The organism is Massilia sp. CCM 8734 (genome assembly GCF_011682155.1).
Classification (GTDB): domain Bacteria; phylum Pseudomonadota; class Gammaproteobacteria; order Burkholderiales; family Burkholderiaceae_D; genus Telluria_A; species Telluria_A rubra.
The window spans coordinates 1-55,942 of the sequence record NZ_WHJI01000004.1 but is presented as its reverse complement, the minus strand read 5'-3'; the positions used below and the strand labels follow the sequence as shown (position 1 = coordinate 55,942).

53 protein-coding genes (1 of these 53 cut by a window edge) are annotated in these 55,942 nt (G+C 64.9%); 25 read left to right on the top strand and 28 right to left on the bottom strand.

Annotated features, from left to right (window positions below; genetic code table 11):
• Both F2P46_RS38535 and F2P46_RS05350 read right to left on the bottom strand, forming a co-directional pair.
• Positions 1-171, bottom strand: the 5' portion of a protein-coding gene (locus F2P46_RS38535) for a methyl-accepting chemotaxis protein (RefSeq protein ID WP_306667672.1). It extends 1,428 nt beyond the left edge of the window; the window shows 171 of its 1,599 coding nt (coding positions 1-171); its start codon is at positions 169-171; the stop codon falls past the left edge of the window.
• A 362-nt stretch (positions 172-533) separates the two neighbouring features.
• A complete protein-coding gene (locus F2P46_RS05350; RefSeq protein ID WP_229509090.1) occupies positions 534-1,454 on the bottom strand; it encodes a S9 family peptidase in 921 nt (306 codons plus the stop codon).
• A gap of 143 nt (positions 1,455-1,597) precedes the next feature.
• Between F2P46_RS05350 and F2P46_RS05345 the strand changes: the two genes are divergently transcribed.
• Positions 1,598-1,858 (top strand): hypothetical protein, encoded by a 261-nt coding sequence (locus F2P46_RS05345; RefSeq protein WP_166885948.1) that lies wholly within the window; start codon positions 1,598-1,600, stop codon positions 1,856-1,858.
• Between the two features lie 19 nt (positions 1,859-1,877).
• Here the strand turns inward: F2P46_RS05345 and F2P46_RS05340 are convergent, their stop codons facing one another.
• Positions 1,878-2,561 carry an SOS response-associated peptidase family protein gene (locus tag F2P46_RS05340; protein ID WP_166885946.1) on the bottom strand — a complete coding sequence of 228 codons (684 nt, stop codon included), beginning with the start codon at positions 2,559-2,561 and terminating at the stop codon, positions 1,878-1,880.
• A gap of 147 nt (positions 2,562-2,708) precedes the next feature.
• On the opposite strand from F2P46_RS05340, the gene F2P46_RS05335 reads away from it, so the two are divergent.
• Positions 2,709-2,882, top strand: a complete 174-nt coding sequence (locus F2P46_RS05335; protein WP_166885944.1) for a hypothetical protein — start codon at positions 2,709-2,711, stop codon at positions 2,880-2,882.
• Positions 2,883-3,046: 164 nt separating this feature from the next.
• Here the strand turns inward: F2P46_RS05335 and F2P46_RS05330 are convergent, their stop codons facing one another.
• Complete coding sequence (locus tag F2P46_RS05330) at positions 3,047-3,352, bottom strand: hypothetical protein (RefSeq protein ID WP_166885942.1); 306 nt, start codon at positions 3,350-3,352, stop codon at positions 3,047-3,049.
• A 238-nt stretch (positions 3,353-3,590) separates the two neighbouring features.
• Here F2P46_RS05330 and F2P46_RS05325 point away from each other — a divergent pair, with 238 nt between their 5' ends.
• Entirely contained in the window at positions 3,591-3,728 is a 138-nt protein-coding gene (locus F2P46_RS05325) for a hypothetical protein (RefSeq protein ID WP_166885940.1), read from the top strand.
• Positions 3,729-3,810: 82 nt separating this feature from the next.
• Positions 3,811-4,176, top strand: coding sequence for a hypothetical protein (locus F2P46_RS05320; RefSeq protein WP_166885938.1), 366 nt, complete (start codon positions 3,811-3,813; stop codon positions 4,174-4,176).
• A gap of 351 nt (positions 4,177-4,527) precedes the next feature.
• Here F2P46_RS05320 and F2P46_RS05315 read toward each other — a convergent pair whose 3' ends face one another.
• The 3 genes from F2P46_RS05315 to F2P46_RS05305 all read right to left on the bottom strand — a co-directional run bounded on the left by F2P46_RS05315 (position 4,528) and on the right by F2P46_RS05305 (position 8,686).
• On the bottom strand, positions 4,528-4,749 hold the full coding sequence (locus F2P46_RS05315) for a hypothetical protein (protein ID WP_166885936.1): 222 nt from the start codon (positions 4,747-4,749) through the stop codon (positions 4,528-4,530).
• A gap of 94 nt (positions 4,750-4,843) precedes the next feature.
• The gene (locus tag F2P46_RS05310) at positions 4,844-7,732 is read right to left on the bottom strand and encodes an EAL domain-containing protein (protein WP_166885934.1); all 2,889 of its coding nucleotides are present in this window, start codon (positions 7,730-7,732) and stop codon (positions 4,844-4,846) included.
• Positions 7,733-7,885: 153 nt separating this feature from the next.
• On the bottom strand, positions 7,886-8,686 hold the full coding sequence (locus F2P46_RS05305; RefSeq protein WP_166885932.1) for a methyltransferase: 801 nt from the start codon (positions 8,684-8,686) through the stop codon (positions 7,886-7,888).
• Between the two features lie 166 nt (positions 8,687-8,852).
• On the opposite strand from F2P46_RS05305, the gene F2P46_RS05300 reads away from it, so the two are divergent.
• The 6 genes from F2P46_RS05300 (at position 8,853) to F2P46_RS05275 (ending at position 17,497) form a co-directional block, all read left to right on the top strand.
• Complete coding sequence (locus F2P46_RS05300) at positions 8,853-9,128, top strand: hypothetical protein (protein WP_166885930.1); 276 nt, start codon at positions 8,853-8,855, stop codon at positions 9,126-9,128.
• A gap of 17 nt (positions 9,129-9,145) precedes the next feature.
• Positions 9,146-10,312 (top strand): GGDEF domain-containing protein, encoded by a 1,167-nt coding sequence (locus tag F2P46_RS05295; RefSeq protein ID WP_166885928.1) that lies wholly within the window; start codon positions 9,146-9,148, stop codon positions 10,310-10,312.
• A gap of 109 nt (positions 10,313-10,421) precedes the next feature.
• On the top strand, positions 10,422-11,879 hold the full coding sequence (locus tag F2P46_RS05290) for a Ppx/GppA phosphatase family protein (RefSeq protein ID WP_166886326.1): 1,458 nt from the start codon (positions 10,422-10,424) through the stop codon (positions 11,877-11,879).
• Between the two features lie 116 nt (positions 11,880-11,995).
• Positions 11,996-15,730: an AAA family ATPase gene (locus tag F2P46_RS05285; RefSeq protein WP_166885926.1), complete on the top strand. Its 3,735-nt coding sequence runs from the start codon at positions 11,996-11,998 to the stop codon at positions 15,728-15,730.
• Between the two features lie 186 nt (positions 15,731-15,916).
• Complete coding sequence (locus F2P46_RS05280) at positions 15,917-16,642, top strand: hypothetical protein (RefSeq protein ID WP_229509086.1); 726 nt, start codon at positions 15,917-15,919, stop codon at positions 16,640-16,642.
• Positions 16,643-16,741: 99 nt separating this feature from the next.
• Entirely contained in the window at positions 16,742-17,497 is a 756-nt protein-coding gene (locus F2P46_RS05275; RefSeq protein WP_166885924.1) for a GNAT family N-acetyltransferase, read from the top strand.
• Positions 17,498-17,621: 124 nt separating this feature from the next.
• On the opposite strand, the gene F2P46_RS05270 is transcribed toward F2P46_RS05275, so the two are convergent.
• The 6 genes from F2P46_RS05270 to F2P46_RS05245 all read right to left on the bottom strand — a co-directional run bounded on the left by F2P46_RS05270 (position 17,622) and on the right by F2P46_RS05245 (position 22,121).
• A complete protein-coding gene (locus tag F2P46_RS05270) occupies positions 17,622-17,909 on the bottom strand; it encodes a hypothetical protein (protein WP_054263205.1) in 288 nt (95 codons plus the stop codon).
• Positions 17,910-18,084: 175 nt separating this feature from the next.
• Complete coding sequence (locus F2P46_RS05265) at positions 18,085-18,741, bottom strand: ABC transporter ATP-binding protein (protein ID WP_166885922.1); 657 nt, start codon at positions 18,739-18,741, stop codon at positions 18,085-18,087.
• A gap of 26 nt (positions 18,742-18,767) precedes the next feature.
• A complete protein-coding gene (gene phnE / locus F2P46_RS05260) occupies positions 18,768-19,559 on the bottom strand; it encodes a phosphonate ABC transporter, permease protein PhnE (protein WP_166885920.1) in 792 nt (263 codons plus the stop codon).
• The gene (locus F2P46_RS05255) at positions 19,556-20,386 is read right to left on the bottom strand and encodes an ABC transporter permease (RefSeq protein WP_166885918.1); all 831 of its coding nucleotides are present in this window, start codon (positions 20,384-20,386) and stop codon (positions 19,556-19,558) included. The genes phnE and F2P46_RS05255 overlap by 4 nt, the downstream gene beginning before the upstream one ends.
• A 14-nt stretch (positions 20,387-20,400) precedes the next feature.
• Positions 20,401-21,216 (bottom strand): phosphonate ABC transporter ATP-binding protein, encoded by an 816-nt coding sequence (locus tag F2P46_RS05250; protein ID WP_166885916.1) that lies wholly within the window; start codon positions 21,214-21,216, stop codon positions 20,401-20,403.
• A gap of 17 nt (positions 21,217-21,233) precedes the next feature.
• Positions 21,234-22,121 (bottom strand): putative selenate ABC transporter substrate-binding protein, encoded by an 888-nt coding sequence (locus tag F2P46_RS05245; protein WP_166885914.1) that lies wholly within the window; start codon positions 22,119-22,121, stop codon positions 21,234-21,236.
• Between the two features lie 137 nt (positions 22,122-22,258).
• Here F2P46_RS05245 and egtD point away from each other — a divergent pair, with 137 nt between their 5' ends.
• The 3 genes from egtD to F2P46_RS05230 are packed head-to-tail and all read left to right on the top strand — an operon-like array spanning position 22,259 to position 25,364.
• Positions 22,259-23,224 (top strand): L-histidine N(alpha)-methyltransferase, encoded by a 966-nt coding sequence (egtD, locus tag F2P46_RS05240; RefSeq protein ID WP_166885912.1) that lies wholly within the window; start codon positions 22,259-22,261, stop codon positions 23,222-23,224.
• Positions 23,221-24,432, top strand: coding sequence for an ergothioneine biosynthesis protein EgtB (egtB, locus tag F2P46_RS05235; RefSeq protein ID WP_166885910.1), 1,212 nt, complete (start codon positions 23,221-23,223; stop codon positions 24,430-24,432). Before egtD ends, egtB begins: the two co-directional genes overlap by 4 nt.
• Positions 24,429-25,364, top strand: coding sequence for a YihY/virulence factor BrkB family protein (locus F2P46_RS05230; RefSeq protein ID WP_166885908.1), 936 nt, complete (start codon positions 24,429-24,431; stop codon positions 25,362-25,364). The genes egtB and F2P46_RS05230 overlap by 4 nt, the downstream gene beginning before the upstream one ends.
• Positions 25,365-25,808: 444 nt before the next feature.
• Here the strand turns inward: F2P46_RS05230 and F2P46_RS05225 are convergent, their stop codons facing one another.
• Positions 25,809-26,336, bottom strand: coding sequence for a hypothetical protein (locus F2P46_RS05225; RefSeq protein WP_166885906.1), 528 nt, complete (start codon positions 26,334-26,336; stop codon positions 25,809-25,811).
• Between the two features lie 372 nt (positions 26,337-26,708).
• Here F2P46_RS05225 and F2P46_RS05220 point away from each other — a divergent pair, with 372 nt between their 5' ends.
• The 6 genes from F2P46_RS05220 to F2P46_RS05195 all read left to right on the top strand — a co-directional run bounded on the left by F2P46_RS05220 (position 26,709) and on the right by F2P46_RS05195 (position 31,111).
• A complete protein-coding gene (locus F2P46_RS05220; protein WP_166885904.1) occupies positions 26,709-27,164 on the top strand; it encodes a hypothetical protein in 456 nt (151 codons plus the stop codon).
• Positions 27,157-27,618 (top strand): SUKH-3 domain-containing protein, encoded by a 462-nt coding sequence (locus tag F2P46_RS05215; protein ID WP_166885902.1) that lies wholly within the window; start codon positions 27,157-27,159, stop codon positions 27,616-27,618. The genes F2P46_RS05220 and F2P46_RS05215 overlap by 8 nt, the downstream gene beginning before the upstream one ends.
• A gap of 99 nt (positions 27,619-27,717) precedes the next feature.
• Positions 27,718-28,398, top strand: a complete 681-nt coding sequence (locus F2P46_RS05210) for a haloacid dehalogenase type II (protein WP_166885900.1) — start codon at positions 27,718-27,720, stop codon at positions 28,396-28,398.
• A gap of 126 nt (positions 28,399-28,524) precedes the next feature.
• A complete protein-coding gene (locus tag F2P46_RS05205) occupies positions 28,525-28,989 on the top strand; it encodes a hypothetical protein (RefSeq protein WP_166885898.1) in 465 nt (154 codons plus the stop codon).
• Positions 28,986-29,879, top strand: a complete 894-nt coding sequence (locus F2P46_RS05200; RefSeq protein WP_166885896.1) for a lipopolysaccharide assembly protein LapB — start codon at positions 28,986-28,988, stop codon at positions 29,877-29,879. Before F2P46_RS05205 ends, F2P46_RS05200 begins: the two co-directional genes overlap by 4 nt.
• A complete protein-coding gene (locus F2P46_RS05195) occupies positions 29,879-31,111 on the top strand; it encodes an ATP-binding protein (RefSeq protein ID WP_166885894.1) in 1,233 nt (410 codons plus the stop codon). The genes F2P46_RS05200 and F2P46_RS05195 overlap by 1 nt, the downstream gene beginning before the upstream one ends.
• A 43-nt stretch (positions 31,112-31,154) precedes the next feature.
• Here the strand turns inward: F2P46_RS05195 and leuA are convergent, their stop codons facing one another.
• Together leuA and F2P46_RS05185 are read right to left on the bottom strand one after the other, a co-directional pair.
• Positions 31,155-32,840 carry a 2-isopropylmalate synthase gene (gene leuA / locus F2P46_RS05190; protein ID WP_166885892.1) on the bottom strand — a complete coding sequence of 562 codons (1,686 nt, stop codon included), beginning with the start codon at positions 32,838-32,840 and terminating at the stop codon, positions 31,155-31,157.
• A 387-nt stretch (positions 32,841-33,227) separates the two neighbouring features.
• Positions 33,228-33,590, bottom strand: coding sequence for a DUF1428 domain-containing protein (locus tag F2P46_RS05185; RefSeq protein WP_208296512.1), 363 nt, complete (start codon positions 33,588-33,590; stop codon positions 33,228-33,230).
• A gap of 266 nt (positions 33,591-33,856) precedes the next feature.
• On the opposite strand from F2P46_RS05185, the gene F2P46_RS05180 reads away from it, so the two are divergent.
• Positions 33,857-34,579, top strand: coding sequence for a PEP-CTERM sorting domain-containing protein (locus F2P46_RS05180; protein WP_166885890.1), 723 nt, complete (start codon positions 33,857-33,859; stop codon positions 34,577-34,579).
• A 36-nt stretch (positions 34,580-34,615) separates the two neighbouring features.
• Here F2P46_RS05180 and selD read toward each other — a convergent pair whose 3' ends face one another.
• Entirely contained in the window at positions 34,616-35,674 is a 1,059-nt protein-coding gene (gene selD, locus F2P46_RS05175) for a selenide, water dikinase SelD (RefSeq protein ID WP_166885888.1), read from the bottom strand.
• A 29-nt stretch (positions 35,675-35,703) separates the two neighbouring features.
• Positions 35,704-36,663, bottom strand: a complete 960-nt coding sequence (gene senB, locus F2P46_RS05170) for a selenoneine biosynthesis selenosugar synthase SenB (protein WP_166885886.1) — start codon at positions 36,661-36,663, stop codon at positions 35,704-35,706.
• Between the two features lie 38 nt (positions 36,664-36,701).
• Here senB and senA point away from each other — a divergent pair, with 38 nt between their 5' ends.
• Positions 36,702-37,910: a selenoneine synthase SenA gene (gene senA / locus F2P46_RS05165; protein WP_229509084.1), complete on the top strand. Its 1,209-nt coding sequence runs from the start codon at positions 36,702-36,704 to the stop codon at positions 37,908-37,910.
• A gap of 161 nt (positions 37,911-38,071) precedes the next feature.
• Here the strand turns inward: senA and F2P46_RS05160 are convergent, their stop codons facing one another.
• Both F2P46_RS05160 and F2P46_RS05155 read right to left on the bottom strand, forming a co-directional pair.
• Complete coding sequence (locus tag F2P46_RS05160) at positions 38,072-39,475, bottom strand: DEAD/DEAH box helicase (protein WP_166885884.1); 1,404 nt, start codon at positions 39,473-39,475, stop codon at positions 38,072-38,074.
• Between the two features lie 431 nt (positions 39,476-39,906).
• Positions 39,907-41,274 (bottom strand): transglycosylase SLT domain-containing protein, encoded by a 1,368-nt coding sequence (locus tag F2P46_RS05155; RefSeq protein ID WP_166885883.1) that lies wholly within the window; start codon positions 41,272-41,274, stop codon positions 39,907-39,909.
• Positions 41,275-41,728: 454 nt separating this feature from the next.
• Here F2P46_RS05155 and F2P46_RS05150 point away from each other — a divergent pair, with 454 nt between their 5' ends.
• A complete protein-coding gene (locus F2P46_RS05150; RefSeq protein WP_166885881.1) occupies positions 41,729-42,298 on the top strand; it encodes a DUF1415 domain-containing protein in 570 nt (189 codons plus the stop codon).
• A 7-nt stretch (positions 42,299-42,305) separates the two neighbouring features.
• Positions 42,306-42,491 carry a DUF1289 domain-containing protein gene (locus F2P46_RS05145; RefSeq protein WP_229423505.1) on the top strand — a complete coding sequence of 62 codons (186 nt, stop codon included), beginning with the start codon at positions 42,306-42,308 and terminating at the stop codon, positions 42,489-42,491.
• Between the two features lie 68 nt (positions 42,492-42,559).
• On the opposite strand, the gene F2P46_RS05140 is transcribed toward F2P46_RS05145, so the two are convergent.
• Positions 42,560-43,066: a DUF1993 family protein gene (locus tag F2P46_RS05140; RefSeq protein ID WP_166885877.1), complete on the bottom strand. Its 507-nt coding sequence runs from the start codon at positions 43,064-43,066 to the stop codon at positions 42,560-42,562.
• A gap of 288 nt (positions 43,067-43,354) precedes the next feature.
• On the opposite strand from F2P46_RS05140, the gene F2P46_RS05135 reads away from it, so the two are divergent.
• Positions 43,355-46,489 carry an EAL domain-containing protein gene (locus F2P46_RS05135; protein WP_166885875.1) on the top strand — a complete coding sequence of 1,045 codons (3,135 nt, stop codon included), beginning with the start codon at positions 43,355-43,357 and terminating at the stop codon, positions 46,487-46,489.
• A gap of 65 nt (positions 46,490-46,554) precedes the next feature.
• A complete protein-coding gene (locus F2P46_RS05130; RefSeq protein ID WP_166885873.1) occupies positions 46,555-48,837 on the top strand; it encodes a xanthine dehydrogenase family protein molybdopterin-binding subunit in 2,283 nt (760 codons plus the stop codon).
• A 46-nt stretch (positions 48,838-48,883) separates the two neighbouring features.
• Here F2P46_RS05130 and F2P46_RS05125 read toward each other — a convergent pair whose 3' ends face one another.
• The 7 genes from F2P46_RS05125 to F2P46_RS05095 form a co-directional block, all read right to left on the bottom strand.
• Entirely contained in the window at positions 48,884-49,891 is a 1,008-nt protein-coding gene (locus tag F2P46_RS05125) for a hypothetical protein (RefSeq protein ID WP_166885871.1), read from the bottom strand.
• Positions 49,892-49,941: 50 nt separating this feature from the next.
• The gene (locus tag F2P46_RS05120; RefSeq protein ID WP_166885869.1) at positions 49,942-50,799 is read right to left on the bottom strand and encodes a DUF2059 domain-containing protein; all 858 of its coding nucleotides are present in this window, start codon (positions 50,797-50,799) and stop codon (positions 49,942-49,944) included.
• A gap of 31 nt (positions 50,800-50,830) precedes the next feature.
• Complete coding sequence (locus F2P46_RS05115; protein ID WP_166885867.1) at positions 50,831-51,883, bottom strand: hypothetical protein; 1,053 nt, start codon at positions 51,881-51,883, stop codon at positions 50,831-50,833.
• 93 nt (positions 51,884-51,976) lie between these two features.
• Complete coding sequence (locus F2P46_RS05110; RefSeq protein WP_166885865.1) at positions 51,977-53,134, bottom strand: tetratricopeptide repeat protein; 1,158 nt, start codon at positions 53,132-53,134, stop codon at positions 51,977-51,979.
• A 32-nt stretch (positions 53,135-53,166) separates the two neighbouring features.
• The gene (locus F2P46_RS05105) at positions 53,167-54,231 is read right to left on the bottom strand and encodes a tetratricopeptide repeat protein (RefSeq protein WP_166885863.1); all 1,065 of its coding nucleotides are present in this window, start codon (positions 54,229-54,231) and stop codon (positions 53,167-53,169) included.
• Positions 54,232-54,235: 4 nt separating this feature from the next.
• Positions 54,236-54,988, bottom strand: a complete 753-nt coding sequence (locus F2P46_RS05100; protein ID WP_166885861.1) for a hypothetical protein — start codon at positions 54,986-54,988, stop codon at positions 54,236-54,238.
• Between the two features lie 254 nt (positions 54,989-55,242).
• On the bottom strand, positions 55,243-55,500 hold the full coding sequence (locus F2P46_RS05095; RefSeq protein ID WP_166885859.1) for a hypothetical protein: 258 nt from the start codon (positions 55,498-55,500) through the stop codon (positions 55,243-55,245).
• Positions 55,501-55,942 lie beyond the last annotated feature (442 nt).

The following is a 55,942-nucleotide window of genomic DNA, read 5'->3' as shown; positions in this document are numbered from 1 at the left end:
GGCTTGCTTGGCGTAGGAAATGCCCAACAGGTTTCTGTTATAGGCCAGCTCGGCCTGGTCGTTCATGTTCGACATGTTCAGGATGCCGATGGCGGCGACGATGCTGCCGAGCACCGCCACGATTAAAAAGGCAGCAAGCAGGCGCGTGCCTACCTTCATTTTATCAAGCATGCAATTCTCCGTGAAAGGTGAGGGAATGGCGGGGCATTAGAGCGTAGGGGCGCGGCAACCCTGGCGCGCGATTGCGGGCAGGCTGCTGTTGCAGTAGGGCGAGCGCATTGGGCTACCGTCACAACACACTACGCCATTCGCGACGCGTTGGTAATCGATATTCGTCCGGCCGCGACGATTAATCGACAATTGGTTACAGGTGTTGTTTTATGAGAAGTAAAGCTGCTTAATGGAAATTCTTTTGAGGGCGCGACAATGGCTTCGGGTGCGCTGGCAGTAAGGCAACCGGCCGGCGTGGCGGCGCCACCGCGGCGCGGATGGTCGGGCTGGCGCTGGCGCGGCCCGCCCGTGTTGGTTCAGGCCTATTTGCGCATGCCGAGCGCGTTTTCGATCACGGGCAGGATCAGTTTCCACGACGGCGAGCTGGCCGCGATTTCATCGTAGTGGCTGGCGCCGGGCAGGATCAGCACTTCGGCATGGTCGCCCGCGGCCAGGGCGCGCGCGGCGTAGTCGTGCGCCACGCGCGGCGGCGAAATGGTGTCGAGTTCGCCCGTGACCAGCACCGTGTGGCTGCCGTTGGGCATCAGGTCGGCGGCGTTGGTGTCGGCGTAGATGTCGGGGCGGGCCGCGCTGGGCGTGCCGGCCAGTTGCACCATGTCGCGCTCGCAACTGCTCTTGATCAGCGCTTGCTCGCGGCGCAGGTCGGCCAGGCCGCCCAGGCTGATCACGGTGCGCACCGGCACGGGAGCCGGCTGGAACAAGGGGCTGCTGGCCGGAATCCGGCTGCGCCCGGCGATCCACTGCACCAGCTGGCCGCCGGCCGAATGGCCCATCGCGACGATGCGGGTGGTGTCGAGCTGGTGCGCAGGGGCCTCGGCGGCCAGCTTGTCGAGGGCGGCGTTCATGTCCAGGTAGGTGCCCGGATAGCCGCCGCCTTCCTCGTCGACCCGGCGGTACTCGACGTTCCACACCGCGATGCCGCGCGCGGCAAGGGCCCCGGCCACATTGTGCATCTGGCTGATGCCGCCGTACGCCACCGTCCAGCAGCCGCCGTGCACCAGCACCACCACCGGGAACGGGCCGGGGCCGGCCGGCCGGAACAGCTCGGCGAACTGCGACGGCGCGCTGCCGTAGGCGATCTTCGCGGTCGGCGGCGGTCCGGACAGGGCCAGGTAGTCGGCCAGGGTCATCGGCGCGGCGACGGCGGCGACGGCGGCGTTGGAGGCGAGCAGGGCGGGCACCAGCAGGGCGGGGACCAGGAACGCGGGCAGGGCAGTGTTCATCGTGGGCATCGGGAGCGAAGGGAATGGCCACTATACCGAGTTCGGCCCGCGCCGGGCAAGCGCGGCCGGCGCGCGCACGATTGGCGTGGCTGTGGCAGTGTTCGGCCCTTCCATGCTAGGCTGCGAACAACAGTGAGGATGATATGCAAATTACAACGGAACAATACAAAGGTTTCACCATCGCGGTCACGCCGATGAAGGATTGCGGCGACCTGTGGGACTTCGAATACCGCATCACCAAGACCGGGCAGGGCGGGCAAGATAACGATCCGGCGCCGGCGCTCACGCGCAGCCAGACCGCGGGCGGCCATGCCACGCCTGAGATCGCCTGCCTGGCCGGCGTGGCGGTCGCGCGCATCGAGGTCGACAACCTGCTGGCGCTGGCGCAGACGCCGCCCGGCTGATCGAAAGACTCTCAGCCTCTCAGGCCAGCAGGTCGAGCTGGGCGGCCAGGTGAGCGCCTTCGTTGCTGGCGCGGCCAACCTCCCTGGCGACCGGATGCCACTCGAAGGCGTCCGGCCCGAGCGCGACCGAGCGGGCCAGTTGTTCGGCCTGCTGTGCGGACAGGTCCGGGTCGAGCCACAGTGCGGCGTCTTGCGCGCTGAAGACGATAGGACGGCGGTCGTGCACATCGACCATGCCGCCCTCGGCATCGGCGGTGATGATCACGAAGCCCGACTCGGCCGGCTGCTCGCGTTCCTTGCCGCAGGCGCCGATGGCCGCGATGAACAGGGGCTCGCGCGTCTTGAGGTGGATATGCCAGGGTTGCTTCTTGCCCTTCTCGCCGGTCCATTCGTACCAGCCGTCGGCCGGGACGATGGCGCGCCCGCTCTTGAGCAGCCGCGCCCAGTAATTGTTGGTGATTTTTTCGAGGCGCGCGTTGATCGACACCGGCAGTTTGGCGGCGGCCCAGGAGGCGCGGTAGCCCCAGAAGGCATCTTCGACGACGAGCTGCTCGTCGACCACGCGCATCAGCGGGCGCCAGGTGCCCGGCGGCGCGTTGTAGCTGGGCGCGGCTTGGGTGGCGACGCGCGGCGCGGGGCCGCGCCAGTGCATTGCCGCGACATATTCAATGGCAGTATGGTTTTGATCGAGACGTCCGCACATGCGATGTCACCTTTTACGCGTTGTCATGAGGCCGGGCGAGGCGCCCGGAAGGATCAACGATACCGTAAAAAGACCGTATGCCGCGCGCGCGCCAGCCGTGCGCCGGATGGAACAGCATTTTTGATAACCCCTAAGGAAAGGCAATTCATGTCCCACAACAATCATTCGACGACATCGCCGCAGCGCGCCCATTCCACCCCCGATCCGGACGACTTGCCGCCGACCGATCCGAAGCCGAGCCCGGTGCCGGACGACGTGCCGCCGCCGGTCAATGCCCCGGTTGAAGAGCCGGCAATGCCGGTGCCGCCGATCAAGGCTTGATGGGGTGACGGTGTTGCTCGCTGGCTGACGCGGCGCTTCGTGCAGGCTGGCCTGGCGCGTGGGCGCGCGTGGCATCCGGCGTGGGCGCGGTGCGCGCGCCGGTGTCGCGCCGGTTCGCATGGCGCGCCGCAAGCGCATGGTTGCGCCGGCGCGGTGAGGCAGGTTTACTGGCCCTTGGGCGGCACTGGATCGAGCTGATCGAGCTGTTCGCTTGGCTCATCCCGTTCGAGCGAGGCGTCGTGTTCGCGCTTATCGCGGTTCTCGCCGCCGTCGAATTGTCCGGCTGCGGAAGCGTCAGTGTCGTTATCGTTGTCGGCGTCGTCCGGGTCCGATGGCGGCAGGGGAGGGATCTGGCGAATAATTTTCTCGGTTTCAAGCTGGGATGGCGGTTTTTCGCCGCTGCCGATATCGGCCTCGTCGACGAGGGATCTGGCCTGGGCCGGATCCGGGAAGGATGAGGTGGCGTGCATGGGGATTCTCCTTTGTATAGGGGAGTGCCGCACCGGCGCGGCGCTCTGGCAATGATGCTAACAGTGCAAGCGATTCGCTGGCGCGCAGTAGGGCCGGACGCCAGGGCGGTCCTCAGGCGAGTCAATGTGTTGCTACCAGTCTACATTTGTTATATTTTGTGCTCGTCGTCACACTGCGAATGACGGCGGCTTCCTATAATTAAACCATCAAGCGACTTTTTTGTTCCGGGAGAACATGATGGGCAATTCTTTACACAACAAGATCTACCTTGGCCGTGGCTCGGTACTGCGTTCGCGCGGCGTGCAAGTGGCGTTGCTACTTTGCGCGATGCTCAGCATTGGCGCGGTCTGGTTCCTGTTCCGCACAGTAAAGTGAGTGTTGTCAGCGAATGCAGGTTGCCCCGGGCAGCCTGCGCGGTTACCATGGGGGCCGAAAATTGGCCACATGGAAATCAGCAATGAAGAACGAGAAATTAACGACAGACGAATACGACGCGCTCGGGCATATCCTGGGCGGGGCGAAGCATGACCGCTTCAACGCCTGCGTGGGGCGCAACGCGAAGCGTCTGGCGGGCCTGAAAATGATCCAGTACAGCAAAGACGGCAAGCTTGCGTTGACGGACAAGGGGCAGCAAGTGCTGTTCCTGCGCCGCTGCATCGCCGGATTGCGCGCGCTGCTGGCCGATGAGGCGGCGGTGGTTGACGCCGACGTACTGGTCTTCCTCGTCAAAAAATCCCACATCGTCGCGCTCGAAGCGGGCGGCCACAGCGTCACCGACAAAGGCCGCGAATCGCTGGCCGACATCGACGCCCAAGACAAATAAGCCCCGGCTAGTTACCGTCCTCCCAAACCGGGGTCAGACCCCCGCCCCCGTTCCCCCACCACCGGGGTCTGACCTCTGATTCGAAACATTTGACATTCTTGCCTGTATTGTCCAGGGCACGGCTCGTGCTTAACGATTCCCCGCTACATTAATACGGTCTTTGCCACCTGCGCAGCAAATAGTCTTGATATTGTTGGCTGATCAAAGCACCAGGGATTTAACAATGTTTCGAAACAGAGGTCAGACCCCGGTTGGATGGTTGCGAGGAGTCAGGACCCGTTCGAAACAGAGGTCAGACCCCGGTTGGATGGTTGCGAGGAGTCAGGACCCGGGTGGGAGGCGGGGCCGGCGCTACAGTTCGTCGCGGCGCGTGCCTTTGTAGATCAGGGTGCGGATGGCAATTTCGGAGGGGACATTCATTGCGGCCAGGAATTCTGCCGCTTGCTGCACGCCCACGCTCGGGATCGCGGCAATCGCCTGGTTGACCACGTCCCGGGTGCGGAAATCGGTGCGCGGGCTGGGCGCCTCGCTGCCTTGCGGATCGGCCCGCTGGCGCTGAAAGTCTTCACTCATGTGTGTCGCTTGGCTCGAAAAATGGCTGTCAGTCGAAGATGATAGTCTATTTTTGAACAAAGATGTCGATCTGACTACTAATACCAGGCGCTCTTTATGCTTCCACCCGCTCCGCATGCCCGGCCGTCAGCGCCAGCGGCAAGCTTTTGTGCTGGCGTAGCAGTTCTTCGAACGCGGACGCCGCCAGCGGCCGGCTGAAGTAGTAGCCTTGCATTTCGTCGCAGCCGTGGCGGCGCAGGTAGTCGAGCTGCTCGGCCGTCTCGACCCCTTCGGCAATCACCGACAGCTTCAGGTTGTGCGCCAGCGCGATGATCGAGGCGACAATCGCGGCGTCGTTGGCGTCGCGCGTGATGTCGGAGACGAACGAGCGGTCGATCTTGAGCACGTCGATCGGAAAGCGCGACAGGTACGACAGGCTCGAATAACCGGTGCCGAAGTCGTCGATCGATAAATTCACGCCGAGCGACTTCATGCTGTGCAGCAGTTCGACCGCCAGGGTGACGTCGCTCATGAACAGGCTTTCGGTCAGTTCGATCTCGAGCAGCGAGGGCGCCAGCCCGGTGCGGGCCAGCACGTCGCTGATGTCGGCCAGCAGGTTCGCCGCCCCGAACTGGCGCGCCGACAGGTTTACCGCCACCCGCAGCATGCCCAGCCCCGCGTCTTGCCAGGCTTTGTTCTGGGCGCAGGCGGTGCGCATGACCCAGGCGCCGATCGGCACGATCAGGCCCGTCTCTTCGGCCACCGAGATGAAGCGGTCGGGCGCGACCACGCCCAGTTCGGGATGCTGCCAGCGGATCAGCGCTTCCATGCCGACCACCTGGCCAGTCGCCAGGTTGACCTGCGGCTGGTAGTGCAGCACGAATTCGTTGCGTTCGAGCGCGCTGCGCAGGGCGCTTTCGATGCGCACCCGTTCCTGCGCTTCGTCGTTCATGGTCGGCGTGTAGAACTGGAAGTTGTTGCGGCCCAGTTTCTTGGCGCGGTACATGGCGATGTCGGCATGCTCGATCAGGCTGTCGGCCGGGGTGTCGTCGGTCGGGTACACGGCCACGCCTATGCTGCAGGTGACGAAAAACTCCTTGGTCCCGAGCGGCACCGGCTGCGCCACCGCGTCCATCAGGCGCTGCACCACGTCCGCTTGCAGGCGTTCTTCGTGCTCGGTGAGGATGACGACGAATTCGTCGCCCGACAGGCGTGCCACGGTGTCGGTCTCGCGCAGGGCCGCGCGCAGGCGCGCCGCCACCGTCATCAACACCACGTCGCCGGCCTTGTGGCCCATGCTGTCGTTGACGAACTTGAAGCGATCAAGGTCGATCAACAGTACCCATGCCGGCCGCTCGTAGCGCTGCGAGTACGCCACGGCCTGGCTCAGGCGGTCCGGCAGCAGGCTGCGGTTGGGCAGGCCGGTGAGCACGTCGTGCTGGGCGATGTGGCGGATGCGCTGCTCGGTGTGTTTGCGGGAGGTGATGTCGGTGCCGGTGCCCCGGTAGCCGCGGAAGGCGCCGCTGGCGTCGAACACCGGTTCGCCGTTGATGCTGAACCAGCGCGCTTCGCCCTGTTCGTCCACGGTTTCGTATTCGAGGTCGGCGAACGGTGCGCGCGCCGCCAGTTGCGCCATGTGCGCCTTGCCCCAGTCGGTTTCCCGCATGCCGGCCACGGTTTCCCAGCGCGTGCGCCCGATCAGGCGTCCGGCCGCCACGCCGCCTTTTTCGCCCACGCCGCCGGTGATGTCGACAAAGCGCAGGTCGGCGTCCTGTTCCCAGTACCAGTCGGACGACATGCTCACCAGTTGGCGGAAGCGCTGTTCGCTTTCCTGCAGGGCCGCTTCGGTGCGGCGCCGCGCCTGCACGTCGTCGATCAGGCGCTGGTTGGAGAGTTTCAGGTCGGCCGTGCGTTCGTCGACCAGCAACTGCACCCGGCGCGAGCGCTGCACCAGGGTTTGCACGAAGGCGCCGATCAGGAGCGTGAACAACAAGCCGCCGACCAGGGTCGAGATCGAGCCGGGATGGTTGTGCAACAAGGGGCGCGGGGCGGCGCTGGCCACCACGTGCCAGCGCTGGCCGGCCACGTCGAGCGCGGCGCTGTGGCGCTCGCGGTGGCCGGAGGTGGTCCATTGGCGCAGCGCACCGAGGGCCGCGCGCTGCCCGGCGGCGGCGTCCAGCCCGGCGCTGGCGTAGACCAGGTGCGCCGGGTCGGCGCTGGCGCTGGCGTACACCGCCAGTTGTATGCCGTGGTCCAGATGCAGGTCGGCGCCGCGCAGGATCTTGGCGACCAGGTCGCGCGCGAGGATGATGGCGGCGGTGTCGCCGATCAGGGCGGCACGTCGTTCGGCGGCGCTGCCCAGCGCGGCGCCGGGGCGGTACACCGGCATGATGACTTCGAAGCCGCCTTGCGGGCGCTTGTCCTGCGCCAGGCTTAACAAGCCGGTGGCGGCCGCGCGACCGCTGACGGTGGCTTGTTCGAGCGCGTTCATGACCTGCGCGTTGATGCCGACGTTCAGGCCGAAGGCCGCTTCGTTGCCCTTCATCGGTTCGAGGTAGTCGACCATGCTGTACTGCGCGCGCGGCGGCGCCGGGCGGCGTCCCTGCGCTCCCATTTCGGTGATGCGCGTGCCCGGCACGACTTGCTGCAACTCGGCTTCGACCGCCGCGCGTTCGCCGGCGCCGACCAGCCGGTGGTAGTTGAAAGCCTGGATGAAGGGGTAGCGCCGCAGCAGCGGTTGGGTGAAGTCGTGGAACTGGCGGCGCGTGACCGGGTGCACGGTGGCGAACAGCTGGTTGGTGACGGTCAGTACTTCGACCGCTTCGTCGAGCCCCTGGCGGATCGCGGCCACGCGCACGGTGGCGCGTTGCTGGAAGGCGAGTGCGAGCTTGTCGTCTTCGAGCCGGGCCACGGCCACGGCTAGCAGGACGGTGGCGGCCAGGCCAGCCCCGACAGTGAGCGCCGCCGCGACGGTGAGCGAGAACGGCAAGCGACGACGCAACATGTCCTGATTCCTAGAGTAGAGCGCGAGAAATAAGAGGGCGAGAACAGCCGGCGCGCCTTTGCGCAGCGCCCGATGCGTCGTTAGTTTGTCACAAAATGATGAAAATCGGTAAGTTGATTGATATGCAGCAACTAAAAAGCCACGTAGGCGTTGTCATTTGGAACGTTTGAAGGGGTGTTGCAGCCATGCGACGACGGCGCGCGCCAGCAGGCGGTTCAGTGCGATGCTGCCCAGGCCGCGCCGGCGCGCCACCCAGCGTTGCATGCGCAAGGCGTGCGGCAACGGCCGGGCCGGGTCGAGCCGGGCCGGGGCCTTGACCGCGAACAGGATGTGGTTGTTGCCGGCCATGCGCTCGAACCAGCAGACGCGGTCGTTGAACATCAGGCGCAGGCGCGCCAGCATGCCGGCATAGCGCGGATCGTAGCTGAAGATATTGGCCACCAGCACGCCGCCGTCGCGCAGGGCGCCGCGGCAGTCGCCGTAGAAGCGCGCCGTGCCCAGCGCCGGCGGCAGGCCGGCCGTGTCGAAGCCGTCGACCACCAGCACGTCGGCGCAGGCGCGCGCGCCGGCCAGCCAGTCGACCGCGTCGGCGTGCACCACCGTGAAGCGTTCGTCGTCGGGCGGCACGCAGAATTGCTCACGCAGGGCGATCACGTCGGCGCGCAGTTCGATCACGGTGATGCGCGCCTGCGGAAAATGGCGGTAGCAGAATTTGGCCAGCGAGCCGCCGCCCAGGCCCACCATGACGATGGCGCGCGGGCGCGGCACGAACAGGGCGAAGCACATGATGGCGCGGCAGTAGGCAAGGACCAGCGCTTGCGGGCGCGAGAGGCGCATTTCGGACTGCACGTCGCCGGGCATGAATTCGAGCGTGCGGCGGTCGCCCCGGGTGTGCACCAGCGGAGGGGCGGGGGACGGCGTGGGCGGGCGCGATGGCTCGGTCGGTGGCGGCATGGTGCAAGGTGGCGTGAGGCTCGTGCGCCAGTATAGCGGCTCGCTGCGCGGGCGCGCCACGCGCCCCTGTTGCGCCCCAGCCGTTTCTGATAAGCTGATCCTTGCCCCGGCTGTGTGTGGCCGGCTTCAAGCGGTGCGCCAGCGGCGCGGCCAACCCGGAGAGATTATGTTTTTAGACCACCCCACCATCACCGCCACCAACAGTTTCACCGAGCCCGATCGGATCGAGCGCCTGACCCGGGTCTATGGTTATGTGGTGGCGCTGGCCGACCTTGCCGGTGTCGATGGCTTCATCGAAAAGTTCACCCAGATCCACGACCACAAGGGCACCCTGATCGTGTTCTGGAACGACGCGCCCACCGAGGTGGAAAAGCAGTTCTTCGCACAAGCCTGGGCCAGCAAGATCGGTGACGGCAGCAGCAACGTCGAACACGAAGTCTGAGCTCCCACGGCGCGGCCATGGACATCACGACGATGTTGTTTGCGCTCGCGCTGGGCAACCTGAGCCTGGCCGCGGCGCTGTTCTTTTACGAGTATGAGCGCGGCAAGTCGCTGAGCTGGTCGACCTGGGCCATCGCCAAGCAATGCCAGGCCGTGGCCTGGCTGCTGTTGTATTTTAACGGCAGCGGCGTGGTGCCCGACGCGGTCTCGATCCCGGTTGGCTATGGTGTGCTGTTCGTCGGCGTGGGCCTGGAGGCGGGCGCGCTGTGGGAGTCGGCCGGACGGCTGGCCTGGCGCCGCATCGCGTATCCGGTCATGGGCCTGTCGGTGGCGCTGTTTTTGGCCTGCTACGCGATCGACGAAGCCGGCATGCGGGTGGTGGCCGGCGCGCTCATTCTCGGCGTCCTGTACCTGGCCGGCGCGGCGGCCCTGGCGCGCGGCTGGCGCGGCGGCAGCATGCTGCACCGTTTCCTGGTCATCTCGATCACCTTGCTGGCCTTGCTGGTGGCCGCGCGCGGCATCCTGGTGCTGACCATGCCCGAGGGGTGGGGGTGGTTGAGCAAGGGCTTGCTGCAGGTGCTGACTTCGGCGGCGCTGTACCTGCTGATGCTGCTCAACGGCTTCGGCTACCTGCTGCTGGCGCGCGAACACCAGCGCGTGGAACTCGATCGCCTGGCGCTGGTCGATCCCTTGACCGACCTGCCCAACCGGCGCAGCTTTTTCGCGGCGCTGGCGCCGTGGATGGCGCTGGCGCGCCGCCCCGGCCAGCCCAGTTCCCTGGTGATGCTCGACTTCGACCAGTTCAAGCGCGTCAACGACAGTTACGGCCACCCGGCCGGCGACACGGTCTTGCGCAGCGTGGCCGAGGTGTGCAAGCGCCAGCTGCGCGACAGCGATCAATTGGGGCGCCTGGTGGGCGTGGAGTTCGCCTTGCTGCTGCCGCGCACCGGCATCGATGAAGCCATGCTGGTGGCCGAGCGCATCCGGGCGGCGGTCGAGGCCAGCCCGGTCAAGACCGAGCGCGCGATGATTTCGATGACGGCCAGTTTCGGCGTGACCGTGATCCGCCCGGACGACAGCACGGTGAGCCTGTTCAAGCGCGCCGACGAGGCCCTGCGCGCCGCCAAGGAGGGTGGGCGCAACAAGGTGGTGGCGGCGCCGGCGGGCGCCGCGCCGCCAGTGTAAAGCGCGGCACTGCCAGGGCGCCGGTCATGACGGCGTCATATATCTTTGCTACTGTGATTGGTTTTGCAGCAGGAGAGCCTTGATGACAACAATACAGAAAGAGGCTTCGATGTACGCTGCCGTCGATTTAGGTTCCAACAGTTTTCGCCTGCACATCGGCAAGCACGATGGCGATGCGATCCGGGTATTGAAAAGCGTGCGCGAGCCGATCCGGCTGGCCGCCGGCCTCGATGCGAAGGGTAACCTGACCGAGGCGGCCATGCAGTCGGCGCTGGCCTGCCTGCGCAATTTCCAGGCGGTGCTCTCGGGCTACCGCCTCGACGCCGTGCGCGTGGTGGCCACCTCCACCCTGCGCGTGGCGCGCAACGGCGCCGCGTTTTTGCCGGCCGCCGAACAAGCCATCGGTTATCCGATCGAGATCATCTCGGGCGAGGAAGAAGGGCGCCTGATCTATATGGGCGTGGCCAGCGCGCTGCTTGACCCGTCCGAGCGGCGTTTGGTGATCGATATCGGCGGCGGCTCGACCGAAATCATTCTCGGACGCGGCGCCGACATCGAGCGGGTCGAGTCGTTCAGCATCGGCACGGTCAAGCAAAGCCTGTCGTTTTTTGTCGGCGGACGGATCGACGCGGCCTCGTTCGAGGCGGCCATTTTGTCGGCGCGCAGCCACTTCGAAGACGCCGCGCCGCCCTACCATCCGCAGTTCTGGACGCAGGCCTACGGTTCCTCGGGCACGATCCGGGCGATCGCCGACATCATCGCCAAAAACAACCTGGGCGACGGCAAGCTCAGTGCCGCCGGGCTCGATGCGCTCAAGCTGCGCTTCATCGCCTTCGGCCAGGTGGCGCTGATCGACATGTCGGGCCTGCGGCCGGACCGCGCCGGCACCATCATCGGCGGGCTGGCGATCCTGATCGCGCTGGTGCGCGAACTCGATATCGGCGTCATGCAACCGGTCGAAGCGGGCTTGCGCCTGGGCGTGATGTGGGACCTGTACCTGCGCTCGATGCAGCGCGACCGGCGCGAGGAATCGGTGGCGGCGCTGGCGCTCAAATTCCATGTCGACCAGGAACGCGCGCGGCGCGTGGCGCAACTGGCCAGCGACATGTACCTGCAACTGAAACCGGCCGGCGACGCCTGCGCCAAGCTGCTGCGCTGGAGCGCGCTGCTGCACGAGATGGGCATGGTGGTGTCGCAGACCGGCTACCATAAGCATGCGGCCTACATGATCGAGAACGCCGACATGCCAGGCTTCACCACGCGCGAGCAGCGCATCATGAGCAAGTTGATCTTGGCGCAGAAGGGCAACCTGCGCAAGGTGTCCGAGGCGCTGGCCGATACCGACTTCGCCAAGGCGGTCCTGGCGCTGCGCGTGGCGATCCTGCTGATGCACGCGCGGATCGACGCCGACGCCGGGGAGCTCAAGCTGCGCATGAAGAACCGCATCGACCTCGAGATCCGGCGCGAGTGGGTGGGCAGCCATCCGACGGTGTCGTACTGGATCGAAAAAGAGCAGGAATGGTGGGACGAAGTCGGAGTCGATTTCAGCGTGCGCAGCGTGGCGTAGTTCCCACGAAGGGCATCGCTAGTTAGGATTTTTGTATCAAACGCCTATCGGTGGTGGCATAATTGCCAACGCCTGATCGGAGAACGGCGTTTGTACGACAAAAATAAGAGGTGACCTTGACCCAGGCCCCCTACGGATATACCGTGATCGACACCTTGCGCGCGGACCAGCAGTCGGTCCTGCTGCGCGCGGTGCGCGACGCCGACCGCCTGCCGGTGCTGCTGGTGGTGCGCGCGGCAGCGCACCCTGATGCACCCTGCATGGAGCACGAATTCGCCCTGCGCGACTTGCTCGACAGCGCCTGGGCCGCAACGCCGCTGGCGCTGTTCCACAACGGCGCTCACGCCGATGGCGCCAGCGTCACCCTGGTGCTGGCCGACAGCGGCGGCGCGCCGCTCGACCTGCCCGCAAGCCCGCTCGACCTGCCCGATTTTCTGACGCTGGCGGCCGCCATCACGCTGGCGGTGTCGCATGCGCACCACAGTCGCCTGGTGCACCGTGACCTGGCCGCATCCCACATCCTGTTCGACCCGGCCACCGCCGGCGTGCGCCTGACCGGCTTTGGGCGCGCCACGCCGCTCGACGCGCCGGCCGACCCGCAGGCGGACCTGGTGCGGCTCGGCCAGGTGCTGTATCACCTGCTCAGCGGCGAGCCCGCGCCCGCTGCGGCCACGGGCGATGCCGAGGAGCAGGAGCAGCCCCGGCGCCGTCCGGGGGTGGACCGCATCTGTTCCTCGATCGTGGCGCGCCTGCTCGCGCCCGACCCGGCGCAGCGTTACCAGAGCGCGGCCGGGCTGTACGCCGACCTGCAGCACTGCCGCTCGATGCTCGAAGCGCAGGGCCGGGTCGAACCGTTCGTGCTCGGTTGCCACGACGGCGCGCTGCGCGTGCGCATTCCGGCCCAGCTGGTCGGGCGCGCGCCGCAACTGGCGTTGCTGAGCGAGGCGCACCGGCGCGCGGCGGCCGGCGCGGCGCCGCAACTGGTGCTGGTGTCGGGTCGCGCCGGCACCGGCAAGTCGGCGCTGGTGACGGCGCTGCGCCATTCCGAGGCGGCGGCCGGGGCCACCGTCATCGCCGGCAAATTCGACCAGCGCCAGCGCGACATCCCGTACGCCTCCCTGGCCCAGGCCTTCCAGTCGCTGGTACGCGAGCGCCTGCGCGAGGGCGAGGCCGCGCTGGCGCCGTGGCGCAGCGCGCTGACAGGGGCCCTGGGGGCGGACGCGCGCCTGATGCTCGACCTGATTCCCGAGCTGGCGCTGGTGATCGGCGCCCATCCGACTCCGCCGCCGCTGGCGCCGCCGGAAGCGCAGAGCCGTTTCGACAGCGTGTTCCGGCGCTTCCTGCAAGCCTGCCGGCGCCCCGGCACGGCGCTGCTGCTGTGCCTCGATGACGTGCAGTGGATCGACCCGGCCAGCCTGAAGCTGCTCTCGCACCTGCTCACCCATCCCGGCATGGACCACGTGCTGGCGATCTGTGCGTGGCGCACGCGCGCGGAGGGCGGCGGGCACCCGATGGCGCTGGCGCACGACGCCATGCTGGCCGCCGGCGCCGGGGTGCGTGCCGACGTCAACGAAATCGTGCTCGATGCGCTGGACCGTACGCAGGCCTGCGAACTGGTGGCCGCGGCGCTCGATTGCGCCAGCGCCGAAGCGGCCCCGCTGGCGGCGCTGGTGTTCCCCAAGACGGCCGGCAATCCGTTCTTCACCTTGCAGTTCCTGACCCGCCTCGGCGAAAACCGCCTGCTGCGGTTTAACGACGATTGCGCGCGCTGGGAGTGGGATGCGCAGGCGATTGCCGCGCGCGCGTTTTCCGACAACGTGATCGACCTGATGGTGGCGCGCCTGGGGCAACTGCCCGGCTGCACCCTGGACCTGGTCAAGCTGCTCGCTTGCCTCGGCCCCGACGCGGGACTGGACACCATCGCGCTGGTGTCGGGCATGTCGCTGCTCGAGACCGACGAAACCCTGTGGCCGGCCGCGCGCCTCGGACTGATCGTGCGCAAGCCGGGCACCTACCGCTTCGCCCACGACCGCGTGCAGGAAGGCGCGTACTCGATGATCGCGCCGTCGTCGCTGCCTGAACGGCACCTGCACATCGGGCGCCTGCTGCGCGAGAGCGTGGCGCCGGAGGCGCTCGACCAGCACGTGTTCGACATCGTGCATCACCTGAACCGGGCGCGCGCGGCGATCACCGCGCCGCGCGAGCTGCGCGACCTGGCGCACCTGAACGCGCTGGCCGGGGCCAAGGCGCGCAACGCCATCGCCTATGATTCGGCGCGCAATTATTTCAGCCTGGCGGCCGGCCTGACTCCCGCGCGCGCATGGAAAGACGACCTGGACGCCACCTACGCCATGTACGCCGCGCTGGCCGAATGCGAATACCTGTGCGGCCGCCTGGAGCGCGCCGGGCGCCTGTTCGAGCTGCTGGTGGAGCAGGCGCGCTCGCGCATCGACCTGGCCCGGGTGGCCTTGCTGCGCCTGGCCGTGTACCAGCTGCGCGGGCGCTTCGACCAGGCGGTATCGGTGGCGCTCGACGCGCTGGCCCTGTTCGGCGTGAGCTTCCCGTCGGTGCGCGCCGAAATCGACTGGGCCCTGGGCGAAGAACGCGCCGAGATTGCGCAGCGCATGGCCGGGCGCGACATCGCCAGCCTGGGCGCGCTGCCGGCGAGCACCGATCCGGAAGTGGCGATCGTGTCGGAACTGCTGTCCGACGTCGGCTCGGCGGTGTTTTCGTCGCGCCCGGAGCTGTACTTCCTGCTGGCGGCCAAGGCGCTCAACCACACGCTCACGCACGGGCGCACCGAATCGTCCTGCATGACCTATTCGCGTTACGCGATCCTGCTGGTGTCGCTGGGTGCGATCGACGATGCCTTCGCGTTTTCGGCGCTGGCCATCGAGCAGGTGCAGTTCAACGCGCCGCCGTCCAAGCGCAGCGGGCGCCTGCGCTTCGTGCATGCGGCCTATATCCACTCGTGGCGCGACCCGATCGCCACCAGCGTCGAGCCGCTGCGCGACGCGTTTGCCAGCTGCGAACGCGCCGGCGACCTGCCGCACGCCGGCTACGCGGCCCATGTCGCGACCTGGAATGCGTTCGAGGCCGGCCTGCCGCTGGCCACGGTGCGCCAGATGGCGGCGCACTACCAGGGCTTCGCGCGGCGCCACGGCAATCAGGTGCTGCTGCGCCTGTTGCGCGGTTACGAACAACTGGCCGTGACCTTGATCGGCGTGGATGACGCCGACGATGCCGGTGGCGCGATCGCCGACTTCGGCCAGGGCAGTTTCGGTGCGGCGCGCGCGCGTTATCTGCTGATGCGGCAGGTGGCCGCCTTTACCTTCGGCCGCTACGACGAAGCGCTGGAGGCGGCCGAAGCGGCGGCGGCCAACCTGCATTTCTTCCTCGCCTCATTCAACGAAACCACCCATCACTTTTATCACGCGCTGGCGATGACGGCGTTGTACCGCGCGGCCCCGCCGGCGCGCCGGCGCCGCCTGCTCGAAGCGGTGTGCGACAAGTACGCGCTGCTGGCCGGGTGGGCGGCGTCGTGCCCTGTCAACTTCGCCAACCGCTATCTGCTGGTGGGCGCCGAACTGGCGCGCATTGACGGCAATCCAGCTGCGGCGATGGATGGCTACGAGGCGGCGATCGCATCGGCCACGGCGGGCGGTTTCGTGCAGAACGCGGCGCTGGCCTGCGAACTGGCGGCGGCTTGCTGCCGCGAACGCGGCGAGTTCGCCGGGGCCGTCGCGTACGGGCGGCGCGCATTGCAGGCCTGGGACGACTGGGGTGCGCTGGCCAAGGTGCGCGACTTGCTGCGCCGCTATCCGGAGTTGGCGAAATCACATACAGAGTGACGCAATCCTGCAAATATTTCTTTGTGGATTGTGATCCACGTCAATATTCGGGGCAGGGCGGGGCGCACTGTGCGGCATTCTGCGCCGAGTTGCCGTAATGTTGCATTAACTCAAAAAAAGTGCTGCGCGTCGGCAATTGAGTAAATCGTATATACTGTTTAAATCGATATTCAACGGAGTCACTCAATGACCAAGACAGCAAGCGCAAAAGCCAACGGACACGCCATTCCCGACCTGAAAGAGGTGGCCCCGGCCGCACGCGCCACCAGGACGGCGCCGAAGAAAGCCGGCGCAACGACGGCGACGACAAAGAAAACCGGCGCGACGAAGGCGGCACCGGCCAAGCCGGCCGCGACGACGCCTGAAGCGCCACGCGCCAAGGCGGCGGCCAAAGCGCCGGCCAAGGCTAGCGCCCGGGCGCCGCTCAAAGCGACTGTAAAGACCCCGGCGGCGCCGGGCAAGGGCGCCGTTAAAGCGGCGCCAGTCAAGCCGGCGGCGGCCAAGCCGATTGCAGCCAAGGCGGTAGCGGCCAAACCGGCAGCGGTGAAGCCTGCGGCAGCGAAGACGATTGCAGCCAAGCCGGCAAGCGCCAAGGCGGCCCCGAAACGCAGCGCGGCCACGCCAGCGAAGGCGGCGCCCAGGCAGGCCACGCCAGCGGCCGACGTCGACGCCGGCGCGCGCGAGAAGGCGCGCAAGCCCAAGCTGGTGCGCGACAGCTTCACCATGCCGGAGCAAGAGTACGCGGTGCTCGGCCAGGTCAAGAAAGCCTGCCTGAAAGCCGGCTTCGAGATCAAGAAGAGCGAACTGCTGCGCATCGGCGTGGCCCTGATCAGCGACCTCGATATCGCGACCTTGCAAAAAGTGCTGTCGAGCCTTCCGCAGCTCAAGACCGGCCGCCCGAAAAGCGAATAAGCCGGCAGCGCGCGTGTCATCAAGGTGACACGCGCTTGTCACTGGCATGACAAATTATGCAGTTAGTCTGTGCTTCGTTGCTACTCAAAAGGACGAAGCATGCACAACCTCCATTCCTCTCCAGAGACAAAGTCGGTCGCCCCGCGGCTGATCCTGAGCCTGGCATCGACGCCGGCCGAAGTGCGCGAAGTGCAGCGCCTGCGCTACAAGGTCTTCATCGAGACGATGGGCCTGGCCGCGCTGGTCAACGCCGAGCGGCTCGACCGCGACGAATTCGACGAGCATTGCGACCATCTGATCGTGCGCGACGCCTCCACCCTGAAAGTGGTGGGCACCTACCGCGTGCTCAGTCCCGCGAGGGCGCGCCTGGTCGGCCGCCTGTACGCCGAAAACGAATTCGACCTCGGTCGCCTGAACCATCTGCGCAACCGCATCATCGAAGCGGGACGCGCCTGCATCCATCCCAAATACCGGGGCGGCAGCGTGATCATGCTGCTGTGGGCCGGGCTGGCCGACTACATGCGGCGCGAGCGCTGCGATTTTCTGGCCGGTTGCGCCAGCATGAGCGTGGCCGACGGCGGCCACAATGCGGTGGCGGTGTACCAGTCGCTGATCTACAAGCACGCCGCGCCGGCTGAATACCGGGTCACCCCGCATTTGCCGTTCCCGATCCGCGCTTTGGCGCCGGCGGCCAGGGCGCAGGTGCCGGCGCTGGTCAAGGGCTATATGCGATCGGGCGCCTGGCTGTGCGGCGAGCCGGCCTGGGATCCTGATTTCGAGAGTGCGGATTTGTTCTTGCTGCTGCCGCTGGCGAACCTGGACAGCCGCTATGCGCGGCATTACGGGGTGGAGTAGCTGGCGTCCGCACGGGGGCTCGGTGTGGATGCAGTGGGAATGCGAAGAGATACAGCGTTACCATGTGCCGCTACAACGGGCGCCGGACAATGCGCTGCCGGCGCCAAGCAGCACGCTTTACCGCCTAGTGCATTGACGCGTTGGACAAGTCCTTCAAGTCGCGGATGCTCATATCCGACTTTTCGTGCATGCGCAGCAAAATCGTCGCACCCACGGCCAGTTTCCGATGACGGATCTTGCTGATGATTGGCGGCTGCACTTCCAGCACGCGGCACAACTCCGCATCGTTCTTGAGGTTCATCTTTTCGATCAAGGTGTCGAGCAGCTTGTTCGGCACAAAGCTCGATGGTTCGAGCGCTCGAGCGCGGTTCATCGCCTCGATCATTTCCAGTTTCTTTTGCCGTACGTTCATCGTACTCCTCCAAAGATTATTTTTTCATTGATGGGGGACTGATCGACTGTTGGTCAACTTCAACCCGTTTGTTACATTCTGATATATTTCATGCATCGCGGGTTTGGTTCGATGATACTACCGAAAGAATATACTCGCAGCAAAGTTGATAAATTAAACGACGGAAATGCGGCTTTTAACGCACATCTTGCACAATTTGCAATCCTGAGCGGGTCAAAATGAGGGTTTTGTCGGCTTGAGCGGCTGCGGCGTGAGAATGTGTGACCATGATGGCGGTCGCGCCGCTGGCTTTTACCTCGTTGCGCAGCAAGGCCAGAATGCTGTCGGCGGTCTCGGGATCGAGATTTCCGGTTGGTTCGTCGGCCAGCACCAGGGCCGGGCGGTGCACCAGCGCGCGCGCGATCGCCACGCGCTGCATTTCGCCGCCGGAGAGCTGGCGCGGGAAATCGCCGCCACGTCCTTTCAACCCGACCGCGGCCAGCATGGCGCCGGCGCGTTCCTGGCTTTGGCCGTTCAACAGCAGCGGCAGGGCCACATTCTGTTCCAGGGTCAGGTGCGGCAGCACGTGGAATGCCTGGAAGATGAAACCCATGCGCGTGCGGCGCAAGCTGGTGGCGGCATTGTCGTCGAGCGCCGACATGCTCTGGCCGTCGATCAGGATTTCGCCGCTGTCGGGCGCATCGAGCCCGGCGATGAGGTTCAGCAGGGTCGACTTGCCGACCCCGGATTCGCCCATGATGGCGACGAATTGACCAGCCTCGAATTGGTGCGACAGGCGGTTCAGGACAGGGCGGCCGTTGTAGTTTTTGGCGAGATCGCGCAGTTCGAGCATGGGTGTGGTCAGTCCTGTGAATACGATTAACGGGTCAGGGCGCGGCGCAGCGCAAAGCTGGCCGCATCGACCAGCGCCACCAGCAGCAGCATGGCGATGATGACGGTGGCCGCGCTTTGCATCTGGAACAGCGACAGGTGAAATTTGAGCATCTGGCCAAGGCCGCCGGCGCCGACCACGCCCAGCACGGCGGCGGCGCGGATATTGTTCTCCCAGCGGTACAGGGTGTACGAGAGCATCTGGGGCAGCGTTTGCGGCAGGGTGGCGTAGCAGAACGCGGCGCCGGGCGAGGCGCCGTTGGCAAGCAGCGAGCGTTCCGGGTGCGGGTCGGTGTTTTCCAGCGCATCGGCGAACAGGCGTCCGAGCACGCCGCTGGTGTGCGCCGCCAGCGCCAGGGTGCCGGCGAACGGCCCCAAACCGGCGGCCACCAGCAGCAGCGAGGCCCATACCAGTTCCGGAATCGAGCGCAGCACGTTGAGCAGGGCGCGCGCGACGGCGCGCTGGATGCGGCCGAAGCGCCCCGCGGCCGACATCGACAGCGCCAGGCCGCCGCCCACCGCCAGCAGGGTGCCGATGGCCGACATCGACAGCGTTTCCAGGGCGGCCAGCGCGGTCTTGCGCAAGAACGCCGGCGCGGTCTCGGGCGGGGCGAAGCCGGCCAAAAATTCCATCGTCACCGTGGCCGCGTCGGGCGAGAAAAAGGCCGACCATTGCAGCGGCAGCGAGGCGAAGCTGGCCACCACCAGCGCCAGCAGGGATGCGCCGAGCAGCCAGGTCGACCACTGGCGCGGCGGGGCGGAAGGCAGGCGGCGCGTCATCCGAGCCTGGCGCGCAACAGTTTGGAGACCCAGTCGGCCAGCGCCACCAGCAGCACGAACATGATCAGCATGGTGCACACTTCGCCGCCGGCCATCATGCGGGTCGATTCATCCATGCGCTGACCGAGTCCGCCGGCGCCCACGAAACCGATCACCGCCGAGCCGCGGATGGCGCACTCCCAGCGGTAGACGGTGTACGACACCAGTTCGGCGCCCGATTCGGGCAAGGCGCCGTACAGCAGGGCGGCCAGGCGCGAGGCGCCGTTCGCCAGCAGCGTTTCGGTGGCGTGGGCGTCGGACGATTCGAGGATTTCGGCGTACACCTTGCCCAGCATGCCGCAGTAAGTGAGCGCAATGGCCAGCACGCCGGCGGTCGGGCCAAGGCCCACCACGCGCACGAACAGGATTGCCCATACCAGTTCGGGCACGCTGCGCAGCAGCACCAGCACCCAGCGCACCAGCTGGCGCAGCGCGCTGGCGGCCCAGTGCATGCGCCCCGTGCCCAGGCGCGAGACCGACAGGCGCTCGGTGACGATCAGGGTGGCGGGAATGGCGCCGAGCAGCGCCAGGGTCAGGCCGGCGGTGGCGATGGCCACCGTTTGCCAGGTTTCGCGCAGCACCATCGACAAAAACTCGGGCGAATGGGCCGGCGTCAGGAAGCCGATCAAAAAACCGCCGGCGGCCTTCAGGCTTTGCAGGTCGAACAGGATCCACGGTTTGAATTCGCTCAACACCATGGCGGGCCATAGCAGCGCCGCGCCAATGACGACCATGGCCACGCGCGCATGCCATGCCGGGTCCGGATGTTGTTGGAGGGAAGGGGGCATGCGCTGCGGGCAGGCTAAAAGCAGGCGCCGATGGCCAGGCGATCAGGCGTCGCGTGCGTTTCGTGCGGATGCGGCGTGACCGATTCGTTCTGGTACAGGGCGGCGATCATGGCGTCGCTGACGTCGTCGCGCGCGCAATCGAACACGATGCGGCCGTCGCGCAGCCCGACGATGCGGGCAAAATTGGCGCGCGCCATCTCCACCTGGTGCAGGCTGCAGATCAGGGTGGCGTTACGCCTTGCCGCCTCTTGCTGCAGGGCCGAGAGGGTCAGTTGCGACAGCGCCGGGTCGAGCGCGGAGAGCGGCTCGTCGACCAGGAACACCTTGGCCGACGAGAGCAGCAGGCGCGCCAGGCCGCAGCGCTGGCGCTCGCCGCCCGACAAGCGGTCGACCCGCGCATACAGTTTGTCGCCAAGGCCGAAGCGGGCCAGCGCATCGTAGGCGGCATCCGGATCGAGTGGCTTGAACAAGGAGGACAGCGCCTGGAGCAGGCTCCAGTGCGGCAGGCGCGCCGCCAGCACCGCGCTGACCACGCGCTGGCGCGGCGGCAGGGGCGGCGTTTGCGGCGCCAGGAACAGGTTGGCGCGCAGGCGGTGGCGCGCCTTGCCGCTCAAGGCCCATGGGTGCCGGCCGAAGGCCTGGAACACGCCGTCGGCCGGCGCGTGGGCGCACGCCAGGGTGTGCAGCAAGGTGGTCTTGCCGGCGCCGGAAGGGCCGATCACGGCCAGTTGCTCGCCTTGTTCCACCACCAGGTCGATCGCGTGCAGCGCAGGCGCGCGCGTGCCGGCCTGGTGACGCACGGTGAGTTTTTCGAGCCGGTAGGTGGTCATGCGCGAGCGTCGCTTGCTTACTTGAGCAGCTTGGCGCTGCGCGCGGCCGCTTCGATGGACTTGTAATTGTCGGGCGTGGTCGGCACGAACTTGGAGGCTTTTTGCAGCTCCAGGATTTCCTTGCCTTCAGGCGTGGACTTGTCGAGGGCGAGGAAGGCGTCGGTCAGCTTCTTTTTCATCGCGGCCGGCATGTCGGAGCGTACGCTCCAGTTGTAGTCGAAGTAGCCGGGGGTGGTGTAGAACACGCGCACGGCGGCCGGATCGACCTTCTTCTCGGCGACCAGTTTTTCCCAGACCGAGATATTGAGCGCGCCCGCGTCGACCTTGCCGCCGGCGACAGCGGCCACGGTGGCGTCGTGCGCGCCGGAGTAGGCCACGCGTTTGAGGTCGGCGTCCGGATCGATCTTGGCGGCCAGCAGGTACGAGCGCGGCATCAGGTGGCCCGAGGTTGACGACTCGGAACCGAAGCTCAGGGTCTTGCCCTTGAGGTCATCGAGCTTGTTGATGTCGGCCTTGGTGGTGACGAACACCGAGCGGAAGGCGGTATCTTCCTGGCGCTGCACCAGCGGCGTGACCTGGCCCTTGCTGCGCACATTGGCCTGCACGAAGGTGAAGCCGCCGAACCAGACCAGGTCGAGGCGCTTGTTGACCAGGCCTTCGACGGCGGCCGGATAATCGGTGACCGGGGTGAATTCGACTTTCAGGCCGGTGGCCTTGGCCAGGTAGTCGCCCAGCGGCTTGAACTTGCGCTGCAATTCGGTCGGCGCTTCGTCGGGAATGGCCGACACGCGCAGCACGCCCGGAGTGACTTGGGCGAGGGCGCTGGCGCCGGCCAGCAGCAAGGTGGCGCCGATTGATGCAGCCAGCATGGTTTTAAGGGTGCGCCGGGTGGAGAAATTGGTCATGGTAGCCTGTCTTGGGAAGGTCGATGGGGGAGCCGGCCAGCGAGCACGCTTGAACGCCGGGTGGACCGTGAAATACGGGATATTCAGCTATGATAACAAAAACACCCACGCAGCGATTTCGATTGACCAATAAAACTATGCCGACCTCCAGCCTGGCCGATGCGCGCGACGCGCGCTCGGGCGACGCCATTGCCTCCGAACTGCGTGCCGGCCTGCTCGGCAGGGAGGCGGCGATTTCGCCCAAATTTCTCTACGACGCGCTCGGTTCGCGCCTGTTCGAGGCCATTTGCGAACTGCCCGAGTATTATCCGACCCGCACCGAGGCGTCCATCGCGGTGCGCCACGGGGCCGAGATCGCGCGCGCTGTCGGTCCCGGCGCCACCATGATCGACCTGGGCGCGGGCAACTGCGCCAAGGCGGCGCGCCTGTTCCCGCTGCTGCATCCGGCCCAGTATGTGGCCATCGATATCTCGGTCGATTTCCTGCGCGAGTCGATCGAGCGGCTGCAACAGCGCTTTCCGCATATCGAGATGACCGGGCTGGGGCTCGATTTTTCGGAGGGGCTTGCGTTGCCGGGCGTGGTGCGTGCGGAAAAGCGGCTGTTTTTCTATCCCGGTTCGTCGATCGGCAACTACACGCCGGAGCAGGCGCGCGCTTTCCTGCGCCGCTTGCGCGACGGCTGCGATGACGATGGCGCGCTGCTGATCGGGATCGACCTGGTCAAGGACGCCGCCACCCTCGACGCGGCCTACGACGACGCCATCGGCGTCACGGCGGCCTTTAACCTGAACATCCTGCGCCACGTGAACGAGCTCATCGGCGCAGATTTCAACGTGGCGCAGTGGCGTCACCGCGGCTTTTTCAATCCCATCGAGAGCCGGGTCGAGATGCACCTCGAAGCGCGCGAAGCTTTGAGCGTGCGCTGGCCGGGCGGCGAACGATTTTTTACGGCGGGCGAGCGTATTCATACCGAGAACAGTTACAAGTACCGCCAGAGCGCGGCGGTCGGCCTGTTGGAACAGGGCGGATTTCGCAGCGTGCATGTGTGGACCGATCCCGATCAGTGGTTCGCGGTCGTCTACGCGCGTGCGATACCGCGATGAGCATGCGCGATCTCTACGACGGCGTGCGCAAACGCTCGCTGATGCTGGCCGAACCGCTCTCGGACGAAGACTGCGGCGCCCAGTCGATGCCCGACGCCAGCCCGGTCAAATGGCACCTGGCGCATACCACCTGGTTTTTCGAGACGTTCATACTAGAGCGCTTCGAAGAAGGCTTCGCGCCGTTTCATCCGGCCTTCCGGGTCCTGTTCAACTCCTATTACAACGGCATCGGCGAGCGCCATCCGCGCGCCCAGCGCTCCTTGCTGACCCGTCCCGCCATGCGCGAGGTGCGCGCTTACCGCGCCAATGTGGATGCGCGCGTGGCGCGTTTGCTGGCGGCGCAGCCGGACGACGACCTGCTGCGCCTGCTGGAACTCGGTTTGCAGCACGAGCAGCAGCACCAGGAACTCATTCTCACCGATGTGAAGCACATGCTGGCGCAGAACGCCATGTGGCCCGCGTATATGGATAGCGCGCTGCCACGTTCGCCATCGGCCGCGCCGCTGGCGTGGATCGCTTTTGACGGCGGCCTGGCCGACATCGGCCACGCGGATGCCGGCTTTTGCTTCGATAACGAACTGCCGCGCCACCGCCAGTATGTGGCGCCGTTTGCGCTGGCCTCGCGCCTGGTCACCAATGGCGAATACCTGACCTTCATCGAGGCCGGCGGCTACCGCGAGCCGGCGCTGTGGTTGTCCGAGGGCTGGGACCGCGTGTGCGAGCTGACACTGGCGCACCCGCTGTACTGGCAGCGCGACGCGCACGGGCAGTGGCACGAATTTACCCTGCACGGCTTGCTGCCGCTCGATCCTGCGCGGCCGGTCACGCATCTGTCACTGTATGAAGCCGACGCCTTCGCGCACTGGATGGGCGCGCGCCTGCCGACCGAGGCCGAGTGGGAAGTCGCCTGCGCCGGCATCGGCACGCTCGCGGGCGGTTTGCATCCGGCTTGCGCGCCGCATGGCGAGGGCTTGCGGCAGATGTTCGGCGAGTGCTGGCAGTGGACCAGCAGCAGTTACGCGCCGTATCCCGGCTACGCCTGCGCGCCCGGCGCGCTGGGCGAATACAACGGCAAATTCATGCTCAACCAATACGTGCTGCGCGGCTCCTCGTGCGCCACGCCGCCGGGGCATGCGCGCGCCAGCTACCGCAACTTCTTCCCGGCCGGCGCGCGCTGGCAGTTCACCGGCATCAGGCTCGCGCGATGAAGGGCACCAGAGGTTTGCGCTTGCGTATATTGAACCGCCGGGCCAACGCGTATGTGCTCGGCCATCCGCTCGAATTCGCGTGGCGTACGCTCAAGGGCTTCAAGGCCAACCAGGGCTTGCTGCTGGCCGGCGCGGTGGCCTATTACGCTTTGCTGTCGATCGTGCCGTTCCTGATGCTGGTGGTGGTGGCGCTGTCGCACTTCATCGACCAGGCCGAGTTGCTCTCGACCCTGGGTCGCTACCTGGAGTGGCTGGTGCCGGGGCAGTCGAAAGCCATCGTGGGCGAACTGGCGCACTTCATGGACGATCGCGACCTGGTGACCTGGGTGCTGTTCGCCAGCATGCTGTTTTTTAGCTCGCTCGCCTTCACCGCGCTGGAAAACGCGATGAGCGTGATCTTCCATCACCGCGTGGCGATCCGGCGGCGGCGCTTTTTGATATCGGCGATCCTGCCTTACTGTTATATCCTTGCGCTCGGCGCGGGTATCATGATCGTGACGCTGGTGGCGGGCACCTTGCAGGTGATGGGCGAGGAGAGCGTGCACTTTCTCGGCTACGAATGGTCGCTCGGCGGGGTCTCGGGCGTGCTGCTGTACTGCCTGGGACTGAGCGGGGAAATCCTGGTGCTCAGTTCCATCTACCTGGTAATGCCGGTGGGGCGGCTGTCGCTGTCGCACGCGCTTATTGGCGGCGTGACGGCGGCGCTGCTGTGGGAAATCGCGCGCCATGTGCTGGTCTGGTACTTTTCGACCTTGTCGCAGGTGAATTTGGTGTACGGGTCGATGACGACCGCGATCGTGGTCATGTTCAGCCTGGAGATCGGGGCGACCTTGCTGCTGTTCGGCGCGCAGGTGATTTCGGAATACGAGCGGGCCGGGCGCAATGAGCAGAACAAGGAACCGATACCGATGACGACGCGGTCGGCCGATTGATTGCGCAAGAGAGCGACAACAAGATAGCGAGAATAGAGCGATAAAGTTTGCTGCATCGCACAAACGTGTGCTACACTACGTTCAGTGGTGAGGTTCAAATGAACCGAAACCCTATCCGGAGCCTGCACCGCCGCGCAATATGTGTAATGTCGCAAGGTAGATGGTCGCAACCGCCTGGATTTGTAATTCCGAATACGGTAGTCGATTTACACGTCAGGGCACCACGCAGATAGCATGGGCGCCTGGGACACGATTAAAGCATTGGTACTACATTGGATTAGAGCTCGCTTCGGCGGGCTTTTTTTTCGTCCGTTTTTTACTTCAGGATGCGCGCATGGTGAGCAGGGCGATGCGCCGGCGCCGGCAGAGCTTTGTCGATAGGGCTGTCAGGGACGCGCCGCCAGGACGCGCCCCGGCCAAGCGGCGCGGCCATCGTTCACGAACTCAGGCGGAAAACGTCGTTCGTCCCGGCGCCGCGCCGGCCGGCAAGCCGGGGTTCTGCAGCGGCAGGCCGAACTGCTCGAACGGAATGTCGCTCATGAAGGTCCACCAGGCGGAATGCACGGTGCGGGCATCGCTGACCGGGTCGTCCGCCGGCACGCGTTCGATGTCGAATGCGCAGTCGATGCTGCAATCGCAGTTGGCGGCGGCCGTCAGGCCGCGCCAGTCGGGCGGCGGCGTCATCTTGTTCATATGCGCAGATACGCCGACCATCCTGGCGCGCAGGCCGGTGCTGGCGGTCCAGTCGATGTCGCAGGTGTTGAGCCATGCATGATAGATCCGGGTGGTTCCCAGTTCCTTGCGCAGGCGGGCCATTTCGTGCTCGCTCAGAAAACCATCTTGCTTGAGTGCCCAGAAGGTGCCGGTTTCTTGCCAGTAGGCGACCGCCTTGAGGGTTGCGCTACCGCTGCGCGCGCCCAGGGCTCGGGTGACTGCAGCTTGCAGCTCGGATTTGTTGGAATAATCTGGCATGGGGTTCTCCGTTTCGACGTCATTCGTATGGGATCAACATGCAACGCTTACTCGGATTCTTCCCGGGCTTGGTGAGGGCGATGCCGGACTGTGGCTCGCCTGGAAGCGCATGCTTGTAATATGATCTATATCAAGTTCCGTGCCAGCGCCGGAGCGGGCTGGATTTTCGCTCCCTGCCCGGCGGCATGGCAAAGTGCCGCTGCGCGAGCGTGTCAACATCGGTCTTTTTACATGCAAGCGATTACACCTGATTGTAAAGACGATCCATCCTGGCGTGTGGCTTTACATGCTGGCGCTGGCTGCCAGCAGCCCACTTCCATTAACCAGCTTCAGGCCCCTGAAGCACTGCGACGAATGCGTAAGCCAAACCTCATGATTGCAGAAACCTACCCCAGGCCGGAATTGATTCTCGCCGTCACCTGTTCACATTGCTCACAGGAAGCCTCGGTCTCGGTTGGCTATGGCGACCACGCCGGCACCCTGCGCATTTGCGAGGAATTCCATTGCGTTCACTGCGGGCGGAGGTGGCATGCGGACGACACGGGATTCCTGCAGCCGGGGCCACGCGCGCGCATGCTCGAGGCATTCGGCGAGTGGACGGTCTCGATGGGGCGGGCGAGGTCGACATTCGACACCGTCAAGGTGCTGCGCGCTGCCCTCGGCCTCGAACTGGTCGCCGCATATGCCTTGCTCAAGCATGAATCGGGGATCGTGTTCGCCGGGACGGTGCAGGAGTGCGAGTGGCTGACGCGATTGCTAGAAAAGGCCGGGGAAAGCCCGATGATGAACGCGCTGACGCCGATGTCGGAGAGCTGCCGCAATGGGTAATATGCAGTTGATATTTGACGCGACGACGTACGAGTATCTGAGAAAAATGCGATGGACCCCGCATCGCGAGGTTCTTCCGGCACCATTTCTCGCCTGCTTGGTCGCCGACGGCTATACGGTATTCCCTAAGGCAAAACAGTTCTTTCAGCGCTTTGGCGGACTGGGGGGCGACATGCCCGCGTACCGGGTTGAGGGTGCGCTCGATCGTATCGATTTCGATCCGGCGCGTGCCATCGCTTGTACCTGCCGCGAGACGGTGCGCGAGTACGAAGCGCGCGTGCAAGAACAACTGGCCGTGATCGGCATGGCGTATAACGGCTACATGACCTTGCTGTTATCTGAGTCCGGCCGCATGTTCGGCGGCTACGACGACTTTCTGTGCCTGATCGGTACCGATGTGCAGGACGGCATGAACAAGCTGTTCAACCGGCGCCAGATGCCGGAATTGCCGTAGGCGTACGGTGCCCTGCACCGAATACAACAGCGTGTGCCCCGCAGGCAGGAAGCTCTCCTCGAAAATGGTACATTGGCTGTAACGACAGAGGAGAGGCCCATGCCAAAAATCCACGCGATTATCTTCGATCTGTACGGCACCTTGTACGACGTGCATTCGGTGTCCCAAGCCTGCGAGCAAGCCTACCCCGGCCATGGCGAGTCCATCGCCCGCCTGTGGCGCCAGACCCAGATGGACTACACCTGGCTGCGCAGCCTGATGGAGCGATACGCCGATTTCGACACCGTCACCGAAGACGCCCTGCGCTTTACCTGCGCCAAACTGGGCCTGCCGCTGCTGGCCGGCACCGTGCGCCAGCTCAGCGACCAGTACCTGCGGCTCGACCCCCATCCCGAAACCCCGGCCACCCTGCGCCGCCTGCGCGACGCCGGCGTGCCGATGCTGATCGCCTCGAACGGCTCGCGCCACACCATCAACCAGGTGGTGGCGAATTCGGGCTTGAAATGGGCCTTCGGCCAGTTCGTCAGTGTCGATGAGGTCGAGGTGTTCAAGCCGCACCGCAAGATTTACCTGCTGGCCGAGCAGCGCGCCGGCTATCCGCGCGAGAACATCCTTTATGTGTCCGCCAACGGCTGGGACGCGAGTGCGGCCAGTTTGTTCGGCTTTCCGGTATGCTGGGTCAATCGCGATGGCGGCCCGCTCGAAGAGCTCGGCGCCTCGCCCGCCGTCATCGTGCCCGACCTGGCCGCGATGGCCGACTGGTTGCTCGCCCTGCACTGACGCCCGCATCGAGCAGATCACTGGAAGGCAGCGCGAAATTTGCGTATGATGCGGATTCTGTTTCGCCCCACCATTTCGCGTCACCACTTCGCATCACCATTTATTACATATTTCATCCAACACCCCATGCGCGAAAGCCTGCTCACTCCGTCGCTCTCGCCCTCCGCAGCGCCAGCTGCCAAGCTGTATTCGCTGCAATCGTCCTTTGTGCTGGCGTTTTTCGGCGGGCCGTTTGCGATCATCCTGTATTCGGCGCTCAATTCCTGGAAGCTCAGGCGGCCGCTCGACGCACTGGTCTACCTGGCCGGCCTGGCGCTGGCTGTAACTTATCTCGTCGCCATGCTGACCCGGTATGCGCCGCTCGTGAGGTTGATCGATGTCATCGGCAACAGCGGGGGCGAGGCCTTGTGGCGCGCGCTGGCGCTGGCGTTGACAGGCATTGTGTATCTCCTGCACCGCAAGCAACACCGTTCCGCCGCCTTGTTCGGCGCCACGGCGCCGTCGCCATGGATTCCGGCGATTGCCTGCGCCATCCTGGCGTACGGCATGAAAAAAGCGGTGCAGTTCTACGTTGTGGCTGGCCTCGCATGAACGATCATGGTGTGTTATCGGCGCGCGATTACAGCCGGCGCGTGCAGGGCTTGATCGAGCGCAACCGCTATGCGCAAGCGCGCGATGAGCTGGGGGAGGCGCTGGCCCAGTATCCCGACGACAGCGACTTGCTGTACGGCGCTGCGCTGGTCGATTACCTGACCGGCAAACCGGACGACGCGCGCGAAGCCTTGCTGCGCGTGCTCAGCCGAGAGCCCGGCCATTTCGCGGCCCGCTCGCTGCTCGCCACCGTGTACCAGGACAGCGGCGAACTGCCTGCGGCCGAATTGGTGCTGATCGAGCTGCTCAGGGATTACCCGGAGTCCGGCCATCATTACGCGCGCTACGCCATGCTGATGTACCGCACCATGCACATCGACAAGGCCAAGGCGCTGGCGCACGAAGCGCTGCGCCTCGATCCGGACGATGAACTGGCCCTGATCGCCTGCATGATGGGCGACCTGATCGATGGCCGCAAAGGCGCCGAGCAGGAGCGCCTGGCCGCCTTGATGGGCCGCCATCCCGAAAGCGCGGGCACGGCCCACATGCTGATCACCCATCTGGTGCGCCGTGGCAAATACCGGGCCGCCAAGCGGATTGCCATCGAACTGTTGAAACTCAATCCCGGCTCGCGCGAGATCCTCGAACTGGTGGTCGAACTCGATGCCCTGAGCCACTGGAGCATGTTGCCGCTGTGGCCGTTCAACCGCTGGGGCTGGGCGGCGTCGGTCGTCTTGTGGGTGGTGACGGTGGCCGTGTTCAGTGGCGCCGGTAAAATTGCCCCGCATATCCTCGGTCCGCTCAATATCCTCCTTCTCGGTTATTGTGCGTACTCCTGGATTTTTCCCTCTTTGCTCAAGCGCTGGCTGAAACGCCGCGCAGGAATTTGATGACCATGACTATGTCGCGTGAACAATACGAAGCGTCGCTGGTAAGCGATCCGTTCAACACTGCCAACCGGCTCGCCTACGCCCGCCTGCTGCTCGACGAAAACGATGCCGCCGCCGCGCTGGTGCAGTTCGAGCTGGCCGAACGGCAGTCGCCCGATGCGGCCGCCTCGAGCGGCAAGGCGCAGGCGCTGCTGGCGCTTGGCAGCAACAGCGATGCGCTGGCCGCCTACGGCCGCGCACGCCAGCAGGATGGCTTCGTGCCGGTGCCGGCGCTGGAACAGTTGCAGCAGAGTGCGCGTCCGGCTTCGGGGCCGGCGCTGTCGCTGGTGGGGCAGAGCGCCAACGTGGTGCCGCTCAAGCCGCAAGCGCCGGACGCGGTGCGCTTTGCCGATGTGGGCGGGATGGAAGACTTGAAGAAGATGTTGCGCCTGCACATCATCGAGCCGTTTTTGCGGCCGTCGCTGTTTGCCAAGTTCAAGAAGCAGGGCGGCGGCGGGATTTTGCTGTACGGCCCGCCCGGCTGCGGCAAGACCATGATCGCGCGCGCGATTGCGAACGAGTGCAATGCCTCGTTCGTGTCGGTCGGCATCAGCGAAGTGTTGAACATGTGGATGGGCGAGAGCGAGCGCAACCTGGCGCAACTGTTCGAAAAGGCGCGCGCGCAAAAACCGTGCGTGCTGTTTTTCGACGAACTCGATGCGCTGGCGTTTTCGCGTTCCAAGGCGCAGAGCGAGCACAGCCGCACGATCGTGAATGAATTCTTGTCGCAGCTCGACGGTTTCGAGCGCGACAACCGCGACGTGCTGTTCCTGGCAGCGACTAATATGCCGTGGGATGTGGACCAGGCGATGAAGCGCACCGGCCGCTTTGCGCGCCAACTGTTCGTGCCACCGCCGGATGCCGAAGCGCGCAAGCACATCATCAACATCAAGCTGCGCGAGGTGCCGGTGGATGGCGTGGATATCGATGCGCTGGTGGCGGCGACGCCGCATTTTTCGGGCGCCGATATCGATGGCGTGATCGACCTGGCCAAGGAGAGCGCGATTCACGATATTTTGTCGGGCAATCCGGAGCGGCCGATTGGGCCGGGCGATATTGCGTATGCCTTGGATGCGATGCAGCCGTCCACGGTGGAGTGGCTGAAAACGGCGCGCAATCTGGTCCGCTACGCGGGCAGCGACGACAGTTATCGCGACGTGGAAAAGTATCTGAAGAAGACCAAGTTCATTTGATCTTGCGCCGTCCCCGCGCCGCTGGGCGGGGACGGCAACTGCTTTACTGCGCTACCGCCAGCTCTGTTTCGGCCCGCACCAACTGCCGGTTCACCGCACTGAGCACCGCCTTGAACGAGGCCGTCACAATATTGCTGTCGATCCCCGCGCCGAACATGGTCGGACCGTTCTCGAGGCGCAATTCCACATAACAGGCCGCCTTGGCATTCGCGCCCGAACCGATTGCGTGCTCGTGGTAATCCATCAGCTTGATATCGAGCCCCAGCGCATTGACGAACGCATCGATCGGCCCGTTGCCGCCACCCTGCAAACTCAGGCTGGCCTGACGGTGCGCCAGGGTGATATCGATCTGCACCGGCTCGTCGTTGCTGCTGTCTTCCACCATCTTGTGGGCGCTATACGCGTACGGGCTGGCCTGGTCAAGATACTCGCTGCAAAAGATTGCATGAATCTCCTTGGCCGCAATCTCGCGGCCGCTGGCGTCGGCCACCGCCTGTACCGCCCGGCTGAACTCGATCTGCAAGCGGCGCGGCAAGCTCAAGCCAAATTCCTGTTCCAGCAGATACGCCATTCCGCCCTTGCCGGACTGGCTGTTGACACGAATCACTGCATCGTAGCTGCGCCCCAGGTCGGCCGGGTCGATCGGCAAATACGGCACCTCCCACAGCGTATTTGGCTTCTGCTGGGCAAAGCCTTTTTTGATCGCATCCTGGTGCGAACCGGAGAACGCCGTAAACACCAGGTCGCCCGCATACGGATGACGCGGATGCACGGGCAATTGGTTGCATTCTTCCACCACCTGGCGCACGGCATCGATATCGGAGAAATCGAGCCCCGGATGCACGCCCTGGGTGTACAGATTCATCGCCAAAGTGACGAGGTCGACATTGCCGGTGCGCTCACCGTTGCCGAACAGGCAGCCTTCGACCCGGTCGGCGCCCGCCATGATGGCCAGCTCGGCCGATGCCACCGCCGTCCCCCGGTCGTTGTGCGGATGGACGCTGATGATCAGCGAATCGCGCCGCGCCAGCTTGCGCGACATCCATTCGATCTGGTCCGCGTACACATTCGGCGTGCTGCATTCCACGGTGGAGGGCAGGTTGACGATCATCTTGTTATGCGGCGTCGGCTGCCAGATATCGCTGACCGCGTCGCAGATGTGCTTGGAGAAATCCAGTTCCGTGGTCGAGAACGATTCCGGCGTGTACTCGAAACCCCAGTCCGTCTGCGGATGCTGCTTGACCAGTTCCTTGACCAGTTTGGTGCCGCTGACGGCGATCCCGGTAATCTGCTCGCGCGTCATGCCGAACACCACCTTGCGGAACACCGGCGCCACCGAGTTATACAAGTGCACGATGGCACGGCGTGCGCCGACGGCGGAATCGACCGTGCGGCGGATCAGTTCGTCGCGCGACTGGGTCAGCACGATGATGGTCACGTCCTCGGGAATACGGTCTTCATCGATCAGCTTGCGCACGAAATCGAAGTCGGTCTGGGAAGCCGATGGAAAACCGACTTCGATTTCCTTGAGGCCAATCTTGACCAGCATCTCGAAGAAACGCAGCTTTTTCTCCGGGCTCATCGGCTCGATCAGGGCCTGGTTACCGTCGCGCAGGTCGGTGCTCATCCAGATCGGCGGACGGGTGATGGCCTTATCCGGCCACTGGCGGGCGGACAAATTGACTGGAGGGAAGGCGCGGTATTTCGACGACGGATTCTGCAACATCATGGGGTACTCCTGTTTGGCGAAAGCGGATAAGGGCCGGGCGGCGGTGTGGCGACAGGCTGCCGGGCGGCCACGGATATACGCTAGGCCAGGCAACCGATCGGTAGCTTTAGCAGTAGAAACTGAGTGATGGAGACGGATGCGAACATGGGTCGTGCTTTCCTGGGGTTTTACAACATCGCCGGCGTGGGAGCCGGGCGGCGCACTGCGGGTAAATTACGCGCGTGCAGCTAGTAGCGTCGCTAGCGATAGCGCGCCAGCGAGCAGGGGGAAAGACGACAGATGCAGGGAGGAAGACATGAGTTCACTGTACGCCAGGCCGCGCCGGCTTGTCAAGCGTTGATGTGCAACGCCCGCAAACCGCCACAAGCTGCCAGGGCCGCGCCGACGCTACAGGTCGAGAAGCATCTCGAAGCCGCCGTAAATCATGCGCTTGCCATCGAAGGGCATGTCGGTGCCCTTCATGAAGTCGGCCATGCGCGGGTCTTTCATGACCTTGTCGTTGACTTCATCGCGATGGGCGCGCGATTCGTACACGATCCAGGAAAACACCACGGTTTCGCCCGGCTGCAGATTGACGCTTTGGGGGAAGGAGGTGAGCTTGCCGGGTTTGACGTCATCGGCGATGCATTCGCGGTATTGCAGGGCGCCGTGTTCGCGCCAGATTGCGCCGCAGGTCGCCGCCATGGCGCGGTAGCTTTCGAGATTGCTGGTGGGGAGGGGAAGTACGAAACCATCGACATAGGCCATCATGTTCTCCTGTAGCTGTACAAGGTGGGTACGACAATCGATCATACCCGTCCCGCAGTCGCAGGGCCGCACCATACTCCAAGAAAATCATCGGCCTTGCATCGCGTCTTTTCCAGGTGGGGCGATGGCAGGCGTGTTGCTGTTTTGCCGACAAGGACGCCATCGCTGGCTTATCTTTATACTAATTCATTCTGTAAACATTGTAGAATTGCATGTCATTTCAAGGCGGTGAAACAGGTGCCGCTTCTAACCAATTTCAAGGGAAATCCATGCGTTTTGTAACTGCAGCAATGGCATTATCGATGGCGTGTTCGCTCGCTTGCGCCACAACGGCGAATGCCGCCCCGGCCGCTTCCGGTCAAAACCTGATCGTCAACGGCAATGCCGAGGCCGGCGCCGGCTCGAGCGATGGCGGCACGGTCACGCTGCCGGGCTGGAATGTCAGCGGTGGCCTGACCTCGGTCAACTACGGCGCCAGCGGCGGTTTCCCTGGGCCGGCCGACGCCGGTCCGCAAAACCGCGGCAAGAACTTTTTCGCTGGCGGGGTCAACACGCCGGCATCGCGTGCGGTCCAGGTGATCGACCTGGGCGGCTACAGCGACGCCATCAACGGCGGACGGTCGCAATTCGACCTGTCCGGCTGGCTGGGCGGCTACGCTTCGCAAAGCGACAACGCCACCCTCACCGCCGTGTTCCGCGACAAGAGCGGCAATACCTTGTTCAGCCAGAGCCTGGCGCCGGTCAGCGTCGGCGACCGTAGCGGCCTCACCGCACTGGTGTTTCGCGACAGCCATGGCCTGATCCCGGTCGGCACCGCGCTGGTCGACATCGTGCTCGACATGCGCCGCGTCGAAGGCAGCTACAACGATGGCTATGCCGACAACCTGTCGTTCTCGGTCGCCGCCGTGCCCGAGCCAAGCAGCTGGGCCATGCTCGGCGCCGGCCTGGCCATGCTGGGCTTTGTCGCGCGCAAGCGCCGCCAGTCCGCCTGACGCGCCCCGGGCTGCCCAGGCCGCGCCTGGGCAGCCTTACGCCGCGACCTGCACGCGTGGCGCGCCCGATGTCATTTCGCCGATCACGGCGGCGCTCTCGAAGCCTTCGCGCGCGAACAGCGCCAGCACCTCGTCCACGCTGCCCGGATCGCACGACACCAGCAGTCCGCCCGAGGTTTGCGGGTCGGTCAGCAGATTGTGCTGCGCCGCGCTGATGCTCGGCGAGAGCGTCACTTCCTTGCCGTAGGCATCCCAGTTGCGCCCCGACGCGCCGGTAAAGTAGCCATCGTGCGCCAGTTGCTCCACGCCCGGCAGCAGCGGAATCTGCGACATGCTCAGTTGCGCCGTCAGTTGCGCGCCGCGCGCCAGTTCCAGCAGGTGGCCCAACAGGCCAAAGCCGGTGACGTCGGTCAGCGCATGCACGCCTTCCATCTCCGAGAGGGCCTTGCCCGGTTTATTGAGCTTGGTGGTATTGGCGATCATGGCGGCGTAGCCTTCCGGTCCCAGCACATCTTTCTTGAGCGCCGCCGAGAGCACGCCCACGCCCAGCGGTTTGCCGAGAATGAGCACGTCGCCGGCGCGCGCGTCGGCGTTGCGCTTGACCTTCGACGGATGCACCAGGCCCAGCACAACCAGGCCGTAGATCGGTTCGACCGAATCGATGGTGTGGCCGCCGGCGATCGGAATGCCCGCTTCGGCGCACATGACCTGGCCGCCGCGAATGATCTCGCCAATGGTCTCGAGCGGCAGTTTATTGATTGGCATGCCGACCAGCGCCAGCGCCATGATCGGCGTGCCGCCCATCGCGTACACGTCGGAGATGGCGTTGGTGGCGGCGATGCGGCCGAAATCGAACGGGTCGTCGACGATCGGCATGAAGAAGTCGGTGGTGGCGATCAGCGCCTGTTCGTCATTGAGCTTGTAGACGGCGGCGTCGTCGGCGGTCTCGATCCCGACCATCAGTTCCTTCGGCAGCGGGAAACCGCCCGAGTTTTTCAGGATCTCGGACAGCACGCCCGGCGCGATTTTGCAGCCGCAGCCGCCGCCATGCGAAAACGAGGTGAGTTTGATGGGGGTCTCTGGGGCATTGCTCATGATCGGTGTCCATTTCGGTAAAGGGCGGGTCAGACCAGATTATCCACCAAGTCGAGCACACTGGCGCGCTCATGGCCTGGGGCGAACAAAGCGGCGCGCGCGTCGCACTGGCGCCGCAGCAGCGCATGGAAGGCTTGGTCGTCGATACAGCGGTCAATCAGGCGCGCCAGCGCGGGGACGTCGCCCGGCGCAAAATAGCCCGCATAGTCCTCGCCCAGCATGCCCCGGTTGCCGCTGATATCGCTGGCCAGCACCGGCACCGCGCTGGTGACGGCTTCGATGATGACGTTGGCGCCGCCCTCCATGTGCGAGGCGATCACCATCGCGTGGCAGCGCTTGAGGCGCTGGCGCGCCGCGCCGTGCGCCAGGTTGCCCAGCCACTGGTAGCGCGGGTTGGCCGCCGCCGTGGCGCGCGCGGCCTCGCCCAGCGCGGCATCGAGCGCGCCGCCGATGTGCAGCAGGCGGGCCGTGGGACTGGTGACCAGGGCGCTGGCGCGCATGAAGGTGAGCGGATCTTTTTCAGCGCGCAGGTGGCCGATCATGCAGATGTCGGCATGGCGCCGTCCGGGCGCGTGGCGGTGCGGCGCCAGCGCCGGCGCGGACTGGTAAATCACGCGCGTCTTCGCATGCAGGGCAGGGGGCAGCAGGGCCAGGCCGGCGCTTTGCAGCAGCACCAGCGCGCTGGCGTGCCGCAGCGAATCCTGGGCCTCGGCGCAGGTGGCGATGTCGCGATACAGGTCGGTCCCGGTCAGCACCAGCACCGAGGGCCGCTGCGGGCAGGCTTGGGTAAACGCGGCCAGGGCGCCGGCCGAACGGCGCGCGTGCAGGGCGATGAGCAGGTCGGGCGTGGAATCGGATGGCTGCCATCCGGGGGCGATGGCGACCCGGTAGCGCGCGCGCAGAAAGTGCGCCCAGCGGCTGGCGGTCTGCCAGTTGCCGTTGTTTTCCTTCGCCGAGGCGGGACTGACGATCAACAGCTGTTTCTTCACGCAGCGCCGCCTTTGAAAAAGTCGTTACAATCGACGCCATGAACTCATTGACCGCATCGATCACCGCATCCTTCCGGCACGCCAGGCCGCAGCCATTGGCCGAGGCGCTCCAGAGTGCCCGAAATTATACCCTTGGCCTGTTCGACTGCTTCGCCGCCATGGGTTACGACAGCCTGGCGCGCGTGCCGCACATCGCCACCATCAATCCGCCGCTGTGGGAGCTCGGTCACACGGCATGGTTTGCCGAGTGGTTCATCCTGCGCGAAGCGACATCGAGCCACCCGGCCGACGCCGCCCGCCATTCGCTGCTCACGCGCGGCGACGACTGGTTCGATTCGAACACCGTGCCGCACCGTTCGCGCTGGACGCTCGACCTGCCCGGCGCCGGCGCGCTCAAGACCTACTGCCACGAAGTGCTCGACCGCACGCTCGACAAGCTCTCGCGCGAGGCCGGCGTCGACGAGGCATTGTATCCTTACCGGCTGGCGCTGGCGCACGAAGACATGCACGGCGAAGCATCGCTGTACACCCTGCAGACGCTGGGCGTGCCGGTGGCGGACCGGCTGCTGCCGGCGCAATTACTGTCCGGGCCGTCGTCCGAGATCGCCTATCCGGGCGGCACGCTGGTGCTAGGCAGCGCGCAGGAGGGCGGCTTCGTGTTCGACAACGAGCGCCAGGCGCACCCGGTGTACGTGGCGCCGTTTCGTATCGATGCGGGTCTGGTGACGAATGCGCAGTTTGCCGACTTCGTGGCCGATGGCGGCTACCAGAACCGCCAGTACTGGAGCGCGGCCGGCAGTGCGTGGCTGATGCGCCAGGAGCGCTCGTCGCCGCGCTACTGGCAACGCGACGGCGACCAGTGGCGCACGATGCGCTTCGGGCGCCTGTCGACGCTGGCGCCGTCCGAACCGGTGCGCCATGTGTGCCTGTTCGAGGCGCAGGCGTATTGCGCGTGGGCCGGACGGCGTTTGCCGGGCGAAGCGGAGTGGGAGTACGCGGCGCTGTCGGGACAGGCGGGGTTTGGCTGGGGCCAGTTGTGGGAGTGGACCAGCAGCGCGTTCGAGCCGTATCCGGGCTTTGTGGCGGACCGTTACCGCGAGTATTCGGCGCCGTGGTTCATGACGCACCAGGTGCTGCGCGGGGCCTCGTTCGCCACGCCGTCGCGCTTTGCGTCGGCGCGCTTCCGCAATTTTTTCATGCCCGGGCGCGACGATATATTCTGCGGATTCCGCACCTGTGCGCTATAGGCATCCGTTAACGTCGTTCCCGCCAAGGGGGCCGCCCAGGCCGGGAACGACGGTGGCTGGAGTAGCCGACGATCGTTGAATAAGCGCTGGCATGCCTGGGCCGGACGAAAAAAAACGGCTGCCGAAGCAGCCGTTCTTGAGTCAGTCGTTACAGCGAACGATTAACGGTCGCCGTACGAGCTGCGGGTGCGCTCCGAAGCCGGACGCGGGTTCGAGCCCTTGTAGCCGCCGCCGGCCGCGCCTTCCTTGCGCGGAGCGCCCGGTTTGCTGAACGTACGCTGGCCTGGCTTGGCGCCGCCGCGGTTGTCGCCTGGTTTCCAGGTGCCTGGACGGGCAGCCGAACGTGGCGCCGACGCGGTTTTCTTCGGCTCGAAGCCTTCGATCACGTTGACCGGAATGAGCTGCTTGGTGAAGCGCTCGATACGCTTGACGTTCATGCCTTCGGCATGGTTCACCAGCGAGATCGCCAGGCCATTGCGGCCGGCACGGCCAGTACGGCCGATACGGTGCACATAGTCTTCAGGGAACTTCGGCAGATCGTAGTTGAACACGTGGGTGATGTTCGGGACATCGATACCACGGGCGGCAACGTCGGTCGCCACCAGCACGCGAACCTGGCCGCGGCGCAGGCCGTCGAGGGTACGGTTACGCGCGCCCTGGTGCATGTCGCCATGCAGTGCGGCGGCCGAGAAACCGGCGATGTTCAGGCGGTCGGCGATGGTGTCGGCGTCACGCTTGGTGGCGGTGAAGACCACTGCCTGGTCTAGCGTTTCGTCGCGCAGCAGATGGTCGAGCAGGCGGTTCTTGTGCGACAGGTCGTCGACGAAGTGAACGCGCTGCACGATGTTTTCGTGCTTCGAGGCCGAACCAGCGATCTGGATGACCATCGGGTCGGTCGTGATGCGGCGCGCCATGTTGCCAACCATGCCGTCGAGCGTGGCCGAGAACAGCATCGTCTGGCGGTTTGCAGGCGTGGCGGCGATGATCTTTTCGATATCGTCGATGAAACCCATGTCGAGCATGCGGTCAGCTTCGTCCAGCACCAGGATTTCGAGTTCCGAGAAATCGATCTTGCCCGATTCCATGTGGTCGATCAGACGGCCAGGGGTAGCGACCAGGATTTCCGGGTTGCGTGCCAGCAGTTGCATCTGTTTAGGATAAGGCATGCCGCCCAGGATCGATACCGCCTTGATACGGCGGATCTGGGTGCCGTATTTTTCGGTTGCGCTGGTCACTTGCAGGGCCAGTTCGCGGGTCGGGGTCAGCACCAGCATTTTAGGCTGTGCAGCTTTGAAACGTGGACGCTCGCCGCGGGCACGCGCATTTTGCGCTTCCTGGGCTGCATTCTTGGACGCCTGCGATTGCTCGGCAACGGCGAATTTGTGAAGTGCTGGCAGCATGAATGCCGCCGTCTTGCCGGAACCGGTCTGCGACGACACCAGCAGGTCGCGGCCGCTGATGGCGGCAGGAACAGCTTGCTCCTGGACTGGGGTCGGAACGGTGTAACCGGCATCGGTTACTGCTTTTACGATAGACGCGTGGAGGCCTAATGCTTCAAAACTCATTATGTTTTTTTCTTTCGGTATAGATCAGCGCCCGAGCACATGCTCCGAGCGCAAAATAGCAACGCCAACCAACACAACGAAATGACTCAGGATGAAAGAAATTTCGGCACAAAAGCTTTGCGCCGGGACGGTGTCAGGTGCGACACACAAGGCGGGAGGGCTTTATTGAGGGTATCCGTGGGATACGCCTAGGCTTGCGAAGCTGCTAGTTTTACTTCTTTGTTACTGCTAAGGGCCATCGCTTCAGACTGATTGCGAGAAACGTATTGCAGCGCACAAACAACACTATACAGTAGTTTCACTGTACTTGTATAGGTAAATCCGAATAGTGTGTATGAGAGAACTGGATTTACTGAAGAAGTCTTGGTAGATAAACCGTCGCCCGCAAAGCGGGACGGGGCGGGTGCGATGGACGCACCCGCCGGTGGAAATCAGCCGCCGCGCCGCTTGTAGCGCGAGGACTCGTTGCTTGCCGACTTGACATTACGTGCCGAGACGCGCGTTTTCAGGGCGGCGACCTTGCCCTTGATGCGTTCCGCATTGGTCTGCTTTTCAGCGCGACCGCCACGGCGACCGGCGCGTTCGGCTTCGAAGGCCATCACCGCGTTGTCGACGACATGCTCGGCGATATCGGTCTGCACCGAGGTTGAGATTTTCGGCACCAGGATCGTGGAACCGGCCTTCAGGCGGGTTGACGCCGGAATATTGTTAGCCTGGCGAATCACTTCCGGCGTGGTGCCGAAGCGCGAGGCCAGCGAAGCGATGCTGTCCTTGGCGCCGGTAATCTTGTGCGTGGTCCAGGTCGACAGGGAACGGCCCCATTGCGCCAGGTTCAGGTGGAACTTTTCCGCATTTTGCTGCGGCAGCAAAATCTTGGTCTGTTCGCCGCCGGTGATGACCGGGCGGTTGAACTGCGGATTGAGCGCCTTGAACTCTTCGACCGACAGTTCGGCCAGCTGGGCCGCGATGGTCAGGTCGATGTCGCTGGTCTTGTCGATCGCGGTGAAATACGGCGAATTGTCGATCACCGGCAGCGACACGTGGTACTGGGCCGGGTTGGCGATGATGTTCTTGACCGCCTGCAGCTTCGGCACGTATTCGCGCGTTTCGGCCGGCATGTGCTCGTACAGGCTTTCGTAGTCGGTCGGCTTGCCGAGCGCCTGGTTCTTCTTGATGGCGCGCTGGACATTGCCTTCGCCCCAGTTATACGCGGCCAGGGCCAGCGGCCAGTCGCCGAACATGCCGTACAGGCGCTGCAGGTAGCTCAGCGCGGCGTCGGTCGAGGCCAGTACGCCGCGACGCTCGTCCTTGAACATGTCTTGCTTGAGATTGAAATCCTTGCCGGTGCCGGGCACGAACTGCCACATGCCGGCGGCGTTGGCCTTGGAATAGGCTTGCGGATTGAAGGCCGATTCGATAATCGGCAGCAATGCCAGCTCGGTCGGCATGTTGCGCTTCTCGAGTTCCTGGACCACGTGGAACAGGTAACGCGAGGCGCGCGCCGAAGTGCGGGCGATATAGTCGGGACGGGTGCTGTACCACTTGACGTGCTTGGTAACAAGCTCGTTTTCGATATCGGGAATGGCGTAACCGGTGCGGATACGGCCCCAGACATCGGCTTCCTTGTATTCATCGGCCTTGGTGGCCGATAAGGGCTGAAGCGGGGCTGGTGCTGGCTTGGCAGTCGGGGCGAGCGGCGCGACGTTGGTCGAAACGGCGTCGACCGCGTGGCTGAGCGCAGGCGCGAGCATCAGAACGAGGACTGCAAGTGAAGTGGTACTGCGTGTCGTTTTTTGCATAGCGTTCCATTGTTGGGTCCGAAAACTGCTGGACAGACGAATAGATAAGGTCGGAGTGTACGTACCACTTCTTGTTTGAGTCAAGTCAAATAACTGTGTGCGGGGCAAAAATTTTGATAACACTTCCAACCAATATTGTTGCATAGGAAAAGACCAATTGCCGGGAGTATGCCATAAAAATGCCAGGATGCTATCAGTGTATGGACGGGATCGCTTCAGATACTCCCAGGGGGTATGCATGATTTTCTCCTATGGCGGACAGGCGCCGGAGAGCGCAACGCGGGGTCGTCGGGACGGGGCGCGGTACGCCGGGGGATAATACCAAAACTGGGGCGCCGCCGGCGCGGGCGGCCGATCGGTCGTCGGGCTCTAAACTACTCCCGCACGCGCTGGCACCTATGAGGTGGCGCAAAGAGTGCGTACAATTTGGCTTTTGCACCATGAAAGCATGACCATGAACACCCCCAATCTGAACGCCGACGATGAGCAAATCATTGCTGCTACCCAACAATGGCTGGAAAAGGCCGTCATCGGGCTCAATCTCTGTCCGTTCGCCAAGGCCGTTCATGTGAAAAAGCAGGTGCGCTACGTCGTCTCGAGCGCCACCACGCCGGAAGTCTTGCTCGAAACCTTGATGAATGAGCTGCAATTGCTGTCCGATACCGATCCGCAAATCATCGACACCACCTTGCTGATCCATCCATTCGTGCTGGGCGACTTCCTCGACTACAACGAGTTCCTCGATGTGGCCGATGCCGCGCTGGAAGACATGCAACTGGACGGCGAACTGCAGGTGGCCAGCTTCCATCCGCAATACCAGTTCGCGGACACCGATATCAACGATATCAGCAACTTTACCAACCGCGCCCCGTACCCGATCCTGCACCTGCTGCGCGAAGACAGTATTGAACGCGCGGTCGAGGCTTTCCCGGAAGCGTCCGAGATTTTCGACAAGAATATTGAAACCATGGAAAAACTCGGCCATGACGGTTGGGATGCGCTCGATGTCGGCCCCGCCAAGTGAGGGTGGCATGAAGCCACCGGAACGGCCGGACACGCCCTGTGTCGCGGTCTGTTCGACCACGTTCGACGAGATCTGCCGCGGTTGCGGACGCAGCGTGGTGGAAGTGGCGCACTGGGTGTCGATGAGCGACGCCGACAAGGAAGTGGTGTGGGTCCGCATCCTGGCGCAAGGTTACCCGCGCCGCAATACCTGATCGGGCGGCCGCCGGATAACAAAAAGGGGAGCCGCGCGGCTCCCCTCACTATATTATATGTACGCGGCTTAAAACGCGCCGATAAAATCCTTCTTGCCCACTTCCACGCCGTTATGGCGCAGGATCGCGTACGCGGTCGTGGCGTGGAAATAGAAGTGCGGCAGCGCGTAATGCGCCAGGTAGACCTGGCCCTTGAAATGCTTGGCGTTGGCGCCGCTGCTGGTGCTGATGTCGCGCTGGGCGCTCGCTTCGATGCCATCCTGCGGCAAGCCGTTGATGAAAGCGAGCGTCTTGGCGATGCGGTCCTTCAGGTCGGCGAAGGTCTGCTCGGTATCGTCATAGCGCGGCACGTCCACCCCGGCCAGGCGGGCGCAGCAGCCCTTGGCGAAGTCGGCCGCAACCTGGACCTGGCGCAGGAAAGGGAACATGTCCGGATACAGGCGCGCCTGCAGCAGGGCCGCCGGTTCGATCTTCTTGTCGGTGGCGTGGGCTTCGGCCTTGTCGATGACGGCCGACAGGCTGGTCAGGATTTGCTTGAAAACGGGCACCGAGGCGTCGTACATGGAAAAAGTCATGGGGAATCCCTGTTAGAAAAGTGCTGCGATGATAGCAAGTCGGGGCGATTCGCGCTGAAGCGACTGCCGTTTGCCATGCGTCGTGTAGTCCAGGACGCGCTGACCTGGTCCGAATGCACCTTCGCGCAAGCATTAACGTCAACTGTTTTCCCCTCCGTCAGTAAAACGCCTCATCCTTCCGTGCTGTTGATGACTTGGCGGGTGCTTCCGTGCATAATTCCGTATAGAAAACTTTTATTGTTTGAATTATCATTCCGACATCTTCGCGTATGCTTTCTGACTTGCTGCATGCTTAGCACGGCCTACCACCGTTTCCGTACCAAGCTGGGCAAGCTGTACGGTCTGTCGATCTATGGCGCGCTGATGCTGGTCGTCGTCGGCGGACTGGTCATTCCCGCCATGATCGGTAGCTATGTGCTGATCGCCGTGCAGGAGCGGGCGGCGGCCAAGGCGGTGCTGAACGAGTCGCTGCGCCGCAACGCCGACATCCTCGCCCTCGGCATGCAGGAGTCGCTCTGGAACATGAACGCCGAATCGGCCCAGTCGCTGGTCGAATCGGTGATGCGCGATCCGTCGGTGCTGCATATCCAGGTGATCGGCCAGGCCGACGCCCAGTTCATCAACATCCACTCGGCCCAGCGCCCGGCCGGCCAGATTTACCGCGCCGAACGCGACATCCTGGTGCGCGGCGAGCGCATCGGCGTGGTCGTGGTCGAGATGGACGACGCCCGCAGCCAGCAGGAATTGCGCGGCAAGCAGTCCAACTACGCTTTCGTGCTGGCGTTCCAGCTGACCGTTTCGCTGGTGCTGATCGTGCTGTTCCTGAACAAGCGCTTGCTGGTGCCGCTGCGCCAGCTGATGAAGTTTTCCGACCGCCTCTCGCACGGCGACTTCGAAACGCGCCTCGAGCTCGAAGGCAGCGATGAACTGGGCCGCCTGGCCAAGCAGATGGAGCAGATGCGGGTCGCCATCAAGCACCTGTTCGAAGATATCGGCCGGCGCGAGGAGCGCTTTCGCACCATCGTCACCCAGGTGCCGGGCGCGGTGTTCCGCGTGCGTCCGGGCGGCTCCATCGATTTCGTCAGCGACGCCATCGAAGACATCTCCGGCTACGCCGCCGCGCTGTTCATGCGCAGCACCACCGACGCCTGGTCGGACCTGATCTGCCCCGAAGACCGGCGCCTGCAAACCCGCACCGTGCGCGAAGCGATGAGCAGCGGCCGCCCGTACCAGATCGAGTACCGCATCATCGATGCGACCGGCATCGAGCGCTGGGTGTCCGAGAACGGCCAGCCGCAGGCCGCCGCCAGGATGGAGGATTCGTGGGTCGATGGGATCATCTCCGACATCAGCGAACGCAAACACAACGAGATGCGCATCGCGGCACTGCTGACCGAGCAAAGCGCGATCCTCGACAACGTCATGTTCGGCGTGATGTTCGTGCGCGAGCGGCGCATCGTGTCGGTCAACCGGCGCTGCGAAGACCTGTTCGGCTACGCCAGCGGCGAGATGACGGGCAAGCTGGCCGACATGATGTATCCGAGCCACGACGAGTTCCTGCGCGCGGGCGAACGCCAGTACGCGGCCCTGGCCGACGGCAAGGACTACAACGAAGAACGCCAGTACATGAAGGAAGACGGCACCGTGTTCTGGTGCCGCGTGAGCGGCTGCGCGCTTGACCCGGCGCGCCCCAACGGCGGCAGCATCTGGGTGTATGCCGACGTCACCGAGCGGCGCGAGGCCGAAGAGATGCTGCGCCTGTCGGCCACCGTGCTCGAACATATCGCCGACGCCGTGATGGTGATCGACGTCGAGCTGGAAATCGTCGCCGTCAACCCGGCCTTTACCCAGATCACGGGCTTCACCGACATCGAAGCGGTGGGCAAGAACGTGCGCCTGACCCGCTCGGGCACCGAAGCGCAGGCCGTGTACGAGCAGATGTGGGCCGAACTGGGCGAGCACGGCTTCTGGCGCGGCGAGCGCTGGGACACGCGCAAACATGGCGAAACCTACCTGCAGTCGCTCACCGTGTCGGCGGTGCGCGACAATCACGGCGTCACCACCCACTACGTGGCGGTATTTAGCGACATCACCAAGGTCAAGGAATCGCAGGAGCAACTCGATCACATGGCGCACCACGATTCGCTCACCGCGCTGCCCAACCGCCTGCTGTTCCACGACCGCCTGCACCATGCCTTGCAGCGCGCCGCGCGCGACGGCCAGCAACTGGCGGTGCTGTTCATCGATCTCGATCGCTTCAAGAACGTCAACGACACGCTCGGCCACCACGTCGGCGACGAGCTGCTCAAGCAGGTCGCGGCGGCCCTGCAGGGCAAGCTGCGCGAAGGCGACACGCTGGCGCGCCTGGGCGGCGACGAATTCATCGTCCTGCTCGAAAACGTGGCCGGCCAGGTCGGCGCCGGCCTGGTGGCCGAAAAACTGATGGCCATGTTCGAGCAGCCTTTCATCATTTCCGATTACGAGTTGTTCGTCACCGGCAGCGTCGGCATCAGCGTGTTCCCGGACGATGCGGCCGACCTGACCATGTTGATCCGCAATGCCGACGTGGCCATGTACCAGGCCAAGGCGCGCGGGCGCAACGGCTACCAGTTCTATGCGCCGTCGATGACCGGTGAAGGGGTCGAGCGCTTGCGCCTGGAAGCGATGCTGCGCCGCTCGATCGACAAGAACGAGATCTTCCTGAACTACCAGCCGCAGGTCGAAATCGACAGCGGCCGCCTGATCGGGGTCGAGGCGCTGGTGCGCTGGCACAATCCGGAGCTGGGCAACGTGACGCCGGTGCGCTTCATCCCGCTGGCCGAGGACACGGGCTTCATCAACCAACTGGGCAAGTGGGTGCTGGAAGAAGCCTGCCGCCAGATGATCCGTTGGGAACGCGCCGGCCTGCACGTGCCGAAAATCGCGGTCAACCTGTCGGTCAAGCAGTTCGAGCGCGGCAGCATCGTCAACATGGTGGCCGACATCCTCCAGGAAACCGGTCTGGCGCCGCAGCGCCTGCAGCTGGAAGTGACCGAGTCGGTGATCATGAATACCGGCGACGCGCTGGTGTTCATCAACGACCTGCATTCGATCGGCGTGGGCCTGGCGATCGACGATTTCGGCACCGGTTACTCGTCGCTGGCCTACCTCAAGCAGTTGCCGGTGCAGACCCTGAAAATCGACCGCAGCTTCATCAAGGATATTTCGACCGATGTAAACGACGAGGCGATCGCGATCGCCATCATCCAGCTTGGCAAGAGCATGAATTTGTCGGTCATCGCGGAAGGCGTCGAGACCGAGGAGCAGGCCGCGTTTTTGCTGCGCCACGGTTGCAACCAGGCGCAGGGCTACCTGTACAGCCGCCCGGAACTGCCCGAGTCGATCCTGGCGCGCTGGCATGCGCCCGCGCGCCTGCCCTCGTAAGCAGCACCGTCGCGGCGCCGCGCGCATGCTACAGTGCGACTCCCCACGCACGCCATGAGAATGCAATGAGCCAGAGCACACCGAAGAGCAAGACCCGTCGCCGTTTTCTGCTGGGCGGCCTGGCCGCCGGCGGCGCGCTGGTGGTGGGCTGGGGCGTGCAGCCGCCGCGCCAGCGCCTGCACGGCGCGCAGCCATTGGCGCTGGCCGGCGGCGCCGTGGCCCTGAACGGGTGGGTGGCGATCGCGCCCGACGGAACTGTTTCGGTGGTGGTGCCGCGCTGCGAGATGGGGCAGGGCGTCAACACCGCGCTGCCAATGCTGCTGGCCGAGGAACTCGACGTGCCGCTGGCGCAGGTGCGCATCACCCAGGCGCCGATCGATAAAATCTTCAGCAACCTGGAAGTGCTGCGCGAGACGCTGCCGTTCCATCCCGACGACCGTGGCAGCGTCAAGGAAGGCGCGCAGTGGATGCTCGCCAAAGTGGCGCGCGAGATGGGCATCATGATGACGGGTGGCTCGAGCAGTATCAAGGACGCCTGGCTGCCGATGCGCGAAGCCGGCGCCGTGGCGCGCGCCATGCTCATTGCCGCCGCCGCGCAGGAGTGGGGCGTGCCGGCCGCGCAGTGCAAGGGCACGGCCGGTTTCGTGGTGCATTCGGGCGGCAAGCGCGCTTCGTACGGCAGCCTGGCCGCCAAAGCGGCGGCGGCGGGCCTGGCGATCGGCGCGGACGACGTGCGCCTCAAGGAGCCGGGCGAATTCACCCTGATCGGCACTCCGCAGGCGCGCCGCGATTCGCCGGCCAAGGTCAATGGCAGCGCCATGTTCGGCATCGATGCGCGTCCACCGGGCATGCTGTATGCGGCGCTGACGATGTCGCCGGTGGTCGGCGGCAAGGTCGCCTCGTTCGACGCCGCTGCGGCCAAGGCGATGCCGGGCGTGGTGGCGGTGGTCGGCCTGGCGCCTCCGGCGAGCCACAAGACCGGCGCCGGCGCCGGCGTGGCGGTGATTGCCGACTCGTATTGGCGCGCGCGCCAGGCGCTCGGCGCGCTGGCCGTCAAGTGGGACGAGGGCGTCAACGCCAGCCTGTCGAGCGCCGATATTTTCAGGCAGTTCGCCGGCGCGCTTGATACCGAATCGGGCTTCACCTACTTTGAGAGTGGCGACGTGGCCGCGGCCAAGGGGGCGGTCAAGACCATCCGCGCCGAATACCGGGCGCCGTTCCTGGCGCATGCGACCATGGAGCCGATCAACTGCACCGCGCAGGTCGCGGGCGGCAAGGTCAGGCTGTGGGCCTCGACCCAGGTGCCGAGCATGTGCGTCGACATGGCGGCCAAGGTGGCCGGCGTGGAGCGCGCCGACGTGTCGGTCGATGTGTTGCTGCTGGGCGGCGGCTTCGGGCGCCGGCTGGAAGTGGACATGGTGGGGCAGGCGGTGGCGCTGGCCATGGTGGCCGGCGGCAAGCCGGTGCAGCTGATCTGGTCGCGCGAGGACGACATGACGCACGATGTCTATCGTCCGGCCGCGCTGGCGCGCTTTACCGGCAGCGTGGATGCGCAGGGCCGCATCGTCAGCTACGACAACAAGTCGGCCAGCGGCTCGATCGGCCATCAGTATTTTCCGCGCAACCTTGGCCTGCCAGGCGTCGGTCCGGACAAGACCACGGCCGAAGGCGAATACGACATGCAGTACGAGATCGAGCATCAGCGCGTGGTGCACGTGATCGTCGACAGCGCCGTGCCGCTCGGGTACTGGCGCTCGGTCGGACACTCGCACAACGCTTTTTTCAAGGAGAGCTTCATCGACGAACTGGCGCATGCGGCCGGGCAGGATGGGGCGCCGTTCCGGCGCGCGCTGCTGGCGCGCCATCCGCGTCACCTGGCGGTGCTCGACGCGGCGCTGGCCAAGGCCGGCGTGGCGCCCGCAGGTCGCGCGCACGGCGTGGCGCTGCACCAGTCGTTTGGCAGCATCGTGGCGCAGGTGGCCGAGGTGTCGGTGACGGATAAGCAGATCCGCGTGCACCGCGTGGTGTGCGCCATCGATTGCGGGCTGGCGGTCAATCCGAACATCATCGCGCAGCAGATGGAGTCGGCGGTGGTGTTCGGCCTGTCGGCCGCGCTGGGAGGCGAGATCACCCTGAAGAACGGGCGCATCGAGCAGGGCAATTTTGGCGATTATCCGGTGCTGCGGATCGACAGCGCGCCCGAGGTCGAGACGGTGATCATCAAGAGCGCCGAGCCGCCCGAGGGCGTCGGCGAACCCGGCACGCCGCCGATCGCGCCGGCCGTGGCCAACGCGCTGTTCAAACTGACCGGGCAGCGCTTGCGCAGCTTGCCCTTGCGCCTGGCCTGAGGGTGGCCGCCGGCGCGCCGGCCAACAATGGCGCGGCTCGCGCGCTTCAGCGGCCCGTGCGCGCCGGCGAACGGATCTTCTTCGCCGGCCTGGCCTTGCTGGCCGGCGCAGCGCTCGCGGGCGCCGTGTCGTACTCGGCGAAGTACGCCTTCTCGAGCCGTTTTTTCATTTCCACGATCTGCGGCGAGGCCAGCATGTCCTCCACAAGGCGCGCCTCGGCTTGTTCAAGCCTGGCCCGCTGCGCGGCGCGCGCGGGATCGTTCTGGTCCTCGATCAGGCCGGCGATCTCTGCTTCGCTCAGTTCGGCCGCCATCATGCGTGCTTCGATGGCGCTCACTTCCTCGAATGTGATTTCGGTGCGCAGCGCCGTGGCATAGCGCCGTATCTCGACTGCGATGTCGGCCAGGTCCTTGTTTTCCGTGGTCGAGAACAGGTCGTGCGCGCGTGCTTCGACCCCGGCCATGTTGCTGGTGAATTCTTCGCGCGCGCCCGGCCAGTTCAGCATGAGTTTTTGCGCCAGCGCTTCTTTCGGGGTGGCCGGGGCCGGGGGCGGGGCAGGCGCCGGCGGCAGATTGTCGAGCACGCGCAGGCGGATTTCTTCCACGCGCCGGGCCAGGTGGGCAGCGACCGCCGCGGGCTGTTTCAGCAGCGCGGGCCCGACCTTGTCGATGTAGACCTGGCCGCGCGGGCTTTGCGCCTCGGCGATCAGCGCCTGCACCTCCGATTCTTGCAGGACCGCCTGGTAACTGCCGATGGTAATCGGTTCGATCACATTCCAGCCGAGGTACTCGCGGGTGATGGCGGCCATGCGCTCGAAGCGCGCCTTCAGTGTCGCTTTATAGGCCGCATCCTGCTCATTTTGCCACTGGCGCGCATCAAGCGCCAGCATCGCCTCGACTTCCGCCGCGTTTTTGTGTTCGAACCTGGCAATCGCGAAGTAGCGTTGCAGGCTCTCTTTGGTGGCCGGTTCGGCGTGCGCCGCCTGCGCCATGGCCAGGGTGAAGACCAGAGCGCTGGCGGCGTAGCGCACGGCGCTGTTGATCGATGCGTGCATGATGGCTTTCGATAGGGCGGTAAAAGATCGGGGCGTGGTTGGCGCTGCGCTTACATGCTGTTCATCAGGCGCTGCTGGAATTTGCGCTCGGCCTTGCGCAGCTTGCGCAGTTGCTCGCCGCGCTGCGGATGCCGGTTGTCGTCGATCAGCAGGGCGATTTCATCGGCGCTCAAGACGCCGCCCAGCAGGCGCGCCTTGAGCAGGGTGACGTTGTCGAACGAGAGCTGCGCTTTCATGTCGGCCAGGGTGCGCGCCAGAAGCGCCTCGCCGGCCTCGTCGTCACCGGCGTCGATCGACAGGCCCATAAGATCTTCCAGCGCCGCCATGTCGTCCTCGAACGCTTCTTTTTCGCCCGGTACGCCGCGCAGATAGGTCAGCAACAGGGCTTGCTCCGGCGCTGCCGGCGGCGGCGCAGCTGCGGGCGCCGCCGGCGCCGGATTGCCGGCGATGCGGGCAAACGTGGTCAGCAAGTACTTCTGGACGGCTGGCAATTGCCTGATCATGGCCGGGTTCAGTTTGCGGTAACGCACTTGTCCGGCCGGGGTGCGGGCATGCGCGATCAAGGCCTTGACTTCGTCCTCGCTCAGGTGCGCCTGGTAGCTGGCAATGGCGAGCGGCTCGACCTTGCTCCAGACCATGCGCGTGCGCATGCGGGCGTTGAAGTCGTCCAGCACGCCTTTTTGAGCGGCCTTTCTCAAGGGATCGCTTTCGGCCTGCCATTCGTCTTCCTGGGCTTGCGCGAGCGCTTGCATGGACGTGCTCATCTGGTGCGCCATGCCGGCGGCCTCGAAATAGGCGCGCAGGCTGGCCTTGCTGGCCGGGGCCGCCTGCGCGACCTGGGTCAGCATCACAGTGGCCAGGCAGGCTTGCGCCAGCAGGCGCCAGATGCCAGCGACACGGGTGCGCATTGCCTGGTTCCGCTTAGCGCTCGGGCAACGATTATCTTCCATGTGCCAGCCTTACCTGGCGTATCCATTGGTTGGAGACGGGGAGGAACAGCAGGATGGTCCCGGCCAGCGAGACCAGCTGGCTGAACGTGGTCAACGCGCCGTACGCCGACGAGATGGCGAACGCCATTCTCAGGGCGGTGTAGGCATTGAGAAAGCCGAACACGGCGATCACCGTCCAGATCCAGCGCGCCACATTCGAACCGCGCGCGATGAAGTAGAGTACGACCAGCATCAGGACGATGCCGAACACAAGGCCACCGTAGGCCAGCTTCTTCATCAGCCCCTCGCCCAGCAGGGCGTTCTGCATGGCGAACATGTCGGGCAGGTAGATGACCGTCAGGACCATGCCGAGCACGGCGTTGAGCAGGAACAGCGCAACGGCCAGCGAGATGGTGCGCGGGCGCGGCGGGATCGCCACCGGCGCCGCCGGTGCGCCGCTCATGCCGCCCGGCGGCGCGTAGGGATGGTAGGGCTGGCCGTCGGCCGGGACGGCTGTTGCTGCGGCGGCGCCGGAGGCCGGATGGAGGCGCGGATTGTTGCGAATTTCCTTGATCCGGCGGAACCACGCATTGCACGATGGCGCAAACAGCATGCAGGAGAGCACGAACAGGATCAAGTACACGGCGCATTTGAGCAGCGCAGCGTCCATTGAGTAGGTAAACATCAGCATGAGCGTGCCGAGCGCGACCAGAAAACCCACCAGCATGCACACGATCAGCCAGACCCAGCGCGCCCAGTTGTGCCCGAAGGCGATCAGGGCCAGCACGCCGATCATGAAGGCGGAGATGAACAGCGAACTGTTGAGTTGGCTGCTGCGCAAGGCATCGACCGGGAGCTTGCCCGCCTCCGCCGAACTGGTCAGGGAGGCAATCCGCTCGGACAGGGTCGCCAGGTCGATCGCGGTCAGCGCCACGATGCAGATGGCGATGAGCAGCAGCAGCGTCAGCAGCAGGCCCGGACGCGGCGTGGCGACGCCGTACGCGGCGGCGTTCTGGACGAAGTCGCCGGAAGTGCGGGCGTCTGGGGAGGACTGTGGCGTCATGGAGTTCTTTTCAAGGGTGGATGTTTGACCGGCGTCGCTATCTGTGGTCGGCACGCCGGGTCGGGTAAAGCCTTGCGTCAGTGATTGTCTCGATTATTTCAGGAACGTCGCCAGCGGCAGCTTGGTGTCGCAAGCGAGCTTGGCCGCCTTGGCCTTGGCCAGCCAGGCCGCCGATTCGTCGGCGTTGGCGGCGACGCCCTCGCCATGGCGCAAGGCGCGGGCGTAGCGGCACTGGCCTGGGGCATGCGCCGCCTCGGCCGCCTGCTTGTAGAGCGCCACCGCTTTCTCGCGCTCGGCCGGGGCGCCGCGTGTCATGAACAGCATGTCGCCCAGGTTCACGGTGGCGTCGAAGTTGCCGCCTTCATGGGCGCGCTCGAAATACTCGCGCGCCTTCTTGACGTCCTTCGGCAGGTTCTTGCCGTTCTTGTAGAAGGTGGCCAGGTTGTTGAGCGCGGCCGGATTGCCCTGGCGCGCGGCGCGTTCGTACCAGGCGACGGCGCGGCGCAGGTCGGCCGGGCCGCCGCGACCGAATTGGTACATCACGCCCAAGTGGTGCTGGGCCTGGCTGTCTTCGCCGGCCGCGGCCAGGGTCAGCCACTGGCGCGCCTTGGCGTAGTCGCGCGCCACGCCATCTTCGCCGGTCAGGTAAATCATGCCGAGGATCGACTGGGCGCGTATGCTCGGCGTATCGGCCTGGGCCGCCTGGAGCAGCAGTTTCAGGCCGCCGGGACCGTCGCGCGGGACGTCCAGCCCGAAGAACAGGGCCTGGCCGGCATAGAAGGCGCTGTTGGCGTCGCCCAGTCCGGCGCCCTGGCGCCACAGGCGCAGCGCCTCAAGCGGGTCCTTGGCGACGCCGGTGCCGTTGGCGTAGCGTACGCCAAGCGCCAGATACGCGTCCGGATAATTGGCGGCGGCCGCCTTGCGCGTCCAGTCGAGCGAGCGGGCGCTGTCGGCCGGCACGCCGAGGCCGTCGCGCAGCATCAGGCCGATGTTAAATTGCGATTCGGCGTGGCCTTGTTCGGCCAGCGGCAGCCACTGGGCATAGGCGGCGGTGTGCCGCTTGGCGGTCGAATGCTCGAGCCCGAGGTCGCGCCGCAGTTCGCCTTCTTCGGTCAGCTTGCCGTTCGATACCAGGATGCCGTACTGGGCCGACGTCTTGGCGGCGGGGTCCGTGCTCGGCAAGGCGCCGCAGCCGGACAAGATGAGGGCGGCAGCCACGCTGGCGAAAAGGGGGCGGAGGGCGATGGTCATGGGATGGATGCTTGGCTGTAAGGGTAAATGATTTATTTGCTGAGGCTGTCGGCGGCGACGCGGTCGAGCTTGCGCAGGCGGGCCAGGGCGGTGCGCCGCGCCGGCTGGTCCTGGCGCAGGCTGTGCAGCACCACCAGGCTGGTCCAGGCGTTGGCCGACTTGGGATCGAGCGCGACCGCCTTGTTCAGGGCGATCAGCGCCTTGCCGAAATTGCGCTTTTGCAGGTAGCGCACGCCCAGCCCGTGCCAGGCGGCGGCGTAGGTCGGGTCGAGCCGGATCGCGCGCCGGCTGGCGTTGACGGCGTCGTCGATACGCCCGATCGAGGCCATCGAATTGCTCATGCCGTGCCACACGGCCGGATCGTCGGCGCGCTGCCGCACGGCGTTGCGGTAGACCTGCAGCGCATAGGCGTACTTGCCCTGGGTGTGCAGCAGGGTGGCCAGCGCGACGGCGGTGTTTTCACGGGCCGGGGCCAGTTCCAGCGCCTTGCGGTAATCTTGTTCGGCTTCGCTCATCTGGCCCAGTTTTTCGTGCACCGTGCCCAGCGTGTGCCAGGCGAAGCTGCTCGATGGATCGAGTTCGATCGCGTTCAGCAGGGCACTGCGGGCCGGCTGGTACTTGCCGGACGCGGCCAGCACCGCGCCCAGGTTTTCGGCCACGGCCGGCAGGGTCGGGTCGGACTTGTGGGCGCGCTCGTAGTAGCCGATGGCGGCCTCGCGCTTGTCGCGGCTGCTGGCGATGATGCCCAGTTCGTTGAGGGTCTGGGCATCGTCCGGCGCCAGGGTCAGCGAGCGCTTGAGCGAGACTTCGGCCTCGGCCAATTTGTCGAGGTGGTGCTGGGCCTTGCCGAGGTAGTACCAGGCGCGCGCCGAGCCGGGATTGCTGCGGGTCCAGGCGCGCGCCAGCGGTAGCACGTCGGTCCAGCGCTGCTCGAGCACGAGGGCGGCGATGGTGCTGTCGCCCAGGCTGTCGATCTGGGCGCGGACGGTGTCGTCCGCGGGCGGCTTGGGTTCTGCGCCGTGGGCGCCGAGCGAGAATGCCAGGCAGGCGGCGGCGATCGAGGTTTTCAACAAGGCAGTGCGGGCGGAAAGAAGCATGGTGTCAGCGGGCGTCGGATGAATTGAAGGACAGGTTGATGCCTGGCCTGGTGTTTTTCTTGGGAAGCTTGAAGTCTTTCCTGAAACTCAGGTAAGCCGGCGTTTTCATGATCTTGGCAAATTCGGGATCCTCCTCCAGCGCCAGCTTGCGCAGGTCGGCGCGGGCCAGGGTGTCGAACAATTGCGGCTGGTATTTGTTTTTGGTGAGGGCGTTGGCCTTCAGGTAGACCGTGGCGCGCGTTTCGTAGAAATTGTCGAGCACCGAATCGTCTTCGATCGGCGAGACGGTCTCGAAACATTGCTCGATCTGGGAGATGGCTTCTTCATGCTGGGCCAGCGTGGTGGCGACCGCGCTCTGTTCGTAGGCCAGCATGTTGTGGCAGGCGCGGCGCGCGGCGCGCACCACGTTGAACTCGGCCAGGTAAGGCCAGTCGTTGGAGGCGAGCACCTTGACGGTGCGGCGGCAGCTCTCGACGGCCGCTTCCTGCTCGCCCATTTCGTAGAGCGAGAAGCGCTTGAAGTCGAGCACGTAGGCCCATTGCGATTTCTCGCCGTAGGCCGGGTCGACTTTGGTCAGCGCTTTTTCCAGCTCCAGCACTTTTTCCTTGACGCTGGCGTAGCGCTTTTCGCTCATGGCCTTCTGGGCCGCCTTCATCTGGGTGTCGAAATAGTCGTCGAATTTGTCGTCGCCGGCGGCCAGCACGGGGCCGGTCAGGGTGACGGTGAGGATCAGGCTGAGGAGTCGGTTAGCGTTCATTCGGGCGCGGAAGTGATCCAATCCGGCAGCGGTTGTGCGCACCAGCAGGCTGTTGCCGGCGTCGCTCCCGATGTCGTTTTAGAAGAGTTTCAATAATTACACGGAGGGACGACAGAATACCAGTAAATGGTGCTCTAAGGACAATCTTCGTGCAAGTGCAAGGTGGCGGCCGGCGCTGGAAGGGGGCTGTGGTACGTTCAGGCGTAAAAAATCCCCGGCTGGCGGGGAGGGCGCAGGCTGTGAGGGGGGCGCGGTTAGTGGATCCATTTGCCGGCGGCGAAGACGATGCCGGCCAAGGTGACGGCAGTGCCGATAAACCATTTGATTAGACGCACTTCCAGCGCCGCCAGGTCTTCCTTGGTAACGTAATTGGAACGGATGACGGCGACATCGCGCTGCACCTCCGCCAGTTGGTCCTTGGTCGTGTAATTGGAGCGGATGACGGCGAGATCGCGCTCCACCGCGAAAAGACGCTCGAGAATTTTTTCCACAGCCAACTCAAGTTTGATCATGCGCGCTTCCATGAGGTCCATTATCTGCGCTTTCGAAAGAGTGATCAAGCAGGACATGCCATGGTGAGTCGTCCCGCTTCGGGGGCTGTTGACTTGACTCAAACGTGTTCGGGGTTCGCAGCGCCGCAAGTGATGGCGCCGGCTGCCTGGGCTAGCAGCCTGTCGGACTTGGGATCGTCGGCTGCAAAAATACCCGGGACGGCCCATATTTCGCCGCTTTCTCGGCCAATAGCTCGCTATTGGCACTGCGAAATCGTCAAAATCTGGCCTCGCCCAGCTATTTTTTCGCTTCGACTCCCCAAGTCCGACAGGCTGCTAGCCTGAATGTTTCATAAACTGCCACCGCAGTGCCGGTTCGGCGATACATGAGCTCCTCAGTGACGATCACGATGTCGCGGGCAATAGCCCCCCTACCCGATTGAACGGGACATCGAATGGAGCG

Bases quoted from the DNA above. Each gene is read 5' to 3' on its own strand.
- F2P46_RS05185 (WP_208296512.1), bottom strand. From the start codon at position 33,590: ATGATGGCCTATGTCGATGGTTTCGTACTTCCCCTCCCCACCAGCAAT.
- F2P46_RS05155 (WP_166885883.1), bottom strand. From the start codon at position 41,274: ATGCAAAAAACGACACGCAGTACCACTTCACTTGCAGTCCTCGTTCTG.
- F2P46_RS05195 (WP_166885894.1), top strand. From the start codon at position 29,879: ATGACCATGACTATGTCGCGTGAACAATACGAAGCGTCGCTGGTAAGC.
- F2P46_RS05105 (WP_166885863.1), bottom strand. From the start codon at position 54,231: ATGCTTCTTTCCGCCCGCACTGCCTTGTTGAAAACCTCGATCGCCGCC.
- F2P46_RS05130 (WP_166885873.1), top strand. From the start codon at position 46,555: ATGAGCCAGAGCACACCGAAGAGCAAGACCCGTCGCCGTTTTCTGCTG.
- F2P46_RS05125 (WP_166885871.1), bottom strand. From the start codon at position 49,891: ATGCACGCATCGATCAACAGCGCCGTGCGCTACGCCGCCAGCGCTCTG.
- F2P46_RS05110 (WP_166885865.1), bottom strand. From the start codon at position 53,134: ATGACCATCGCCCTCCGCCCCCTTTTCGCCAGCGTGGCTGCCGCCCTC.
- F2P46_RS05345 (WP_166885948.1), top strand. From the start codon at position 1,598: ATGCAAATTACAACGGAACAATACAAAGGTTTCACCATCGCGGTCACG.
- F2P46_RS05300 (WP_166885930.1), top strand. From the start codon at position 8,853: ATGTTTTTAGACCACCCCACCATCACCGCCACCAACAGTTTCACCGAG.
- F2P46_RS05320 (WP_166885938.1), top strand. From the start codon at position 3,811: ATGAAGAACGAGAAATTAACGACAGACGAATACGACGCGCTCGGGCAT.
- F2P46_RS05275 (WP_166885924.1), top strand. From the start codon at position 16,742: ATGCACAACCTCCATTCCTCTCCAGAGACAAAGTCGGTCGCCCCGCGG.
- F2P46_RS05160 (WP_166885884.1), bottom strand. From the start codon at position 39,475: ATGAGTTTTGAAGCATTAGGCCTCCACGCGTCTATCGTAAAAGCAGTA.
- F2P46_RS05315 (WP_166885936.1), bottom strand. From the start codon at position 4,749: ATGAGTGAAGACTTTCAGCGCCAGCGGGCCGATCCGCAAGGCAGCGAG.
- F2P46_RS05180 (WP_166885890.1), top strand. From the start codon at position 33,857: ATGCGTTTTGTAACTGCAGCAATGGCATTATCGATGGCGTGTTCGCTC.
- F2P46_RS05310 (WP_166885934.1), bottom strand. From the start codon at position 7,732: ATGTTGCGTCGTCGCTTGCCGTTCTCGCTCACCGTCGCGGCGGCGCTC.
- F2P46_RS05270 (WP_054263205.1), bottom strand. From the start codon at position 17,909: ATGAACGTACGGCAAAAGAAACTGGAAATGATCGAGGCGATGAACCGC.
- F2P46_RS05325 (WP_166885940.1), top strand. From the start codon at position 3,591: ATGGGCAATTCTTTACACAACAAGATCTACCTTGGCCGTGGCTCGGTA.
- egtB (WP_166885910.1), top strand. From the start codon at position 23,221: ATGAGCATGCGCGATCTCTACGACGGCGTGCGCAAACGCTCGCTGATG.
- F2P46_RS05225 (WP_166885906.1), bottom strand. From the start codon at position 26,336: ATGCCAGATTATTCCAACAAATCCGAGCTGCAAGCTGCAGTCACCCGA.
- F2P46_RS05340 (WP_166885946.1), bottom strand. From the start codon at position 2,561: ATGTGCGGACGTCTCGATCAAAACCATACTGCCATTGAATATGTCGCG.
- F2P46_RS05150 (WP_166885881.1), top strand. From the start codon at position 41,729: ATGAACACCCCCAATCTGAACGCCGACGATGAGCAAATCATTGCTGCT.
- F2P46_RS05215 (WP_166885902.1), top strand. From the start codon at position 27,157: ATGGGTAATATGCAGTTGATATTTGACGCGACGACGTACGAGTATCTG.
- F2P46_RS05120 (WP_166885869.1), bottom strand. From the start codon at position 50,799: ATGCGCACCCGTGTCGCTGGCATCTGGCGCCTGCTGGCGCAAGCCTGC.
- senA (WP_229509084.1), top strand. From the start codon at position 36,702: ATGAACTCATTGACCGCATCGATCACCGCATCCTTCCGGCACGCCAGG.
- F2P46_RS05330 (WP_166885942.1), bottom strand. From the start codon at position 3,352: ATGCACGCCACCTCATCCTTCCCGGATCCGGCCCAGGCCAGATCCCTC.
- egtD (WP_166885912.1), top strand. From the start codon at position 22,259: ATGCCGACCTCCAGCCTGGCCGATGCGCGCGACGCGCGCTCGGGCGAC.
- F2P46_RS05205 (WP_166885898.1), top strand. From the start codon at position 28,525: ATGCGCGAAAGCCTGCTCACTCCGTCGCTCTCGCCCTCCGCAGCGCCA.
- F2P46_RS05350 (WP_229509090.1), bottom strand. From the start codon at position 1,454: ATGAACACTGCCCTGCCCGCGTTCCTGGTCCCCGCCCTGCTGGTGCCC.
- F2P46_RS05200 (WP_166885896.1), top strand. From the start codon at position 28,986: ATGAACGATCATGGTGTGTTATCGGCGCGCGATTACAGCCGGCGCGTG.
- F2P46_RS05280 (WP_229509086.1), top strand. From the start codon at position 15,917: ATGACCAAGACAGCAAGCGCAAAAGCCAACGGACACGCCATTCCCGAC.
- F2P46_RS05230 (WP_166885908.1), top strand. From the start codon at position 24,429: ATGAAGGGCACCAGAGGTTTGCGCTTGCGTATATTGAACCGCCGGGCC.
- F2P46_RS05115 (WP_166885867.1), bottom strand. From the start codon at position 51,883: ATGACGCCACAGTCCTCCCCAGACGCCCGCACTTCCGGCGACTTCGTC.
- leuA (WP_166885892.1), bottom strand. From the start codon at position 32,840: ATGATGTTGCAGAATCCGTCGTCGAAATACCGCGCCTTCCCTCCAGTC.
- F2P46_RS05135 (WP_166885875.1), top strand. From the start codon at position 43,355: ATGCTTAGCACGGCCTACCACCGTTTCCGTACCAAGCTGGGCAAGCTG.
- F2P46_RS05305 (WP_166885932.1), bottom strand. From the start codon at position 8,686: ATGCCGCCACCGACCGAGCCATCGCGCCCGCCCACGCCGTCCCCCGCC.
- F2P46_RS05290 (WP_166886326.1), top strand. From the start codon at position 10,422: ATGTACGCTGCCGTCGATTTAGGTTCCAACAGTTTTCGCCTGCACATC.
- F2P46_RS05255 (WP_166885918.1), bottom strand. From the start codon at position 20,386: ATGCCCCCTTCCCTCCAACAACATCCGGACCCGGCATGGCATGCGCGC.
- phnE (WP_166885920.1), bottom strand. From the start codon at position 19,559: ATGACGCGCCGCCTGCCTTCCGCCCCGCCGCGCCAGTGGTCGACCTGG.
- F2P46_RS05265 (WP_166885922.1), bottom strand. From the start codon at position 18,741: ATGCTCGAACTGCGCGATCTCGCCAAAAACTACAACGGCCGCCCTGTC.
- F2P46_RS05145 (WP_229423505.1), top strand. From the start codon at position 42,306: ATGAAGCCACCGGAACGGCCGGACACGCCCTGTGTCGCGGTCTGTTCG.
- F2P46_RS05095 (WP_166885859.1), bottom strand. From the start codon at position 55,500: ATGATCAAACTTGAGTTGGCTGTGGAAAAAATTCTCGAGCGTCTTTTC.
- F2P46_RS05245 (WP_166885914.1), bottom strand. From the start codon at position 22,121: ATGACCAATTTCTCCACCCGGCGCACCCTTAAAACCATGCTGGCTGCA.
- F2P46_RS05250 (WP_166885916.1), bottom strand. From the start codon at position 21,216: ATGACCACCTACCGGCTCGAAAAACTCACCGTGCGTCACCAGGCCGGC.
- F2P46_RS05335 (WP_166885944.1), top strand. From the start codon at position 2,709: ATGTCCCACAACAATCATTCGACGACATCGCCGCAGCGCGCCCATTCC.
- F2P46_RS05210 (WP_166885900.1), top strand. From the start codon at position 27,718: ATGCCAAAAATCCACGCGATTATCTTCGATCTGTACGGCACCTTGTAC.
- F2P46_RS05100 (WP_166885861.1), bottom strand. From the start codon at position 54,988: ATGAACGCTAACCGACTCCTCAGCCTGATCCTCACCGTCACCCTGACC.
- F2P46_RS05140 (WP_166885877.1), bottom strand. From the start codon at position 43,066: ATGACTTTTTCCATGTACGACGCCTCGGTGCCCGTTTTCAAGCAAATC.
- F2P46_RS05220 (WP_166885904.1), top strand. From the start codon at position 26,709: ATGATTGCAGAAACCTACCCCAGGCCGGAATTGATTCTCGCCGTCACC.
- selD (WP_166885888.1), bottom strand. From the start codon at position 35,674: ATGAGCAATGCCCCAGAGACCCCCATCAAACTCACCTCGTTTTCGCAT.
- F2P46_RS05295 (WP_166885928.1), top strand. From the start codon at position 9,146: ATGGACATCACGACGATGTTGTTTGCGCTCGCGCTGGGCAACCTGAGC.